This is a genomic window from Rufibacter sp. JT20002 (genome assembly GCF_056491185.1).
In genome coordinates this window covers 749,575-807,245 of the sequence record NZ_JBSZJY010000002.1, presented here as the reverse complement: position 1 = coordinate 807,245, position 57,671 = coordinate 749,575, and the positions used below count along the sequence as shown (strand labels likewise).

Annotated in this window: 54 protein-coding genes (1 of these 54 running past the window's edge); 37 read left to right on the top strand and 17 right to left on the bottom strand. The window is 46.6% G+C overall.

The window, feature by feature from the left end; genetic code table 11:
• Window positions 1-250: 250 nt before the first annotated feature.
• The 3 genes from trxB (at window position 251) to bshB1 (ending at window position 3,092) form a co-directional block, all read left to right on the top strand.
• Window positions 251-1,192, top strand: coding sequence for a thioredoxin-disulfide reductase (gene trxB / locus ACW9SV_RS12885; protein WP_479557177.1), 942 nt, complete (start codon window positions 251-253; stop codon window positions 1,190-1,192).
• Window positions 1,193-1,302: 110 nt separating this feature from the next.
• On the top strand, window positions 1,303-2,355 hold the full coding sequence (locus ACW9SV_RS12880) for a peptidoglycan DD-metalloendopeptidase family protein (RefSeq protein WP_479557176.1): 1,053 nt from the start codon (window positions 1,303-1,305) through the stop codon (window positions 2,353-2,355).
• Window positions 2,356-2,363: 8 nt separating this feature from the next.
• Entirely contained in the window at window positions 2,364-3,092 is a 729-nt protein-coding gene (bshB1, locus tag ACW9SV_RS12875) for a bacillithiol biosynthesis deacetylase BshB1 (protein ID WP_479557175.1), read from the top strand.
• A 159-nt stretch (window positions 3,093-3,251) separates the two neighbouring features.
• On the opposite strand, the gene accC is transcribed toward bshB1, so the two are convergent.
• Complete coding sequence (gene accC / locus ACW9SV_RS12870; protein ID WP_479557174.1) at window positions 3,252-4,766, bottom strand: acetyl-CoA carboxylase biotin carboxylase subunit; 1,515 nt, start codon at window positions 4,764-4,766, stop codon at window positions 3,252-3,254.
• Window positions 4,767-4,969: 203 nt separating this feature from the next.
• Here accC and ACW9SV_RS12865 point away from each other — a divergent pair, with 203 nt between their 5' ends.
• Together ACW9SV_RS12865 and ACW9SV_RS12860 are read left to right on the top strand one after the other, a co-directional pair.
• Window positions 4,970-6,208, top strand: coding sequence for an aminotransferase class I/II-fold pyridoxal phosphate-dependent enzyme (locus ACW9SV_RS12865; protein WP_479557173.1), 1,239 nt, complete (start codon window positions 4,970-4,972; stop codon window positions 6,206-6,208).
• A gap of 112 nt (window positions 6,209-6,320) precedes the next feature.
• Complete coding sequence (locus tag ACW9SV_RS12860; protein WP_210464970.1) at window positions 6,321-6,509, top strand: histone H1; 189 nt, start codon at window positions 6,321-6,323, stop codon at window positions 6,507-6,509.
• Between the two features lie 169 nt (window positions 6,510-6,678).
• Here the strand turns inward: ACW9SV_RS12860 and tyrS are convergent, their stop codons facing one another.
• Complete coding sequence (tyrS, locus tag ACW9SV_RS12855; protein WP_479557172.1) at window positions 6,679-7,983, bottom strand: tyrosine--tRNA ligase; 1,305 nt, start codon at window positions 7,981-7,983, stop codon at window positions 6,679-6,681.
• A gap of 226 nt (window positions 7,984-8,209) precedes the next feature.
• Between tyrS and holA the strand changes: the two genes are divergently transcribed.
• From holA to trmB, 9 genes are all read left to right on the top strand, one after another.
• Window positions 8,210-9,262: a DNA polymerase III subunit delta gene (gene holA / locus ACW9SV_RS12850; RefSeq protein ID WP_479557171.1), complete on the top strand. Its 1,053-nt coding sequence runs from the start codon at window positions 8,210-8,212 to the stop codon at window positions 9,260-9,262.
• Window positions 9,263-9,484: 222 nt separating this feature from the next.
• A complete protein-coding gene (locus tag ACW9SV_RS12845) occupies window positions 9,485-12,514 on the top strand; it encodes a tetratricopeptide repeat protein (RefSeq protein ID WP_479557170.1) in 3,030 nt (1,009 codons plus the stop codon).
• 4 nt (window positions 12,515-12,518) lie between these two features.
• Window positions 12,519-14,189, top strand: a complete 1,671-nt coding sequence (locus ACW9SV_RS12840; RefSeq protein WP_479557169.1) for a TonB-dependent receptor — start codon at window positions 12,519-12,521, stop codon at window positions 14,187-14,189.
• A gap of 6 nt (window positions 14,190-14,195) precedes the next feature.
• The gene (locus ACW9SV_RS12835; RefSeq protein WP_479557168.1) at window positions 14,196-15,404 is read left to right on the top strand and encodes an HU domain-containing protein; all 1,209 of its coding nucleotides are present in this window, start codon (window positions 14,196-14,198) and stop codon (window positions 15,402-15,404) included.
• Between the two features lies 1 nt (window position 15,405).
• A complete protein-coding gene (locus tag ACW9SV_RS12830; protein WP_479557167.1) occupies window positions 15,406-16,107 on the top strand; it encodes a MotA/TolQ/ExbB proton channel family protein in 702 nt (233 codons plus the stop codon).
• A gap of 4 nt (window positions 16,108-16,111) precedes the next feature.
• Window positions 16,112-16,525, top strand: coding sequence for an ExbD/TolR family protein (locus ACW9SV_RS12825; protein ID WP_479557166.1), 414 nt, complete (start codon window positions 16,112-16,114; stop codon window positions 16,523-16,525).
• A gap of 7 nt (window positions 16,526-16,532) precedes the next feature.
• Window positions 16,533-17,429: a hypothetical protein gene (locus tag ACW9SV_RS12820; RefSeq protein WP_479557165.1), complete on the top strand. Its 897-nt coding sequence runs from the start codon at window positions 16,533-16,535 to the stop codon at window positions 17,427-17,429.
• A gap of 11 nt (window positions 17,430-17,440) precedes the next feature.
• Complete coding sequence (locus ACW9SV_RS12815) at window positions 17,441-18,733, top strand: bifunctional folylpolyglutamate synthase/dihydrofolate synthase (RefSeq protein WP_479557164.1); 1,293 nt, start codon at window positions 17,441-17,443, stop codon at window positions 18,731-18,733.
• Between the two features lie 3 nt (window positions 18,734-18,736).
• Window positions 18,737-19,390, top strand: a complete 654-nt coding sequence (trmB, locus tag ACW9SV_RS12810; protein WP_479557163.1) for a tRNA (guanosine(46)-N7)-methyltransferase TrmB — start codon at window positions 18,737-18,739, stop codon at window positions 19,388-19,390.
• 231 nt (window positions 19,391-19,621) lie between these two features.
• On the opposite strand, the gene ACW9SV_RS12805 is transcribed toward trmB, so the two are convergent.
• Entirely contained in the window at window positions 19,622-20,242 is a 621-nt protein-coding gene (locus ACW9SV_RS12805) for a phosphoribosylanthranilate isomerase (RefSeq protein ID WP_479557162.1), read from the bottom strand.
• Window positions 20,243-20,525: 283 nt separating this feature from the next.
• On the opposite strand from ACW9SV_RS12805, the gene mnmA reads away from it, so the two are divergent.
• The 4 genes from mnmA (at window position 20,526) to ACW9SV_RS12785 (ending at window position 25,791) form a co-directional block, all read left to right on the top strand.
• Entirely contained in the window at window positions 20,526-21,632 is a 1,107-nt protein-coding gene (gene mnmA / locus ACW9SV_RS12800; RefSeq protein WP_479557161.1) for a tRNA 2-thiouridine(34) synthase MnmA, read from the top strand.
• A 17-nt stretch (window positions 21,633-21,649) separates the two neighbouring features.
• Window positions 21,650-22,366, top strand: coding sequence for a hypothetical protein (locus ACW9SV_RS12795; RefSeq protein ID WP_479557160.1), 717 nt, complete (start codon window positions 21,650-21,652; stop codon window positions 22,364-22,366).
• A 300-nt stretch (window positions 22,367-22,666) separates the two neighbouring features.
• Window positions 22,667-23,323 carry a ribulose-phosphate 3-epimerase gene (gene rpe, locus ACW9SV_RS12790; RefSeq protein WP_479557159.1) on the top strand — a complete coding sequence of 219 codons (657 nt, stop codon included), beginning with the start codon at window positions 22,667-22,669 and terminating at the stop codon, window positions 23,321-23,323.
• Between the two features lie 11 nt (window positions 23,324-23,334).
• Window positions 23,335-25,791 (top strand): TonB-dependent receptor, encoded by a 2,457-nt coding sequence (locus ACW9SV_RS12785; protein ID WP_479557158.1) that lies wholly within the window; start codon window positions 23,335-23,337, stop codon window positions 25,789-25,791.
• A 134-nt stretch (window positions 25,792-25,925) separates the two neighbouring features.
• Here ACW9SV_RS12785 and ACW9SV_RS12780 read toward each other — a convergent pair whose 3' ends face one another.
• Complete coding sequence (locus tag ACW9SV_RS12780; RefSeq protein WP_479557157.1) at window positions 25,926-26,735, bottom strand: DUF2911 domain-containing protein; 810 nt, start codon at window positions 26,733-26,735, stop codon at window positions 25,926-25,928.
• A 476-nt stretch (window positions 26,736-27,211) separates the two neighbouring features.
• Here ACW9SV_RS12780 and hisG point away from each other — a divergent pair, with 476 nt between their 5' ends.
• The 10 genes from hisG (at window position 27,212) to ACW9SV_RS12730 (ending at window position 35,647) form a co-directional block, all read left to right on the top strand.
• Window positions 27,212-28,063, top strand: coding sequence for an ATP phosphoribosyltransferase (gene hisG, locus ACW9SV_RS12775; RefSeq protein WP_479557156.1), 852 nt, complete (start codon window positions 27,212-27,214; stop codon window positions 28,061-28,063).
• Window position 28,064: 1 nt separating this feature from the next.
• Window positions 28,065-29,345 (top strand): histidinol dehydrogenase, encoded by a 1,281-nt coding sequence (gene hisD / locus ACW9SV_RS12770; RefSeq protein WP_479557155.1) that lies wholly within the window; start codon window positions 28,065-28,067, stop codon window positions 29,343-29,345.
• Window positions 29,346-29,372: 27 nt separating this feature from the next.
• The gene (hisC, locus tag ACW9SV_RS12765; RefSeq protein ID WP_479557154.1) at window positions 29,373-30,440 is read left to right on the top strand and encodes a histidinol-phosphate transaminase; all 1,068 of its coding nucleotides are present in this window, start codon (window positions 29,373-29,375) and stop codon (window positions 30,438-30,440) included.
• A 3-nt stretch (window positions 30,441-30,443) separates the two neighbouring features.
• Window positions 30,444-31,538: a bifunctional histidinol-phosphatase/imidazoleglycerol-phosphate dehydratase HisB gene (hisB, locus tag ACW9SV_RS12760; protein WP_479557153.1), complete on the top strand. Its 1,095-nt coding sequence runs from the start codon at window positions 30,444-30,446 to the stop codon at window positions 31,536-31,538.
• Entirely contained in the window at window positions 31,538-32,119 is a 582-nt protein-coding gene (gene hisH, locus ACW9SV_RS12755) for an imidazole glycerol phosphate synthase subunit HisH (RefSeq protein ID WP_479557152.1), read from the top strand. The genes hisB and hisH overlap by 1 nt, the downstream gene beginning before the upstream one ends.
• A gap of 3 nt (window positions 32,120-32,122) precedes the next feature.
• Window positions 32,123-32,842, top strand: coding sequence for a 1-(5-phosphoribosyl)-5-[(5-phosphoribosylamino)methylideneamino]imidazole-4-carboxamide isomerase (hisA, locus tag ACW9SV_RS12750; RefSeq protein WP_479557151.1), 720 nt, complete (start codon window positions 32,123-32,125; stop codon window positions 32,840-32,842).
• A 96-nt stretch (window positions 32,843-32,938) separates the two neighbouring features.
• Window positions 32,939-33,691 (top strand): imidazole glycerol phosphate synthase subunit HisF, encoded by a 753-nt coding sequence (gene hisF / locus ACW9SV_RS12745; RefSeq protein ID WP_479557150.1) that lies wholly within the window; start codon window positions 32,939-32,941, stop codon window positions 33,689-33,691.
• A gap of 74 nt (window positions 33,692-33,765) precedes the next feature.
• Complete coding sequence (gene hisIE, locus ACW9SV_RS12740) at window positions 33,766-34,416, top strand: bifunctional phosphoribosyl-AMP cyclohydrolase/phosphoribosyl-ATP diphosphatase HisIE (RefSeq protein ID WP_479557149.1); 651 nt, start codon at window positions 33,766-33,768, stop codon at window positions 34,414-34,416.
• 23 nt (window positions 34,417-34,439) lie between these two features.
• Entirely contained in the window at window positions 34,440-34,988 is a 549-nt protein-coding gene (locus ACW9SV_RS12735) for an RBBP9/YdeN family alpha/beta hydrolase (RefSeq protein WP_479557148.1), read from the top strand.
• Window positions 34,989-35,038: 50 nt separating this feature from the next.
• A complete protein-coding gene (locus ACW9SV_RS12730) occupies window positions 35,039-35,647 on the top strand; it encodes an HD domain-containing protein (RefSeq protein WP_479557147.1) in 609 nt (202 codons plus the stop codon).
• A gap of 55 nt (window positions 35,648-35,702) precedes the next feature.
• Here the strand turns inward: ACW9SV_RS12730 and ACW9SV_RS12725 are convergent, their stop codons facing one another.
• The 3 genes from ACW9SV_RS12725 to ACW9SV_RS12715 all read right to left on the bottom strand — a co-directional run bounded on the left by ACW9SV_RS12725 (window position 35,703) and on the right by ACW9SV_RS12715 (window position 38,010).
• Window positions 35,703-36,575, bottom strand: coding sequence for an alpha/beta fold hydrolase (locus ACW9SV_RS12725; protein ID WP_479557146.1), 873 nt, complete (start codon window positions 36,573-36,575; stop codon window positions 35,703-35,705).
• Between the two features lie 13 nt (window positions 36,576-36,588).
• Window positions 36,589-36,804, bottom strand: coding sequence for a hypothetical protein (locus ACW9SV_RS12720; protein ID WP_479557145.1), 216 nt, complete (start codon window positions 36,802-36,804; stop codon window positions 36,589-36,591).
• Between the two features lie 474 nt (window positions 36,805-37,278).
• Window positions 37,279-38,010 carry a LytR/AlgR family response regulator transcription factor gene (locus tag ACW9SV_RS12715; RefSeq protein WP_479557144.1) on the bottom strand — a complete coding sequence of 244 codons (732 nt, stop codon included), beginning with the start codon at window positions 38,008-38,010 and terminating at the stop codon, window positions 37,279-37,281.
• A 252-nt stretch (window positions 38,011-38,262) separates the two neighbouring features.
• On the opposite strand from ACW9SV_RS12715, the gene ACW9SV_RS12710 reads away from it, so the two are divergent.
• The 5 genes from ACW9SV_RS12710 (at window position 38,263) to ACW9SV_RS12690 (ending at window position 42,921) form a co-directional block, all read left to right on the top strand.
• A complete protein-coding gene (locus tag ACW9SV_RS12710) occupies window positions 38,263-39,048 on the top strand; it encodes a peptidase-C39 like family protein (RefSeq protein ID WP_479557143.1) in 786 nt (261 codons plus the stop codon).
• Window positions 39,023-40,501 carry a RimK family protein gene (locus ACW9SV_RS12705; RefSeq protein WP_479557142.1) on the top strand — a complete coding sequence of 493 codons (1,479 nt, stop codon included), beginning with the start codon at window positions 39,023-39,025 and terminating at the stop codon, window positions 40,499-40,501. Before ACW9SV_RS12710 ends, ACW9SV_RS12705 begins: the two co-directional genes overlap by 26 nt.
• Window positions 40,485-41,726, top strand: a complete 1,242-nt coding sequence (locus ACW9SV_RS12700) for a carboxylate-amine ligase (RefSeq protein WP_479557141.1) — start codon at window positions 40,485-40,487, stop codon at window positions 41,724-41,726. The genes ACW9SV_RS12705 and ACW9SV_RS12700 overlap by 17 nt, the downstream gene beginning before the upstream one ends.
• A complete protein-coding gene (locus tag ACW9SV_RS12695) occupies window positions 41,723-42,424 on the top strand; it encodes an N-formylglutamate amidohydrolase (protein WP_479557140.1) in 702 nt (233 codons plus the stop codon). Before ACW9SV_RS12700 ends, ACW9SV_RS12695 begins: the two co-directional genes overlap by 4 nt.
• 92 nt (window positions 42,425-42,516) lie before the next feature.
• On the top strand, window positions 42,517-42,921 hold the full coding sequence (locus tag ACW9SV_RS12690; RefSeq protein ID WP_479557139.1) for a phage holin family protein: 405 nt from the start codon (window positions 42,517-42,519) through the stop codon (window positions 42,919-42,921).
• A gap of 81 nt (window positions 42,922-43,002) precedes the next feature.
• Here ACW9SV_RS12690 and ACW9SV_RS12685 read toward each other — a convergent pair whose 3' ends face one another.
• Together ACW9SV_RS12685 and ACW9SV_RS12680 are read right to left on the bottom strand one after the other, a co-directional pair.
• Window positions 43,003-43,935, bottom strand: coding sequence for a D-2-hydroxyacid dehydrogenase (locus ACW9SV_RS12685; RefSeq protein ID WP_479557138.1), 933 nt, complete (start codon window positions 43,933-43,935; stop codon window positions 43,003-43,005).
• Window positions 43,936-44,076: 141 nt separating this feature from the next.
• Window positions 44,077-45,117 (bottom strand): nucleoid-associated protein, encoded by a 1,041-nt coding sequence (locus tag ACW9SV_RS12680; RefSeq protein WP_479557137.1) that lies wholly within the window; start codon window positions 45,115-45,117, stop codon window positions 44,077-44,079.
• 260 nt (window positions 45,118-45,377) lie between these two features.
• On the opposite strand from ACW9SV_RS12680, the gene ACW9SV_RS12675 reads away from it, so the two are divergent.
• The 3 genes from ACW9SV_RS12675 (at window position 45,378) to ACW9SV_RS12665 (ending at window position 48,181) form a co-directional block, all read left to right on the top strand.
• Window positions 45,378-46,055 carry a TIGR02117 family protein gene (locus ACW9SV_RS12675; protein ID WP_479557136.1) on the top strand — a complete coding sequence of 226 codons (678 nt, stop codon included), beginning with the start codon at window positions 45,378-45,380 and terminating at the stop codon, window positions 46,053-46,055.
• Between the two features lie 468 nt (window positions 46,056-46,523).
• On the top strand, window positions 46,524-46,799 hold the full coding sequence (locus ACW9SV_RS12670) for a hypothetical protein (protein WP_479557135.1): 276 nt from the start codon (window positions 46,524-46,526) through the stop codon (window positions 46,797-46,799).
• Between the two features lie 470 nt (window positions 46,800-47,269).
• Window positions 47,270-48,181, top strand: coding sequence for a DUF808 domain-containing protein (locus ACW9SV_RS12665; RefSeq protein ID WP_479557134.1), 912 nt, complete (start codon window positions 47,270-47,272; stop codon window positions 48,179-48,181).
• Between the two features lie 145 nt (window positions 48,182-48,326).
• Here the strand turns inward: ACW9SV_RS12665 and ACW9SV_RS12660 are convergent, their stop codons facing one another.
• Genes ACW9SV_RS12660 through ACW9SV_RS12650 form a run of 3 tightly spaced genes read right to left on the bottom strand, consistent with a single transcriptional unit; the run spans window position 48,327 to window position 51,675 of the window.
• Window positions 48,327-48,599: a UBP-type zinc finger domain-containing protein gene (locus ACW9SV_RS12660; RefSeq protein WP_479557133.1), complete on the bottom strand. Its 273-nt coding sequence runs from the start codon at window positions 48,597-48,599 to the stop codon at window positions 48,327-48,329.
• A 4-nt stretch (window positions 48,600-48,603) separates the two neighbouring features.
• A complete protein-coding gene (locus tag ACW9SV_RS12655) occupies window positions 48,604-50,265 on the bottom strand; it encodes an NAD(P)/FAD-dependent oxidoreductase (protein ID WP_479557132.1) in 1,662 nt (553 codons plus the stop codon).
• 9 nt (window positions 50,266-50,274) lie between these two features.
• Window positions 50,275-51,675 (bottom strand): ATP-binding protein, encoded by a 1,401-nt coding sequence (locus ACW9SV_RS12650; RefSeq protein ID WP_479557131.1) that lies wholly within the window; start codon window positions 51,673-51,675, stop codon window positions 50,275-50,277.
• A gap of 352 nt (window positions 51,676-52,027) precedes the next feature.
• Between ACW9SV_RS12650 and ACW9SV_RS12645 the strand changes: the two genes are divergently transcribed.
• A complete protein-coding gene (locus ACW9SV_RS12645; protein ID WP_479557130.1) occupies window positions 52,028-52,405 on the top strand; it encodes a hypothetical protein in 378 nt (125 codons plus the stop codon).
• 141 nt (window positions 52,406-52,546) lie between these two features.
• On the opposite strand, the gene ACW9SV_RS12640 is transcribed toward ACW9SV_RS12645, so the two are convergent.
• The 5 genes from ACW9SV_RS12640 to ACW9SV_RS12620 form a co-directional block, all read right to left on the bottom strand.
• On the bottom strand, window positions 52,547-53,110 hold the full coding sequence (locus tag ACW9SV_RS12640; protein ID WP_479557129.1) for a DUF4136 domain-containing protein: 564 nt from the start codon (window positions 53,108-53,110) through the stop codon (window positions 52,547-52,549).
• A gap of 81 nt (window positions 53,111-53,191) precedes the next feature.
• A complete protein-coding gene (locus ACW9SV_RS12635; RefSeq protein ID WP_479557128.1) occupies window positions 53,192-53,590 on the bottom strand; it encodes a methylglyoxal synthase in 399 nt (132 codons plus the stop codon).
• Between the two features lie 158 nt (window positions 53,591-53,748).
• Window positions 53,749-54,900 carry a tetratricopeptide repeat protein gene (locus ACW9SV_RS12630; protein WP_479557127.1) on the bottom strand — a complete coding sequence of 384 codons (1,152 nt, stop codon included), beginning with the start codon at window positions 54,898-54,900 and terminating at the stop codon, window positions 53,749-53,751.
• A 59-nt stretch (window positions 54,901-54,959) separates the two neighbouring features.
• Window positions 54,960-57,590 carry a DNA gyrase subunit A gene (gene gyrA / locus ACW9SV_RS12625; protein WP_479557126.1) on the bottom strand — a complete coding sequence of 877 codons (2,631 nt, stop codon included), beginning with the start codon at window positions 57,588-57,590 and terminating at the stop codon, window positions 54,960-54,962.
• A gap of 70 nt (window positions 57,591-57,660) precedes the next feature.
• On the bottom strand, window positions 57,661-57,671 hold the end of the coding sequence (locus ACW9SV_RS12620) for a hypothetical protein (protein WP_479557125.1). Its footprint extends 337 nt past the window's final position; only the last 11 of its 348 coding nucleotides appear in the window; its start codon lies off the right edge, out of view — the gene reads right to left on this strand; the stop codon is at window positions 57,661-57,663.

The following is a 57,671-nucleotide window of genomic DNA, read 5'->3' as shown; positions in this document are numbered from 1 at the left end:
ACACCTTTAAAGGAGCAGGTTAAACCATTCCAAATGCTGGTTGTCTAAAGAATGTTTTAGCTACTAAGAATTGTTCTTGGCTGCAATTTGTTCTATTCTAAAGGCGCTAGAGACAGGTGAATCGTGTTTTAGGCTTGAAATTTAACTATTTATGCCAAACAACTTTCTTAATGGCCATGGAGGGTACCAGCTCACCTGCCAGTGTCTTTAAAATAATTCGTAATATTGCACTCCCAAATTATAACCTGATATGGAAAACCAAAAGGAGCGCGTAAAGTGTTTGATCATAGGTTCCGGCCCGGCCGGGTATACCGCCGCTATTTACGCCTCACGTGCCGGTTTAAAGCCGGTCATGTACCAAGGCTTACAGCCTGGTGGTCAGTTGACCATTACCAACGACGTTGAAAATTATCCTGGATACCCTTCTGGCATCAATGGTCCCCAAATGATGGAAGATTTCCGTCAGCAAGCGGCTAAGTTCGGAACGGATATCCGCTACGGCATTGCCACCTCAGTAGACTTCTCTGGTAAGCCCCATAAAGTAACCATTGACGAGCAGAAAGAAATAGAAGCCGACACGGTGATCATTGCCACCGGAGCTTCCGCTAAATGGCTGGGTTTGGAGTCCGAATCTAGGCTGAACGGAAGTGGGGTTTCTGCCTGTGCCGTGTGTGACGGGTTCTTCTACCGTGGCCAGGAAGTGGCTATTGTAGGGGCGGGTGATACCGCTTGTGAAGAGGCCCATTACCTTTCAAACCTATGCTCCAAAGTGTACATGATTGTGCGCCGTGATGAGATGAAGGCTTCTATTATCATGCAGAACCGCGTGAAGCATACCCCTAACATTGAAATCCTTTGGAACAGTGTTACTGAGGAAATCCTTGGGGAACATGGGGTGGAAGGTGCCCGCTTGAGAAACACGGTGACCGGTGAGACCTCAGATATCAAGGTAAGCGGTTTCTTTGTGGCCATCGGCCATGAGCCCAACTCCAAGATTTTCCAGTCTTACCTGGAGCACGATGAGAGCGGCTACCTTAAAACAATCCCGGGTACGTCTAAAACGAACGTTGATGGGGTTTTTGCCTGTGGAGATGTACAGGACAATGTATACCGCCAGGCAATTACCGCAGCCGGAACCGGTTGTATGGCCGCCTTGGATGCGGAACGATATCTAGCTTCGCTGGAGGATTAAATCATGGAAGAACAAGCCTCTATCAGTTGCAAAGGCAATAAAATAGGGGCTTGTTCAGTTTTAAAGCCGGACCTAAAACAAACTTTAGTTTTGGTGATTAATTGCAATAAATGTTTTTAAGAAAGCTCCTTTTCTTTCTGCTGTTTGCCTGCCTGACTCTGACGGGTCATCTGGCGGAGGCTCAGAGGAAAAGAACCAATAAAGACTTATTCAGAAGGAAGGCTCCCAAGATTAAGTACGTAAAGCCTAACGCCGCGGCTCCGGTGAAGCAGGAGACCTTGCAGGACAAGGATACACCCAACCGAGGGGAGTTTACCCCGGTAAAGAAGTTGTCCATAGTAAGCGAAGACACCAGTTCTTTGAATCTGGGGGAGCAAAGCATTGTAGAGATGTCTGAGCAGATCCAGATGGATGACAGCGCTTGGGTAAAGATTGCGGCCTATTACGCCATCTGGGACACGCATAACCTGAACCCTTACCGGAAAGATGGTCGCAAGATCCAGGACACTATCGCCCTTACCTTATACGACAAACGGCACAACTACAAAATGCCGCTGGTAAAAACCCCGGTTACCTCTGATTTCGGTTTTAGAGGTTACCGTTGGCATTATGGTACCGATTTGGACCTGGATACCGGAGATTCGGTGAAAACTGCCTTTGATGGCGTTATCCGTATCTCTAAGTGGGACGGTGGTGGCTACGGTAATTACCTGGTGGTGCGGCACGTGAACGGTCTGGAAACGGTGTACGGTCACTTGAGTAAGCCTATTGCTAAAGTAGGGCAATATGTGAAAGCGGGTGAGTTGATAGGTTGGGGCGGAAGCACCGGACGCAGTTCGGGGCCGCACCTACATTATGAAGTTCGGTATGAGGGGAACCCGATAGACCCTGAGGAGCTCTACGATTTTCCGGAGTACCTGCTGAAAGGCGAGAATTTCAAGATCACCTCCGCCCTGTTCAATTACTACAACAAAGCCAAGAGAACTTCTAGCTCTTCTTCCGCCAGCCGAGCCAGAAGGGCTGTATACCATAAAGTTAGAAGCGGAGAAGTATTAGGGTCTATTGCCCGGAAGTATGGGGTGCCTGTTTCCCAGATTACCCGCCTTAACAACATCACCACCAGAACAACCCTCAAATTAGGGCGAAACCTCCGCATTAAATAACCTTTATCATGAAGCTTGACTTACTGGCTTTTGCCTCCCATCCAGATGACGCCGAGCTTGGTTGCGTAGGTACGTTACTCGTCCACAAAGCTTTGGGTAAAAAGGTTGGGGTGGTAGACCTTACCCGAGGGGAGTTAGGTACTCGCGGAACTCCTCAAACCCGAGCGCAGGAAGCGGCTGATTCCGCAAAGATTTTGCAATTGGATGCCCGCGAAAACCTGGGCTTAGCTGATGGATTCTTCCGGAACGATGAAGCGCATCAACGAATCGTAATCCAGGCAATTAGGAAATACAGACCTGAGATAGTCTTAATGAACGCCATCCACGACCGGCACCCCGACCACGGGCGCGGAAGCCAGTTGGTATCGGAGGCTTGTTTTTATTCCGGCTTGCGGCAAATCAAAACTCAGGGTCAGAATGGGCAAGAACAAGAGGCCTGGCGTCCAAAGGCTGTGTACCACTACATCCAAGACCGTTTCATTTCGCCTGATTTGGTGGTAGACATCACGCCTTTCTGGGACAAAAAGGTAGCAGCCATTAGGGCTTTTAAAACCCAGTTCTTTACTCAGGAAAGCGCTGATAGCCCTGAGCCTGCCACTTACATTTCTTCTCCCGAGTTTCTACGTTTTATAGAGGCACGCGCCTTGGAACTTGGACATGCTATTGGTACCACTTACGGGGAAGGTTTCACCAGAGAACGTTTCATTGGCGTTCCCAACCTGTTTGACCTCTTATAATGAACATGATTTACTAAAAGCTGAATTTGTAAAAACAGGCTTGAAGTAGCATTTTCCTTTTCAGTTTTAAAAAGCAAAAGCCCAGTTATTGAACTGGGCTTTTGCTTTTTAAAACTGTTTTATAGACTATTTTCTTAAAAGAGCCATAAAACAGGAAGTTTACTTTGATCTGTTCTTCCTCCAGTCAGACATGGTGCCTTTGGCGGAGGTTGTTGTAGAAGCAGCAGCAGAAACAGTGGTTTTCTTGGTTTGTCCAGCAAACATAGCTGCCAGTACTGCGGCAATTGCTTCTTCGTCCTTAGATGGAGCAGGTTTCAAAACAGATGGATCTTTGAAGTACCGCTCAATGAACTTAGTGTCAAAATCCCCGGACCGGAACGCCTCATGCTCCATCACAAACTTCCCGAAGGGCAAGGTGGTTTCTATTCCGGTGATCTGGTATTCTTCAATAGCCCTGATCATTTTCTCAATGGCTTCTTGCCGGTCTTTTCCAAAGGTGACCAGTTTGGCAATCATCGGGTCATAATAGATCGGGATCTCCATGCCTTCTTCAAAGCCGTCGTCTACTCGTACGCCAAGGCCTTGGGGGCGCTTGTAGGTAGTCAAGGTTCCAATGTCTGGCAGGAAGTTATTGGTGGGATCCTCGGCATACACGCGTAACTCTAAGGCATGACCGCTGATGGTGAGATCTTCCTGGGAAAAGGAGAGAGGCGCTCCCTGGGCTATCTTAATTTGTTCTTTGACTAAGTCCAATCCGGTGATTTGCTCCGTTACAGGGTGTTCTACTTGCAGACGGGTATTCATTTCAAGGAAGAAGAAGTTCATGTTCTCATCCAGCAGAAACTCTACCGTGCCCGCGCCTACGTAGTCACAGGCTTTGGCTACGTTCACGGCGCAGCGGCCCATCTCGGCCCGCAGCTCTGGGGTAAGCACCGCGGAGGGGGCCTCTTCTATTACTTTCTGGTGCCGGCGCTGGATAGAGCATTCCCGCTCAAACAGGTGTACAATGTTGCCGTGGGTATCACCTAGGACCTGTATCTCAATGTGGCGTGGTGACCCAATGTACTTCTCAATAAACACCGCCCCGTTTCCGAAAGCGGAAGTAGCTTCACTCACCGCTAGTTGCATCTGCTGTTCGAAATCAGCGACGCGTTCCACCACCCGCATGCCTTTTCCGCCGCCGCCGGCACTTGCTTTGATGAGGATAGGGAACCCGATGTTGGTGGCGATCACCTTGGCTTCTTCCAGGTCGGTGATGGCGTACTCAGTTCCGGGCACCATGGGGATGTTATACTTGGCTACTGCGGATTTAGCGGCCAGTTTACTACCCATCAACTCAATGGCTTCAGGGGAGGGGCCGATAAAGGTGATACCGGCATCTTCTACTTGCTGGGCAAAGGTGGCGTTCTCTGAAAGGAAACCGTACCCCGGGTGAATGGCATCTACGCCTAATTGTCTGCAAACATCCAGGATCACCTCGCCGCGCAGGTAAGAAGCACTGGAAGCGGGCGGTCCTACACATACGGCTTCGTCAGCGTACCGTACGTGCAACGCCTGGCGGTCGGCCTCAGAATAAATAGCTACCGTTTTAATGCCCATTTCCCGGGCAGAACGCATTATTCGTAAGGCAATTTCTCCGCGGTTGGCTACCAGCAGCTTTTCAATTTTTTTCATGTAGGCAAGTACTTTGGGTTCGTTCTTCAAAGAAAGTTGATTCCGCCCAAAGTTAAAAGGCGAATTTGCGCTTCCAAACTGGCACTACCTTTGTATTTGATCACAATCAATGTAAATTTGCCTACCTTTTAGGTTTCTAATTTTTGATCAACGAGGGTTGTTTCACGGCCTTCACATCATTAACCGCCTTAACATTATCTAAAGTGGATCTATTTGAAAAGTTATTAGCCAACCGCGGACCGCTTGGCAGCCATTCTCACTATGCGCACGGATATTTTACGTTTCCTAAACTAGAGGGCGAAATTGCTCCCCGGATGACCTTTAGGGGAAAACAAGTCCTTACCTGGAGCTTGAACAACTACCTGGGTTTGGCTAACCACCCGGAGGTTCGTAAGGCCGATGCTGACGCTGCCGCAGAGTATGGAATGGCTTTACCAATGGGTGCCCGCATTATGTCTGGTAACTCAAATAACCACGAGCGTTTAGAGCGTGAATTGGCGGACTTTGTGCAAAAAGAAGACGCGTTCCTATTGAACTTCGGGTACCAGGGCGTAGTGTCCATCATTGATGCTTTAGTAGATCGCCACGATGTGATTGTGTACGATGCCGAGTCGCACGCCTGTATCATTGACGGCGTTCGTCTGCACCAGGGCAAACGTTTTGTGTACCAGCACAACAACATAGAAAGCCTGGAGAAGCAACTGCAGCGTGCCACCCGGTTAACGAATGAAACAGGCGGCGGTATTCTCGTGATCACCGAAGGTGTTTTCGGGATGAGCGGTAACCTAGGTAAACTGCAGGAAGTAGTAGCCTTGAAAGAGAAATACAGCTTCCGTCTGTTCATTGATGATGCACACGGTTTCGGAACCATGGGTAAAACCGGGGCCGGTACAGGCGAGTTCTTAGGTGTTCAGGACGGTATTGACGTTTATTTCTCTACTTTTGCTAAATCAATGGCCAGCATTGGCGCGTTTGTAGCCAGCAATGAGCAAGTGATTGAGTACCTGCGCTACAACATGCGTTCCCAGACCTATGCTAAGTCTCTGCCGATGACGTTGGTAGTGGGAGCTTTGAAGCGTCTTGAGTTGCTTCGTACCAAACCAGAGTTGAAAGACAACTTGTGGACAGTGGTTAATGCCCTGCAGTCTGGATTGCGTGAGAAAGGCTTTAACATCGGTACCACGCAGTCGCCAGTTACGCCTGTGTTGCTGAACGGACAAATACCTGATGCTACGGCACTTACGTTGGATTTACGCGAGAACTACAACATCTTCTGCTCTATTGTAGTGTACCCAGTTGTACCAAAAGACGTGATTATGTTACGCCTTATCCCAACGGCGGCGCACACCTTGGAAGATGTAGCAGAAACCATTGCTGCCTTCGAAGCTATCTCCGCAAAGTTGGATAAAGGACTTTATACTAAAACGCCCGTAACTGTCTAAAATCGTACTTCAGTAATAAAATAATACAAACCTTTATTTTTTTTGCAACTTATTATAAAATTCCTATATTAGAGCCATTAAACGTAATGTCAAACCATTTAAACAAGCTCTAATGAACAATTTTTCCAAACTTAAGGATCTGGTTCTTTCTCTGGAAGCCGATTTTGAGAAATTCTATGACAAAAAGAACTCAGCTGCCGGTACTCGTGTAAGAAAAGGCATGCAGGATCTGAAAAACATGGCTCAGGATATCCGTAAGGAAGTTCAGGACATGAAAAACAGCGAAGGCGCTGCCAAATAGTAAGTTGCTCTGAAAGAAGATATTATCAAAAAGGTGGGTGTAAAAGCCCACCTTTTTTCATGCAGGGTACTCAAAAGAGAAAGCCCCCGGCTTAAGAGTTGCTTTTCAGAAAGCGGTTCCTAAACCAGGGGCTTTTATTTTGTACTATAGGGGTAAAAGAACCCCTGAATTACTGAACCTTTACCAGGTAGTAATTCTTCTTTCCTTTTTGTACCACCAGGTACTTGCCTTGCAGTAGATCTTGGGAGAGCGCCTCGTCAGGTTTGCCTACTTTCTGCCGGTTTATGCTCACACCCCCGTTCTGGATCATTTTTTTCGCCTCGCCCTTTGAATCAAATATCTGGTTTTGGGTAAGCTCAGAAAGGAAGTCCACGGAAAGCGTGCCGGCAGGCAGTTGTTCTTTGGATACCTCTATTTGCGGAACGCCCTCAAAAACTGCCAATAAGGTTGCCTCTGGCAGGTTGCGTAAGGTTTCCAGGTCGCCTTTCCCGAAAAGGATCTGCGAAGCTTCCACGGCACTTTCGTATTCTTCCGCAGAGTGAACCGTGGTGGTTACTTCTTTGGCCAATGCTTTCTGCAACACGCGCAGGTGAGGAGCTTGCTGGTGCTCGGCCACCAATGCTTCAATCTCTTCCTGAGAAAGCAATGTAAAGCGTTTCACCAATTTCTCGGCTTCTTCATCGGCTACGTTGAGCCAGAATTGGTAAAACTTATAAGGCGAGGTCATGTTAGGGTCCAGCCAAACGTTGCCGCTCTCTGATTTCCCGAACTTGCTGCCATCGGCTTTGGTCACTAGCGGGGTGGTAAGGGCGAAAGCCTTTCCACCTTCCATGCGGCGGATGAGTTCTGTGCCTGAGGTAATATTGCCCCATTGGTCAGAACCACCCATCTGCAGTTTCACGTTCTTGTGCTTGTAAAGGTGGTAATAATCGTAGCCTTGTAGCAATTGGTAAGAGAACTCAGTGAAGGAAAGGCCCTCCGCGCCGTTTTCGCCTTCCTGGGCCGTGATCCGCTTCTGCACCGATTCCTTCTTCATCATGTAGTTCACCGTGAGGTGCTTGCCTACGTTGCGGAGGAAATCTAGGAACGAAAACTCTTTGAACCAGTCATAATTGTTCACGATCTCAGCGGCATTCTCCACTCCCTCAAACTTCAGGAATTTCTCCAGTTGTTTTCTGATGCCTTCCTGGTTCGCGCGCAGTACCTCCTCAGACAACAGGTTCCGCTCTGCCGATTTCCCGGAAGGGTCCCCGATCATTCCGGTGGCGCCGCCCACCAAAGCAATTGGTTTGTGGCCTGACCGTTGCAGGTGCACCAATAACATAATGGTGGCTAGGTTGCCTATGTGGAGTGAGGAGGCTGTAGGGTCAAAACCTATATAGCCGGTGGTCATGCCTGCGTTCAGTTGTTCTTCTGTGCCGGGCATGGTGTCTTGCAACATGCCGCGCCAACGCAGTTCTTCAATTAAATTCATGTGGCTTCAATTTTACGTGAGCCAAAGATACACATCTTTTAAAATGAATAGGAGGTGAGTATTGCCCAGGATGGCTCAGACTTTTATTTTCCATTTGCTACCTGTTTTCTCTAGAACAGCCCCTAAATGGTTTCCGCAGATTTTGTTGTAAAGCATAGTGGATTCGTTTCAGGTCTGTGGTAAATTGCGTTCTCATTTCGTTTTACTTCCCATCCAAGATCTGTTCATGGCGCTTACCGCAGACGACATCCTAAAGCAACTGAAGAACCGCGAATTCGCGCCCGTCTATTTCCTGCAGGGCGATGAACCGTACTACATTGACCTGATCTCTGATTACATTGAGCAGCACGCCTTGAATGACATGGAGAAGGGGTTCAACCAAGTGGTTATGTACGGAAAGGATACCGATGTGCCCACGGTATTGCTGCAGGCCAAACGGTTCCCGATGATGTCTGACAAGCAGGTGGTGATTGTGAAGGAGGCTCAGAACCTGCCCAATCTGGAAGCCGACCCAGAGAAAGACCCAGCCGCCAAACAACTGGAAGCCTACCTGACCAACCCGCTGCCTTCTACTATTCTGGTTTTCTGCCACAAGCACAAAACCGTTGATGGACGCAAGCGTTTAGGCAAGCTTTTGTCAAAACAGGCGGTTTTTTTGACCACCAAGAAACTCTATGACAACCAGGTGCCCGGCTGGATCAACCAGTTCATCAAAGGCAAGAACCTGATGGCCACCCCGCAAGCGGTCATGATGCTGGGCGAATTTATTGGGTCAGACCTGTCCCGTTTATCCAATGAAATTGAGAAACTGGCCATCAACCTAAAACCGGGGCAAACCATAGATGAGCGCCTTGTGCAGGAGAACATTGGCATCAGTAAAGAATATAACATTTTTGAACTCCAGAATGCCTTGGTACGGCAGGATGTGCTCAAAGCCAACCGCATCTTAAACTATTTCGAATCGAACCCCAAGGATAATCCGCTGATCCCTAACCTGGTACTGCTGTTCTCCTTCTATTCTAAATTAATGACCCTGCACCTGTTGCCGCAGATTACAGAGCAGGCAGTAGCCAAAGAACTAGGGAACCGCGGATTCTTGGCAAAAGAGTATTTACAGGCCCTAAGAGTGTACCCTTACCGACGGGTGTTGCAGATCATCGGGTTCATTCATAAAGCCGATCTGCAAAGCAAAGGCATTGAGGGAGGGGCCATGTCAGATGCCGCTATTCTGAAGGAGTTAGTGTTTAAGATGCTGCACCCGGTTCCGGTACTTGCCTAGTTTTCGTTTTGAGGCGAGTTTACTTAGAGGGCCCTTAAAACAGGAATTTTTGTAGGCGGCTTGTATGCTAAAACTACTATATTATCGTTCGGACGAAGAGGCGGTTCTGTAAATTAAGCTGTCGCTTCCCCGCATTTTTTCTAATTTTGAAGGACAGGCCCGTCTTGTTGGAGCAAAGCAGAACTGTTTTCTCCTGTACGGCGGCCCAAAGCCTATTTCACTATGAAACTACCTCATAAGTTAGCCTTGGCTACCGCCTTACTGGGAGGAACTCAGGTTGCGCACGCGCAGCACCCCCTGACCTTCCGTTCAGAAGAGCGCTTCTTTCAGGAAGGGTTAGAGTTGTATGACCGCGAAAAGTTTGGGGCTGCCCAACAGGCCTTTGCTGAGTACATCCGGCTGATCAATGATCCGCAGAAAACCGCCGATGCGCAGTACTACTACGCGGTCAGTGGTCTGCACCTCTTTCACCCAGATGCGGAGCAGTTGGTCCTGCAGTTTGCCTCCCGGTACCCATCGCACCCTAAGGCCGCCACGGCTTTCTTTGAATTAGGAACCTCGTTCTTTGACAGTAAGAACTATGACAAGGCCATCCAGTACCTGGAGAAAGCCCCGGCAGACCGCCTGGATGATGACCAATTAAGGGAGTCTGACTTTAAATTAGGCTATTCTTACTTCTCTAAAAAGGACTTTACAAAAGCCAAGCAGTTGTTTGACCGCAACAAGAAAGGCAACCACAAATACTCGTATGCCTCCAGCTATTACGCTGGTTATCTGGCTTACCGCGAAGGTGACTACATTGGTGCCAAACTGGACTTGCAGGTAGCCGAAAAAGATGAGAATTACCGTACGGTGGTGCCGTACATGCTCACTGAGGTTTTGTACAAGGAAAAGAACTTCCCAGAAGTGATTACCTACGGGGAGAAGTCGTTGCAAATGACGCCTCCGGTGCAGAATCCCAAAGAAATAGAGGTGCTCATTGGTGATGCTTATTTTCAGAAAAACGACTATAAAAACGCCTCTAAATACTTCAAGAGTTACGCCCAAGGCAAGAAGACCATAGACAAAGACGTGCAATACAAGATGGGTATTGCCGATTACAAGAATAATGACTTTAAGAGCGCCATCCAGAACCTGAAAGCAGTGGCCTTCCACTCAGATTCCTTGGGCCAGAATGCCTCTTACCACCTGGGCTTAAGCTACCTTAAAGACAACAACAAACAATTTGCGTTAGGCGCATTTGACCAAGCCCGCAAGCTCAACATTGACAAGAGCGTGAAGGAGGGGGCTACGGTAAAATATGCGCAACTCAACTATGAACTGGGGAACAACTCTGAGGTGATTAACTCTCTGGCTTCCTTTGCCAAAGACTACCCAGATTCAAGGTTTGCTGGCGAGGTAGATGATATTCTGAGTGAGGCCTACCTTAACTCCAGCAATTACCTGGAGGCCATCCAGCACATTGAGAAATTGCCTAAACGTAGCCACCGCATTAACGAAACCTATCAGCGGGTTACGTACTACCAGGCTGTAAAACTGTACAATGACCAATTGTTCCAGCAAGCGGTAGCCATGCTAGACAAGTCTCTTGGTTTTCCTTACAACAAAGAAATTGAAGCAGGCAGTAATTTCTTGAAAGGGGAAGCATACTCCATTGGGCAGCGGTGGCCCCAAGCCATTAACAGTTATGGGGCCGTCTTTCAGACCGTGAACTCAGGCAGAACCGAGTTTTACGTGAAGTCACGCTACGGTATTGGGTACGCCTACTACAATGAGAAGCAGTATGACAAAGCGTTGGTGCACTTTAAGGCGTACCTGAATGACAACACTATCAAAGCGGGTAACCCCAATTACGCTGATGCTATGATCCGGCTGGCGGACTGTTACTATGTAACCAAAGACTACAGTTCTGCCCTTAGCTACTATGACCAGGCCTTGGCAGCCAAAACCCCCGACGCTGATTATGTGAACTTCCAAAAAGCGGTGGTTTACAACCTAACGGGCCGCCGGGACCAAGCTATCCAAAGCCTGAATACGTTGCTTAAGTCATTCCCAAGGTCACGCTACGCCGATGACGCAGTGTACCAAAAGGGGATCATCGATTTTGAAAACTCGAACTATGCACCGGCTATTGCCTCTTTCACCCAGTTGGTAGATAGTTACTCTTCCAGTACCCTGGTGCCGAATGCCTTGCAAAAGCGCGGAGTGGCTTACCTCAACCTGCGTCGCCAAGAGGAGGCGGTGGCAGATTTTAAGCGGGTGATAGATCAGTACCCCACCCATGAAGTGGCAAACAATGCGCTTTATAGTTTACAGGAAGCACTTGGTGCATCTAACCAAACAGAGCAATTAGACACCTATCTTGAAAAGTTTAAATCTGCCAACCCAGAAAGTAATGCTTTAGAAAGCGTTGAGTTTGAGGCTGCCAAATCCCTCTATTTCAATGAAAAATATGCGCAGGCCATTTCCAAATTCGAAGGCTTTTTGAAATCATACCCCGCAAGCGCCTCAGTGGCAAACGCCCGGTACTTTCTGGGGGATTCTTACTTCCGGAACGGCGACAAGGCTAATGCATTGCGCAGTTTGAAAGAGGTGGCCATTGAAGGCAAGTCTGAATACTTAAGCCGGGCCGTGCAACGCGTTGCCGATATGGAGTTTGAAAACGGCAACTACACCGAGGCCGCTAATTTCTATTCCCGCTTACGTGACCTCGCCGCCAATAAAAAAGAGCAGGCGAACGCCTTGTTAGGATTGATGAAGAGCTTTTATTTCACCAATGATTTCAATAACACCATTCTTATTGCCGATGATCTGATTGCCCGGGGCAACGCAACCCTAAACGCCTATAACTCTGCCCTGCTGTACAGAGGTAAAGCTAGCTATGCCTTAGGACGTCTGGAGCAGGCAGAAAAGGAGTTTAACACCGCTGCCACCTCTGCCACAGATGCGAATGGGGCCGAGGCGCATTATCTGCTGAGCGAGATTTATTTCAAGCAGAAGAAATACAAAGAAGCTTTAGATCATGGCTTTGAGTTTAGTAAGACCTTTGGTGACTATGATCTTTGGTTAGGGAAAACCTTTCTGCTGATAGCCGATGTGTACGTGGCGCAAAACGAGGCGTTCCAGGCAAAAGCTACCCTAAACTCCATCATTGAGAATTCACCGCTGGAGGAAATCAAAACGGAGGCGAAAGCAAAGTTGGCGGAATTAGAAAGCAGTGTTACTCCTTCAACCAGCACCCCTAAAGAATAAGAACATGAAATATACTACAAAATGGGCAGGTGTCTCTGCTCTCTTTCTGTTAGGCTTGTTACCGGCTGCCCATGCTCAAACTGGATGGGGTGAAGGAAATAAACTGGAAAGCACAGAAATTGTCGTGGAGAAGAACCGGGTACTGGAACTCCCAGAGGCAAACCGGAACTTCCAGAAGTTTCTTATTCAGCCGCCTAAGCTAGGCGATCGCAAAGTGACTTACCGGTTTAATGAGTACCGGCTTCCGGAGCATTACATCAACTTACCCATGAAGGTGTTGACTATTCAGCAGGAAGAGCTTTCCAAGCTATATGGTAACTACGTGAAGGGCGGGATTGGAAATTACGGTACCGTTTACGCCAAAGGGTACTTCCACAACAAACGCAGTGACAAGTCTTCTTTTGGGGCGCAGGTGGGGCACGTGTCTTCCACCATGGGGCCTATTGAAAACTCCGGCTCAGCTAACAGCTACGTGCAGGCCAAAGGTGACTTATACTTGGGCCCGGTGACCGTAGGTGGTAGAGTAAAGTACGACAGAGATCAAACCTATTTTTACGGTGGAAGCAATGTAGCAGAGGTTGATAAAAGTGATATCAAACAGGTATATAACCGCTTTTTGGTAGAGGGTCACTTGAATAACCTGAACGATCTAAAAACGCCTTTCCACTATGATGGCAAAGTAGGGTTAACCTATACCGGCGATGACTATAATGCAAAAGAAACGCACCTCTTTGGCAGGGTGGAAACCAACTTTGCTTTAAGCGACGTGTCTAAAGTTTTGGTTGACCTTGACCTGGCTTATACCAGCCTGAAAGACGCCGAGACCTATGGCAGGGGCTTCTTTAAAGTACGCCCTGCGTACGCTTTGCAAATGGATAGATTAGGTTTGATCTTGGGTGCTACCATCGCTTACACTGGTGACACCATCAATGACGCCCGCAAGTTTAATGTCTATCCAGCGTTGGAGGCCAACTACCAGGTCATCCAGGATAAACTTTCCTTTTATGTTGGAGCTGGCGGAGACTTACAGCGTACCACCTTGTTTTCTTTAAGCAAAGAAAACCTTTGGCTGAACCAGAACCTGCAGGTAGCCGATGTTAACAAGGGCTTGGAGGTCTATGGTGGGGTGAATGGCAGTATCAGTAAGTACGTGCAGTTCACCGGTCGGGTAGCCCTGCAGAATTACCGCAACCTGTACTTCTACAACAACTCCGTCGCTGATTCTGCTAAGTTTGACCTCTTGTATGACAATGGGGTAACCAAGGTGTTTCAGTTCTTCGGGCAATTGACCTTTAACCAGTCAGAAGATTTAAGGTTGGGAGTGAAGGCGGAAAGCAATAAGTACAGAACTACCTCATTACGAGAAGCTTTCCATCGGCCCAGCATGATCGCTACTGCGTTTGCCTCATATAATCTTTCTGACAAGATTCTCTTGAACAGTGAACTTTACTATATTAGCAGTTCGTTCGGGGAAATAACCCGTACAGACGGTACCACTCTGCTGCGTGAGACAGATACCATCGTTGATCTTAACCTGAAAGGCGACTATCGCTTTTCGCCACGGTTCTCGGCGTTTCTGATGGGAAACAACCTCTTGGGCAGCAAGTACGAACGTTTTGTGAATTACCCAACCCAAGGGATTTCCTTTATTGGCGGGGTTACTTACTCATTCTAAGTTACTATGGTTCAAAGCCACATAAAATCTCTTTTGTACGCCTATGACTGCGTGATCATCCCCAACTTTGGCGGATTGATTACGCATTATACGCCTGCCAAAATCCATCCGGTGAAACACATGTTCTCACCACCTTCTAAGCGCATTGCCTTTAATGAGCAATTGAAGGCGAACGATGGACTTTTGATCTCCACGTTGGCCCAAAAGCAGAAATGGCCCATGCAACAGGCGCAAATGGCCGTGGCAGAGTTTGTGGTGGAATTAAAAGAACAGCTTAGAACCCAACACCGTTTTGAGTTGCAGGATGTAGGGGTTTTCCGCTACAACGCAGAGCACAAGCTTGTTTTTGAAAACCTGGAGAGCGACAACTTCCTGGAGCAGGCTTTTGGTTTGCCCGAGATTGTGGCCAAGCCAATTGCGGGTAAAGAAACCTTAATCCTGAGAGGTAAATACCAGGATCAGGCCGCTCAGGCTACTGAAGGTAAAAAGGTAGGAGGTAAATTCCGTAAATTATATCGGGTAGGTGCCGGTCTGGTGATAGGCTGTGTGTCGGTGGCCACGGTTTACCTGCTTTCCCTCCAGAATGATGTAGCTTTAAGTTCGCTTAACCCAATTACCCTGCTTTCTGGCACAAATACATCTGCACCTGCGCCACAGGATGAGCAACAAGTGCCTAAGGTAGATGCGTTTGAACAGGCGCAGTTAACGGAACAGTATAAATCAGCTTTACCGGTAGAGCCTTCCTTAGAAGCCGAATTAGCCGCAGAAGACTCTGTTTTGGCCTCTTTCCCTAAAACTGGGCATGAAACTGTTACGGCAGAAACTGCTGCACCTGAAGTAACCCTTGAAGTAAAAGAAGAGGTTAAGGCTAGTGAGACTCCCAAAGTAGCTGAAGTTCCTGCAGCCAAAGTGGAGAAGCCGCTGGTGGCTAAGGCAAAAGAAAAAGTACCTGCAGCGGAGGCAACCACAATTAAACGCAAAACAGGCCGTTTTTACATCATCATGGGCGTGTTCTCCTCCTCAAATGGATACGCTGCCATGCACCAGAAGCGCTTTGCTAAGAAAGGACTGGAGGCGAAGATCATCACCTCCATCTATGATACCAAACACCAACGGGTTTCAGTAGCTGATTTCGCTACCGAAGCCGAGGCCTTCGCTGCGTTACCGGCGTTGCGCTCTAAAATCAGCAATGAACTTTGGGTATATAACTATTAACATGAACGCTTTTCTTCTTCAGATTACCACCACTACCGATACCGCACTTAATGTAGCAACTTCTGCCGCCGCTACCACGGAGGCAGCCCCTGAAATCTCCCTCTTAGATATGGTTTGGCGAGGCGGTTGGGTAATGGTGCCCATCTTCATTCTCGCTTTTGTTGCCGTGTATATCATGATTGAACGCTATCTGGCCATCAAACGCGCTAGCCGAGAGCCTAATAACTTCATGGACACCGTCAAGAACATGGTTTTGAAGGGTGATCTGCAAGGAGCCAAGATGTTGTGCATTCAGACCGGTACTCCGTTGAGCCGAATGATTGAGAAAGGGATTCGCCGCATTGGGTCACCTTTAAAAGATATCGAGACTTCCATTGAAGCAGTAGGACGGTTGGAGATTTCAAGATTGGAGAAGAACATCAGCGTGCTGGGGATCATTGCCGGTATCGCCCCTATGCTTGGTTTCGTGGGTACCATCTCCGGGGTAATCAAGATTTTCTATCAGATCTCCGTTTCTAATGACTTCGGGATAAACCAAATCTCCGGTGGTCTTTATGAAAAACTGGTAACGTCTGCAGCTGGTCTGATCGTCGGGATTATAGCCCACGTTGGTTACCATTACCTGAGTTTGATGGTAGAACGCGTAGTGTACAAGATTGAGAACAACGCCTTAGAATTTACAGACTTACTACAGGAGAACTAAACCCATGCAACTACGCCGGAAAAGAGGGTCTACCTCGCACGTAGAAACAGGGGCCATGAACGACATCATGTTCTTCCTGTTACTGTTCTTTCTTATCGCCTCCACCATGGCGAACCCAAACGCCATTAAATTACTGCTCCCCAGCGCGAAATCTTCAAAAGAAGTAGCGCAGGAACCTATCAATGTGTCGGTGACGGCAACTGGAGAGTACTTCATCAATAAGCGTCCTGTGGCCCCGGAGAACCTGGAAGTGGAACTCTCCAAAGAATTGGCCGGTTCTAACCTTGAAAAAGCCACAGTAGTGTTGCGGGTTGATTCATCCTTAAATGTCCAGAAGTTGGTGGACATCTTAGAGGTTGGGTCTAAGTTGAAAGTGAAAATGATTATGGCTACTCAAAGTCCTAGCGGCGCTTCTTAATTAAAGTATGCAGACAACCGTAGAATCAAAAGACCGCATCAAAGCCTTGACTGGAGCAGTGCTCTTCCATGTGCTGCTTTTTACGGTGTTCTACTTTATCATCTTTAAAACGCCTAATCCACCCTTGGGCGGAGGTGAGGGGATTGTCTTGAACTATGGATTGGATGCTGAAGGCTTTGGCGATATACAAACCTTGGCAAGTGCAAATGCTTCTACTAACACAGAAGACAGCAAACCTGCCCAGCAGCAGGAAATACAGCAACCCACACCACCGGCTCCAACCCCTCAGCAACCGGTAGCTGAAGCTCCTCAGGACAAAGTGATTACTACTGATGATGAAGGGCCAGTTTCAATTCCGGTTAAAGAGGTAGCAAAGCCAGTACCAACCCCAACAAGAGAAATCGCCAAGGCTGAACCGGCCAAACCTGCACCGGTAGTAGAAAAACCTAAAGCCTTATACCCTGGTAAAAGTACCACCGATGGGGCAAATGGACGAAACGGTACAAGCAACAATCCAACTGGGAACAACAATGGAGACCGCCCAGGCAAAGTAGGTGACCAGGGAGATCCTAATGGTTCCCTTGATTCCAGAGCCTTGTACGGAACCCCTGGAAAAGGCACTGGCGGAAGTGGAGGCGGAGGGCTGAACATGCCGGGATGGCGGTATGACGTGGCTCCTAAACCTGACCCCTTCGACAATGAGACCGGAGTGGTTAAGTTCCAGATCAAGATTGATGGTAACGGAGAGTTGGTAAGTGTAAAAGTTTTAGAAAGTAACGTTAGCCCTAAAGTTGTGAACTGGTACAAAGAGCAAGTGCAAAGAACTTCTTTCAGCCGTACTAGTAATGGAAATGGAGGAAATGGCGCTACCGGAACCATCACCTTTATCTTGAAATCAAATTAAAGACAACCTTCGTGACCTACGAACAAGCCTTAGAGTACCTTTACCAGCAGTTGCCGATGTTTCACCGCATCGGCAACGCTGCTTTTAAGAAGAGCCTTGACAACATTCTGGCCCTTACCGCAGCGCTTGACAACCCTCAACACAAGTTAAAAACCGTGCATGTGGGCGGTACCAACGGGAAAGGAAGTTCCTCTTCCATGTTGGCCGCTATCCTGCAGGCGGCGGGCTACAAGACCGGTCTGTATACCTCCCCACACCTGAAGGAGTTTACGGAACGCATTAGGGTGAACGGGGAAATGATCTCCCGCGAGAAAGTGGCCTCTTTTACCACTCAGCACCAAGCTTTATTTGAGGAAGTAAAGCCCTCGTTTTTTGAGATGACGGTTGCCTTGGCCTTTGACTATTTCGTGGAAGAACAGGTTGATATTGCCATCATAGAAGTAGGTCTAGGCGGAAGGTTAGACTCGACCAACATCATAACGCCACTCGTTTCCCTGATCACCAATATAGGTCTAGACCATCAGGCTTTGTTAGGGAATACGGTGCAGGAGATTGCTGCCGAGAAAGCCGGGATCATCAAGCCAGAAGTACCAGCGGTAATTAGCACCACCCAATCTTCCGTTTCAGGAGTGTTTGAGCAAAAGAGCGCTGAAACCAACAGCCCCCTCATTTTCGCCGATCAGGTTTACAAGGTAGAGTTTCTTGAAAGTACGGGCTTAACTTCTTATTACACTGTCTACAAAGAAGATAACCTACTTCTGGATAGACTAGAGCTTTCACTGCTTGGAAGTTATCAGCAGAAAAACCTTCCGGGCGTTTTGGCCACGGCAGATGCCTTAAATCAAAAGGGCTTTACTATTTCAGAAGAACACCTGCGGGCAGGTTTAAGGAACGTTCAAGGCTTGACTGGCCTTAAGGGAAGATGGCAGATTTTAGGGCACTCTCCGTTGATGATTTGCGATACAGGACATAATGTAGATGGGTTGTTTGAGGTGGTGAAACAGTTGCTCGCCTTAAAAGCTCCCCAGGTGCATTTCGTTTTCGGGGCCGTGAATGACAAAGACATTCAAAGTGTGTTGCGGCTCTTGCCAGTAAGTTACCGGTACTACTTCTGTGAAGCCCAGATCCCAAGAGCCTTTCCGGTGCAGAAGCTTTGGGAGGAGGCTCAGTTTGCGGGTCTCAAGGGCGCGGCGTACCCCACAGTGGAAGACGCAATATTGGCCGCCAAAGCCTTTGCGCAGGAAGATGAGGTAATTTTCATTGGCGGTAGTACCTTTGTGGTGGCAGAAATAGCCGAACTATAATTAATGGGCAGAGGTAAGCTAGAAAAATTTGCGGTAAACGCCACCCGGGCAAACGTGGTGGAACCGGGAAAAGAGAATTACGAAAAATTAAAAGGGCGCTGGAACCAGGATTTCTTTTTGAAGGAACAGCCCTTGATTCTGGAGGTAGGTTGCGGCAAAGGAGAATACACGGTGGGCATGGCCCAGAGATATCCCCACAAGAACTACATCGGGATTGACATTAAAGGCAACCGGATCTGGAAGGGCAGCACTTTAGCCGAGGAAGCCGGTTTGTACAACGTAGGTTTCCTGCGCATCTTCCTGGAGAACCTAGACCAGCACTTCGGTGAAAACGAGGTGGACGAAATCTGGATTACTTTCCCAGACCCACAGCCCCGTAAAAGGGACATCAAGCGCCGACTTACTTCGCCCAGATTTCTGGATATGTACGAAAGGATTTTGAAGCCAGGCGGAAAGCTCCACCTCAAAACAGACAGCGAACTCCTTTTCGACTACTCACTGGAGGTTTTCCAAGAACGTACATCCTCCAACTTGTTATATACTAAGGATTTATACGAGTCTGACCTGCAGGAACACACCATGGGTATCTACACTACCTTCGAGAAAAAGTACCTTGATTTGGGTGTTCCCATCAAATACCTGCAATACTCTTTTTGAGATGCTAATGAATGGGAAGATAAGGTCTATATGTGATGCTTAGCTTTATTAGCAGACATTAAACTTATCTTTATAGACTTACTTCCTTATAATAAGAAACTCCCCTTTTGGCCTGTTTTCATAAAAACAGGCCAAAAGGGGAGTTAAATTTTTAGAAACACTATACTTACTTTATTTTATCTAAGAATCACCAGATTGGCCATTCTTGACATACAATCACTGGCACATTATTTAATCTTCCAACTGCTCAAAGATTTCTTCCAGCTCATCAAAGTTCTTAAATCCGGGGCGGATTTCCTGGCCACCCTTAAGCGCGATGCCTGCCGGATGGATTTTATCTAAAGCTTCGCGGGTGTTTTCCTTGGTAAGACCAAACCCTAGCAGGATGGGGTACTTTTTAGACAAATCGCGAAGGAAACGAAGGTTAGTGTTATCTATGAAGGAGAAGTCTTCAGAATCAATCAAGAAGTACTCAACGTGTTGAAGATAGGTTTCCAGAGTACTGATAAGGTTTTCTTCTACCGTGTCTTTGTCAATGAGCACTCGCAAAATGATAGGAAGAGGTAAGTCATCCAATTCTTCAATAAAGTACAGGCTGTTTAACTGCAGCATGTCTACTTTATAGTCCAGCAAAAGCTCCTCCAATTCCTGCACCGGCAAATCGGTTACTTCGCCCACCAGCTTCACTCCAGAAACCCAGCCTGATATTTCCTTGTACGCAGCAGGGGTAAGGTGATTGGGTTGACCCGGTTGTAAAGAGAAGCCTAGCATTTCCACGCCCATTCCGGCGCAATAGCGGGCATCGCTTAAGTTGGTGATCTGGTTGACTAGAACAATTGTATTAAGTGCCATGTATGTTTGTTGCTTATTATGGAAAAACGCCACTAAAATGCGTTTTCCGGTGTCAAATGTAATCTGTTTCCTAATTGCAGCCTATAGCCGCTTGCATAAAAAAGCGGTTTTCACCAGATAAACCATTCCTTTTTAAGGTTAAACTTATTTTTTACTCAAAGGGTTAGGGAATAGATGAACGGTAAGTGCTTGAAGACCAACGGAAGAAAAAGCGCTTTAAATTCACTATATTTGTAGCATTATTTTTCGGCGGGACTGTGAATCCCGTTTTATTTCAGAAAAAATGAGTTCAAAAGGAAGAGTATTGGTCGCCATGAGTGGCGGTATTGATTCCTCGGTGGCAGCGGTTCTGTTGCACGAGCAGGGATACGAAGTAGTGGGAATGACCATGAAAACCTGGGACTACTCCAGTTCCGGGGGAAGTAAAAAGGAGACCGGCTGCTGCAGCCTTGATTCCATCAACGACGCCCGCGACATTGCGGTGCAGTTGGGTTTCCCGCATTATATCATTGACATCAGAGAGGAATTTGGCGATTACGTCATCAACCATTTCACCGATGAGTACATTGCTGGTCGTACCCCAAACCCATGTGTATTATGTAATACGCACATCAAATGGGATGCGCTTTTGCGCCGGGCTGATAAACTGGGCTGTGACTTCATTGCCACCGGGCACTACGCGAACATACGCGAAGAAAACGGCCGTTATGTCATCTCCAAAGGGAAAGACCATAACAAAGACCAATCCTACGCCTTGTGGGGTATCTCGCAGGAAAGCCTCAGCCGCACTATTTTCCCGTTAGGGCAATTGCATAAGACCGAGATCCGCCAGATGGCCATGGACCGTGGTTTCGACGCGCTGGTTAAGAAAGCAGAGTCGTACGAGATCTGCTTCATTCCGGATAACGATTACCGCGGGTTCCTGAAGAGAAGGGTTCCCACTTTGCAGGCAGAAGTAGCTGGTGGCGAGTTTGTGCTGGAAGACGGCACCGTAGTAGGCAAGCACGAAGGCTATCCGTTTTATACCATCGGGCAGCGGAAAGGACTGGGCGTGGCCCTTGGCTACCCTGCATTTGTAACCCGCATTGAAAAAGAAACGAATAGGGTAGTGCTGGGTAATTACGAGCAACTTGCCAAAAACGGGATGAACGTGGGTAAACTAAGCATGGTAAAATATGAAAACCTGCACGGCCTGCCTACGGAAACCATCACCAAAGTACGCTACAATGACCCGGGCACCGCTGCCACTATTGAGCAGGTAGGTGATAAAATGCTAGTAAAATTCCATGCGGGGGTAAACGCAATTGCCCCAGGCCAGGCCGCTGTTTTCTACGAAGGAGATGACGTGATTGGCGGCGGATGGATTGAAACCAGCTTTATAGTAGACTAAGAAGTCCAGAAGTACATATGAAAAAGATCTTGCTCTTTGTGGTCTTGCTGACCAGCTTTCTATCATCCTGCGGAGACGAGGAAATTACCAGAGACCCAGACAGTGTTGGTTATCAATATTACCCCTTAGCTATTGGTAATTACTGGATCTTCAATGTCACGGAGAACAAGTACACCCGAAATGTCATAACAGATAAAACTTCCTACCAGACCCGCGAGCGAATTGATGCCACCATCACTGACCAGACCGGACGGGAGTGGTACCGGGTAGAGGTTAGCCGCAGAGCCACCTCGCAGGACAACTGGGTAATTAGCGGGGTTAAACTAATTTCTTTGTCTTCTACGGACCTTCGCATTCAGGAAAACAACCAAACCACAGTTCAGATGGTGTTCCCGGTAAAAAATGGATACTCGTTTGTTTCTAATGCTTTTAAAAACGAAGACCATGAGAAGCCGGTTTATTTTACGTATGCTAACCTGGGAGATGCCTTTTCTGAAAACAGCAAAACGTACGATAATACCTTAACCTTAATCCAGGCTTCTACTGACACCGAGGTAGACTTTGAAAAGCGCAATGAAGTGTTGGCGGCTGGCATTGGTCCGGTGAGCCGTACCAACAAGCGCTACTCCTATTGTAGTGATTCTACCAATGGACAATGCCCCTTCGGCGAGGATTACATCATGAATGGAACTGATAAAATTGAAGTTCTGGAAAGCTCCGGAAAGGTAGAGTAAACAACTTTAGAACAAATATTTTCAGAAACCTCGTTGTGGATTCCATAACGAGGTTTTGTTTTATGGGCTTTCTTAACTTCCAGCTTACCCTATCCTGATCAAAGTGTTACTTGAATTAAAAACCATTAATATATTATTTAGCTCTGCAGGTTAATAGCAGAATAAATGAACCCAGATTTACTCCTTCATTTCCAAAATACTCACCTAAAGCTTAGAAAAGTAAGTTAGCTTTCTAATGCGTTTTACTAATTGGTTTTTGCTGTCAGAAAGTGTTGCTTTGTATAAGCAAATAATAACCAGATGCCTCATTTAATTGCCCCTTCCGTTCTGGCCGCCAATTTCGGTCAGTTAGACCAAGATGTTGGGATGCTGAACCAAAGCCAAACAGATTGGATACATGTTGATGTGATGGATGGCCGTTTTGTGCCCAACATCTCCTTTGGTTTTCCGGTGCTGCACGCCATTAAGAAAGTAGCCAAGAAGCCCCTTGATGTGCATCTAATGATAGAGCATCCAGAGTTGTATATTGAGCAATTCAGGGAAGGCGGTGCCGATAACATCACAGTTCATTATGAGGCTTGTCAGCACCTTCACCGCATCCTGCAACAGATCAAAGCCACAGGCGCCAATGCAGGTATCGCTTTAAACCCGCATACTCCTGTTTCGCTGTTATCTGATATCATCCAGGATGCAGATGTGGTTTGCCTAATGTCGGTAAATCCGGGGTTTGGCGGGCAGAAGTTCATTCTGCATACCTACCAGAAAATACGTGAATTGAAAGCCTTGATCAACCAGAAAGATTCAACGTGCTTGATTGAAATAGACGGCGGTGTGAATCTGGAGAACGCTCCTTTGCTGCTAACTGCGGGGGCTGATGTGTTGGTGGCTGGCTCTTTTGTGTTCAATTCACAAAATCCGGTGCAAACCATTCAGGATCTGAAACAACTTTCCATTTAATCCTACAGGGCATGCGGATTGGTTTTTGGGGTGGCTTATTCCTTTTGTTGTTGAATTTTCCGGCTTGGGCCCAACAATCGTATTTGGAAGGGGTGGTGCAGGATGCCCAGCAAAAACCATTGGTGGGCGCCACCATCAGCCTGCAAGAAAGTGGAATATCAATTGCCTCTGATGCCCGCGGTAGGTTTACGTTTAAGATTGAAGCAAATGCCAGGTATAGGTTAACAATCAGTTATATAGGGTATAAAACAAAGCGTGAAGAAATTCAGCTTTTACCCAATGAAACTCGGTTCATGACGGTGGAACTGGAGGAGGAAAACAGCCAGCTAACAGAAGTTAAAATTAGAGGCAGGAACCCTAACGACACCCGTGAACAGGTAAGTATTACCCGGCTAGATCCCCGCCTGACGCAAACTCTGCCATCGCCTTTTCAGGAATTCAATAAAATCATGCTGACGCTTCCCGGCGTGACCAGCAACAATGAACTTTCCTCCAGTTACTCAGTGAGGGGCGGAAGCTTTGACGAGAACTTAGTGTACGTTAACAGTATTGAGGTGTACCGGCCTTTTCTGAATATCAGCGGACAGCAGGAGGGACTCAGTTTCGTGAACCCTGATCTGGTGGAGGATGTCACTTTCTCCTCAGGTGGTTGGCAGCCCAAGTACGGCGATAAGCTTTCCTCCGTTTTAGACATCCAATACCGGAATCCTACTAAATTCGCGGCTTCTGTGTCTGGAAGCTTAACCGGCGGATCAGTTCATACCGAAGGCACGGCGGCTAATGGAAGATTAGGGTTTTTGTTGGGGGCTCGTCATAAAACTGCAGCTTATGTGCTGAACAGCCTGGAAGTGCAGGGGGATTACCGTCCAAAGTTTTCCGATGTTCAGACTTACCTCACGTATGACTTGTCCTCTAAGGAGCATAGAGCCTCCGGCCAAGACCCTAATACCCAGCTAAGCTTCTTAGGCAATGTTGCCCACAACAATTACCAAGTACGGCCGGAAACCCGGGAAACTACCTTCGGTAACCAGTTTCAGATGATGCGCCTGTTGGTGGGCTATGACGGACAGGAGCAGATGCGATACACCACGTACCAAGGCGGTTTACGGTTGCAACACGATTTCACCTCCGAGCTTCGTACGGAGCTTATCTACTCTGGCTTGTACAACCAGGAAAGGGAGTTCCGAGATCTTGAATCGGGTTACCGTTTTTGCGATGCGCTACCCACTCCCGGAGTTTCGCCGTTTAACCGGTGCGCGGGAGAACGAGGCGTTGGTACCCGTTATGAGTATTCCCGTAATCGGCTAAGAGCCGCATTTCAAACCCTTGAGTTCAGAACCACCTGGACCCCTTCCTCTAAAAACCAATTCAGTGCGGGGGTAAAAGGCGGGCGGGAGAACATCAAGGATGTGATTCAGGAGTATTCGTTTCAGGACTCTTCTGACTATGTGTTTGACCTGAATACCCTCCAGAGCCAACATAATCTAACTTCCTGGCGCTATCAAGGCTTCGCACAGCACCAATGGAATATTGACACCCTGAAATCGCTGACCTATGGATTGCGGTTCCATTACTGGTCGGTGAACAAACAGCTAGCGGTTAGTCCCAGGGTACAGTATGCGGTGCAGTTTCCCCGTTTTCCAGATTTGTCGTTTAAACTGGCTTCCGGCTTGTACATTCAGGCGCCACTTTACCGCGAGTTACGTACTTCCCAAGGCAACCTCCTCACCAGTGTTTCTAACCAACAATCGTGGCATTTCATTACGGGTACAGAATACAGGTTTAAGAAATGGGGAAGGCCTTTCAAGTTAACCGCCGAGGCCTACTATAAATACCTTCCTTCAGTGATCCCTTATGACCAGGACAACATGCGCATCAGGTACCTGCCTGAGGTGAATGCCACAGCTTATGCCATGGGGGTGGATGTGCGGGTGAACGGTGAATTCATTAAAGGGGAAGAGTCATGGTTCAGTTTAGGGCTCTTGAGGACCAGGGAGAACTTAGTTGGAGATTCCACTATCATCAGAGACCCAGAAACCGGCCAAATACTTAACAAAGAAGCAAGAGGTTACCTCCGGCGCCCAACCGACCAACTCCTGAATGTAGGGGTGTTCTTTCAAGACCATTTGCCTAATAACCCCACCTTGCGGATGTACCTGAACATGGTGTTCAGTACCGGTTTACCCTTTAGTCCTTCCGGCAATTTGAGTTTAAGAAGCGGGTTCCCGGGACCCTCTTACAAACGCGTGGATATTGGGTTCTCCAAGTTGATTACCATCAGAGGAACGGAAAATAGTTCAGGATTCGGTTTGAAAAGTCTGTGGTTGAGCCTTGAAGTCTTGAACCTGATTGCCGCTAATAATGTGATCTCCTACAATTACGTCCGGGATTTCAACGGCATTACGTACGCTGTGCCGAACTACCTAACGGGTAGGTTGATCAACCTTCGTTTTATTGCCAAATTATAGAAACCAGCCTTAAAGCAGGGGAGATTAATTTGCTTCTTAGCCTTTACTGGTTCCTAAGGGAAAAGTGAACATGAAAAGAGAGGCCCTTCTTAAATGAAGGGCCTCTCTTTTTAAAGGGTTAAGACAAATAATATCTAGTGGACTGCAAAACGCTTTTCTTTCCAAAGAACAGCTGCATCTTCAATTTCAGTAGCGTAAGCTTGGTAAGACTCTATTGACTTCTTGCCTAATCGCTGGGCTTTTTTATTCAGTTCTAATGCTTCAGCGTATTCGTTTTTCTGAGCCAGTAATTTGGCCTTAAGCCAGGTGTTATAAAAATTCTCTTCAATGTTGATGGACTTATTGACCCAATCCAAGGCTTGCTGGTGGTCTGCATTCTGCTGGATGAGGTAATTAACAGCTTGGGCGTACACAGACCAGTCGGTGGGTTTAGCAGAAGAAAGTGAATCTTTGATAAGCTTCATGGTTTGGCTGTGCGCCTCTACTCTGATAGGAATTGCCAATTGTTTATTTGCCCAGTTCAACGTCAGCCTACCACTGTTTTGGGTAATGTCTTGCATCGAATACTGCAGAGTTTCATGAAAAGCTGATGCCTGTGGTCCAAAGGGAATTCGTACTAGATCTTGTTTAGGGTCATAGCCATCGGTACCCCAAAGGCCTTTTTGCTTATTTAAGATGAAGGTCCAATTGGTGGAATCAACAGGCAAAACAAAAAGGAGATAGGTTCCGGCAGGAATGTTTTCTTGGGCTATGCGCACTTCCGTGCTGAAAGTAATTGACGTAGCCTCATTTGCGCCTGCCCGCCACACTTTCCCGTAAGGCACTAATTTTCCCCAAATGTCACGGTTCTTTACCCCAGGAGCCCCGTAGTTAATAGTAACGTCGGTTACCCCGATGGTATAGGAAAGATTTGCCCTTGGACTTGCTTGTGGTAACTTAAGCAAAGTTTGGGCTTTAGAAGAAATGGATATAATAAGAAAAGCAATAGCTAGGAGGTATTTACGCATTCTTTAAATCTTGTTTTGGGCCTTTTTCTTTAATACCAGCTTAAATTAACACTTGTAAAAGCATTAATATATACTTTTACCGTTTTAATATTGTAAAATACAAATATCGCTGTTTTATATTCAGAAATCAAATCAAAATAAGGACCATTCCTGTTTGTTATTGAAGAGAACGTACTACCTTTGGCCAACATTATGAGCAGCACCTATAAAAATATTTCCCTTTCTAACGCCGCAATCGCGGTGCACGGGGTGCATTGCCATCTTTTCCATCATTCCTCTTAGGAGGAATTATAGCATCATATCGTCCGTTCGGGGCTGGGCCCCATATAAGTTGTCGCTTTTCTAAGAGATCCGCGATTCAGCTACTATCTTTGTTTTTCTTAACCACGCTTACCAAAGCAACCATACCTTATATGATCCGGTTAGCCATTCAAAAATCCGGGCGCCTTTCAGATGATTCTCTAAAACTCATCCGGGAGTGCGGCATTTCTTTCATCAGTGCTTCTTCCAAACTCAAAACCGAAGCCACCAATTTTCCCCTTGAAATCTTGTTCCTCCGCGATGACGACATTCCAGGCTACGTAGCCGACGGCGTGGCCGACATCGGCATTGTGGGCCAGAACGTGCTTGTAGAGGAAGGTCTGCAGGAATTATCCGTCAAAACCCTTGGTTTCAGCAAGTGTCGTCTTTCTTTAGCGGTTTCTAAAGGAGATACGTACACCGATGTCACTTCCTTGCAGGGTAAAAACATAGCCACCTCTTATCCTAACCTGCTGCAAGAGTTCTTAACTTCTAAAGGAGTTCAGGCCGACATTCATACCATTAGCGGTTCAGTAGAAATAGCGCCTAGTATTGGTTTAGCCGATGCAGTGTGTGACATTGTTTCTTCCGGGTCTACGCTTATCAGCAACGGTCTGCGCGAAGTAGAAACGGTTTTCAAATCAGAAGCAGTTCTGATAGCCAACCAAAACTTGGATGCTGAAAAGAACCGACTGTTGCAGCAACTGCTGTTCAGAATGGAAGCGGTGCAGAAAGCGCAAAAATCAAAATATGTGGTGCTGAATGCTCCCAACTCAGCTATACCGCAAATCAAGCCTTTGCTACCCGGCATTAAATCACCCACCATCATTCCTTTGGCAGAAGAAGGCTGGAGTTCATTACACTCTGTAGTAAATGAAGATGATTTCTGGGACATTATACAAAAGCTGAAAGAAGCCGGTGCCGAAGGCATTTTAGTGGTTCCTATTGAAAAGATGATTGGGTAAGATGAAAACCTATCTATATCCTAAACAAGAGGAATGGGGAGCCTTAACGCAGCGACCAGTACAAAAGTTGGACCAGTTGCGAGCAGGTGTGCAACAAACCTTTGACCTAGTACAGCAAAACGGAGATGCAGCCCTGATTGAGTTAGCCGAAAGGTTTGACAAAGCAACGCTGCAAAGTGTTTGGATAACCGAAGAAGAAGTAGCCGCTGCCATTCCGCAAGTTTCAGAAGAGCTAAAAGAAGCGATTGAGTTAGCATATAGCAACATAAAGCGTTTCCATGAAGCGCAGCGTGAACCGGTTCAGCAGGTGGAAACTATGGCAGGCGTTACCTGCTGGCGGAAATCAGTGGGTATTCAGAAGGTAGGTTTGTACATACCGGGTGGATCGGCACCGTTATTTTCTACGCTGCTTATGCTGGGTGTACCCGCTCAGATTGCTGGCTGCAGTGAAATCATTCTATCTACTCCGCCTAGTGCTGACGGTTCTATTAACGCTACCATTCTTTATACTGCTAATAGACTCGGCATTAAACGCATCTTGAAAGCAGGTGGAGCGCAGGCTATTGCCGCTATGGCTTTCGGGACGGAGACAGTTCCGGCCGTAGATAAGATTTTTGGTCCGGGTAACCAGTACGTAACCGCAGCTAAGCAAATGGTAACGCAAATGGGTGTTGCCATTGATATGCCAGCAGGTCCTTCGGAAGTGTTGGTGATTGCAGATGATTCTGCAGGTGCAGACTTCGTAGCCGCTGACTTACTTTCACAGGCGGAACACGGCCCAGACTCACAGGTTGTTTTTGTCACCAATTCTGAAAATCAACTTAAAAACGTACAAGCTGCCGTAGCAGACCAGGTATCAAAACTGCCTCGCCAAACGGTAGCAGAACAAGCGTTGAACAACAGTATTGGTGTAGTGGTCAAAACGTTGGACGAAGCATTGGCCTTCTCGAACCTGTATGCTCCAGAGCACTTGATTCTTTCTGTAGAGGCACCAGAAGTACTGGCTGAAGGAGTAACACAGGCTGGTTCAGTCTTCATGGGCCACTTTAGCCCAGAATCTGTAGGAGACTATGCTTCAGGTACTAACCATACCTTACCTACTAACGGATATGCCCGCAACTATAGCGGTGTATCTTTAGATAGCTTCGTGAAGAAGATCACGTTCCAGCAACTTACCCGTGAAGGATTAGAGCGCATTGGACCTGCCGTAGAAATTATGGCCGAAGCAGAAGGTTTGCACGCCCATAAGAATGCGGTGACCATTAGACTAGCCAAGAAATAACAGTACTGATTACCTGAACTAACAAACATGTTTTCAATAGATAATTTCATTCGTCCGCACCTGAAGTCACTGAAGCCGTATTCGTCGGCGCGTGATGAGTTTGAAGGCGAAGCCAGCGTCTATCTGGACGCAAACGAAAATAACCTGGGCAGCCTGGCTGGGGGAGTAGATTACAACCGTTACCCAGACCCTTATCAGAAAACCATCAAAGAAAAGCTGTCCAAGCTGAAAGGCATACGGCCAGAGCAAATCTTCATAGGTAACGGTTCAGACGAAGCCATCGACTTGTTGATGCGCCTTGTATGTGAGCCGGGTCGTGACGAGGTGTTGTTATTGCCACCTACTTACGGCATGTATGAGGTGAGTGCGAACATCCACAACATAGGTATACAGAGGGTACCGTTAGATGAGCGTTTTCAGCCTGTTTTTGAGAAAATAGCCGAAAAACAAACGGAGCGCACCAAGATTCTTTTCCTGTGCTCGCCTAATAACCCCACCGGAAATATTCTGGAGCCTGCCACGGTTGAAAAGCTTATCTGTACTTTCAATGGTTTGGTAGTAGTGGATGAAGCGTACATTGACTTCACCGATGTGCCTAGCTGGAGCACCCGTTTAGACGAGTTCCCGAACCTACTAGTCATGCAGACGCTTTCTAAAGCTTGGGGAATGGCCGGCCTACGTTTGGGAATGGCTTTCGCTTCGCCGGAAATCATTAGCTATTTGAATAAGATTAAGCCTCCTTACAACATCAACGTGGTGACGCAGGAGCTGGTAAGTGCTGCTTTAGATAAAACCGCACAACTAGAGGATATGCTGCAAGTTATCATCCAGGAGCGTACTCGTTTAGTTGAAGCCTTTGAAGCACTTCCGCTTATTGAAAAAGTGTATCCGTCAGATGCCAACTTTGTGCTGGTTCAGGTACCAAACGCTAATGAACTATATGCCTACTTATTAGAGCGTGGCGTAGTAGTTCGTAACCGTTCTACCCAACCGGGTTGTGCAAATTGCCTGCGCATTACCATTGGTACACCTGCTGAAAACGACAATCTTTTAGAATCACTGAACGCTTATTCCGCCCAGGAAGCCACTCTGTAAACCATGAAAAAAGTTTTATTTATAGACCGCGACGGTACTATTCTCCTGGAACCACCTACCGATTATCAGGTAGACTCATTTGAGAAGTTCTCTTTCTACCCAAAGGTCATCCGTAACCTCTACAAGATATTTACAGAGCTGAACTACGAGTTTGTGATGGTTACCAACCAGGACGGACTAGGCACAGATTCTTACCCTGAAGATACGTTTTGGCCATACCAGAACAAGATGCTGGAGATTTTGGAAGGCGAGGGCATTAAGTTCTCTCACATCCACATTGACCGCAGCTTTGAACACCAGAACAGTCCTAACCGTAAGCCACGCTTAGGCATGATGGGCCAGTACTTAACTGGTGAATACGATCTTGCTAATTCTTACGTAATCGGTGACCGCCTTACCGATGTTCAGATGGCAAAGAACCTTGGTTCTAAGAGCATTTTGTTACAGGATGTAGCCAATGAAGATGCTTCTTTCATCAGCACAGACTGGGACGAGATTTATAACTTTCTGCGTTTACCTGCTCGTAAAGCCACCATTCAGAGGAACACCAATGAGACGCAAATCAGTGTTGAAATCAACCTGGACGGCGAAGGTAAATCAGACATGCAGACGGGAGTTGGCTTCTTTGACCACATGCTGGACCAATTGGCTCGTCATTCAGGCGTAGATATGCGCATTCACGTGAAAGGCGATTTGCACATTGATGAGCACCATACCATTGAAGATACTGCTTTAGCTTTAGGCAAAGCCTTCGCACAGGCCATTGGCGACAAACGCGGCATTAATCGTTATGGCTTCCTTTTACCAATGGATGATGCCTTGGTACACGCTGCTATTGACTTCTCAGGTCGCCCTTGGTTGGTGTGGGATGCTAAATTCTCTCGCGAGAAAGTAGGAGACATGCCTACCGAGATGTTCATGCACTTCTTCAAATCCTTCTCAGACGCGTCAAAGTCTAACCTCAACATCAAGGCCGAAGGTGAGAACGAGCACCACAAAATTGAAGCTATCTTCAAAGCCGTTTCTAAGGCTATTAAGATGGCGTTGGTGCGCGACGTGAACAAAATGGAGATTCCAAGTACTAAGGGCGTTCTATAATGAAAATCGTCATAGTAGATTATAAAGCAGGTAACGTGCAGAGTGTGCTCTTCGCCTTGGAGCGTTTAGGTGCACAAGCCACGGTTACCTCTAATGCGGAAGAGATTCAGTCAGCTGATAAGGTGATTTTCCCGGGTGTAGGCGAGGCTTCTTCCGCTATGCGGGCGCTTAAGGTTAATAATCTTGACCAGCTGTTGCCTACTCTTACGCAACCATTTTTAGGGGTTTGCCTGGGCATGCAGCTGCTTTGTCAGCACTCTGAAGAAGGTGATACTGAAATGCTGGGCATTATTCCAGTACCTGTAAAGAAATTTGAGTCAGCTGTCAAAGTGCCGCACATGGGCTGGAACAATCTGCACCACCTGAAGAGCGATCTATTTACTGGTATACAAGAAGATGAGTACGCTTACTTCGTGCATAGCTTCTATGCACCGGTAACGGAACATACCATAGCACAGAGCTCTTATCCTGAGCCTTTCAGTGCCGCCTTGCAGTATAAAAACTTCTATGCGGTACAGTTTCATACTGAGAAAAGCGGCCCGGCGGGAGCGCACATTCTCCAGAACTTCTTAAATCTTTAAGCCATGGACATTATTCCGGCTATTGACCTAATTGGCGGCCAGTGCGTTCGCCTTACCGAGGGTGATTTTTCACAGCAGACTACGTACCACACAGATCCGGTAGAAGTAGCAAAACAGTTTGAAGGCCTCGGCTTACGTCGCTTACACTTAGTAGACTTAGACGGTGCTCGTGCCAAACAGCCCGTGAACCTTCCCGTCTTGGAACGTATTGCCAGCCAGACTAAGCTGCACATTGATTACGGTGGAGGACTGCAAAGTTCAGAAGCCATCCGTCAGGCGTTTGATGCGGGTGCAAAGCAAATCACCGCAGGAAGCATTGCTGTACGTGAGCCAGAAACGGTAGAAGCATGGCTGAAGGAGTACGGCGCTGACAGAATTATTATTGGTGCTGATTTTAAGGACAACCGTATTGCTATTAATGCCTGGGCGGAGCAAAGTGAATTAACACTGGAGTCGTTTTTGGCCTCTTTTGCTGAAATGGGCGGAAAAACGTTCATCTGCACAGATGTTAGCAAAGATGGCAAACTTCAAGGTTCTTCTATTGAGGTGTATCAGCGTTTACTGGAGCAGTTTCCTACCTTACAGTTCATTGCCAGCGGAGGCGTGACTACCATTGAAGAGGTTCGTCAGTTGCGTGAAGCTGGCTTACACGGCGCTATCATTGGCAAAGCCATCTATGAAGGCACCATATCTCTGGAGGAACTGGCGAAAGAATTAGTTTGATTAATCTAGAATTAGAAATTAAAAATTAGAAGGGTGGGAATAGAAGACCACAGGTGATTGTCTTGTGTCTTATGTCTTGCATCTAATATCTCATAAATGCTCACAAAACGAATTATTCCTTGCCTGGATATTAAGAACGGACGCACCGTAAAAGGCGTGCGCTTTGAAGATATCCGTGATGCTGGTGACCCGGTAGAATTAGCCTCTTTATATGCTAAACAAGGCGCAGATGAACTGGTGTTCCTGGACATCACCGCTACTAATGAGAAACGCAAAACTTTGCGCGAGTTGGTGCGGGAAATAGCCCGTTACATAGACATTCCATTCACCGTTGGCGGTGGTATTAGTGCCGTGGAAGACGTGGAGGTACTGTTGCAAAACGGCGCAGATAAAGTTTCTGTGAACTCATCGGCTATTCACCGACCAGAACTAATCACTGAATTGGCGAACCGTTTCGGAAGTCAGTGCGTGACCGTGGCCATTGACACTAAGGGTACACCTGAAGGTTGGAAAGTGTTCAGCAAGGCAGGAACGGTTGATACTGGTCTTTGGGCATTAGATTGGGCCAAAGAAGTAGTGGAGCGCGGGGCCGGAGAAATTCTGCTCACCTCCATGAGCAACGACGGCACCAAGAACGGTTTCGCCTTGGATATAACGGGTGAGATCTCCCGTAACGTAATTGTGCCGGTGATTGCTTCAGGCGGAGCTGGTAACCAGCAACACTTCTTAGATGTATTTGAAGTTGGGGCCGATGCAGCATTGGCAGCTAGTATCTTCCACTTCCAGGAAGTACCCATTCCCGGACTGAAACAATATTTAGCAGATAATAAAATAGACATTAGATACTAGACACTAGATGCTAGACTTCTTCTTTGCAATAAGAGTCTAACATCTAGTGTCTAGTATCTAGCATCACTATAAAGATGACCATAGATTTCAACAAAGGAGAGGGGCTGGTTCCAGCTATCATCCAGAATGCCACTACCGGAAAAGTTTTGATGTTAGGCTACATGAACGAGGAAGCATATCAGCAAACGCAAGCTACAGGTTTAGTAACCTTCTTCTCCCGCTCAAAGAACCGCCTCTGGACCAAAGGAGAAACCTCAGGTAATACGTTGCGAGTGGTGAAGATGGAACTGGATTGCGATCAGGATACTCTTCTAATTCTGGTTGATCCAGCTGGTCCGGCATGTCACCGCAATACAGAAACCTGCTTTGATGTGGAGGGCGACAGAGACTCCTATCACCTGAGAAGCTTTCAGAACTTCTCGCCAACTGAAAGAGCAATACAGTTCATCGCTAATCTGGAGCAAACCATTAAGGACCGTAGAAAGTACCCTATTGAAGGCTCCTATACCAATCACCTGTTCAACAAAGGCCTGAACAAAATGGCCCAGAAAGTAGGGGAAGAAGCGGTAGAGGTGGTCATTGATGCAGTTGCCGGAAACACCGAACCCATGAAAGGCGAAGCAGCTGACTTGATCTTCCACTTACTGGTGCTTTTAGAAGCTAGTGGGCTATCTTTGGCGGATGTTGTGCAGGTACTGGAAAGTCGTCATATGCCTCGAGGGTAGGGGTAAGTTTTAATTCCATTACCATGAACTTTAACGCAACCATTCTCATCGTCCCGGGTTTGGGAAATTCAGGTGAGCAGCATTGGCAATCGCTTTGGGAAAAGCAGTTTGGCTTCTCCAGAGTGCAGCAGCTGGATTGGGAAACACCGGTTTGTGCTGATTGGGTAGAATCTTTGGAGACCGCCGTTAACCAACACAATCCCAAAAACCTCATCCTGGTGGCACATAGCCTGGCCTGTATCACTATTGCGTTTTGGGCCGCTAAATACAAAAAGAGAATCAAAGGAGCCCTTTTGGTAGCACCCAGCGACACAGAAGCTGCTTCTTTTCCGGAAGGAACCACCGGGTTCACACCCATTCCGTTGCAAATACTGCCATTTCCTTCTGTGGTGGTGGCCAGTGATAACGATCCTTACATGGAACTAGGACGGGGGGAATACCTGGCAAAGCAGTGGGGCAGCAATTTCCAGAATATAGGAGCCGCAGGCCATATCAACGTAGCCGCAGGTTTCGGGGAGTGGCAACAAGGCCTGGCACTTCTCCAGCAACTTGAATTAGGTGTAGAATTTTAAAACTTAATTCTTTAGGTTAATAGCTTTTATTATTAAATATCAGATGGATTATGACACCTTTTGATGTGCTTCTTCAGCAAATTGCCTTCATTCACGAGATTGACAAGCTGAAATATATTACCCGCAAAACCCGCCTCTTCAACAGCAACCGCCACGAGAACGATGCGGAGCACAGTTGGCACCTGGCTATGATGGCGCTGGTTTTGGCCGAGCATTCCAACGAACCTGTGGATGTGCTCAAAGTGGTGAAGATGCTGCTGGTGCATGACTTGGTAGAGATTGACGCTGGAGACACGTTTTTGTTTGACACCGTCCTAAACCACTCCAACACTGAGGTGGAACGGAAAGCAGCCCAGCGGATTTTTGGTTTATTACCTCAAAAACAAGCCGAGGAGTTTCTGCACATCTGGGAAGAGTTTGAGGCAGGTGAAACGGCCGAGGCAAAGTTTGCCCGTACCATGGACCGCTTAGAGCCGCTTCTGCAGAATGTTTCCAACGAAGGCGGTACCTGGATGGAGTACAACGTGCCTTATGGTAGAGTGTTGGAGAAAACCATCGGACTTCAGAACGGCTCCCAAACCATTTGGGAATTCGCCAAAGCGCTCCTAGACAGCTCCGTGGAGAAAGGCATCCTTAAGAAAACAGTCTCTGAAGAATAGAAAATTAGCTTTAAAATAAAAGCAACTACACAAGCTTTCCTATAAAAGGGGTTACTTAATAGCAGTCCGCTTCAAAAAAGGCTTGTAAAGCTTCAGTTACTTTCTCCGGGGCTTCTTCCTGAACAAAGTGGCCGGTCTCTAGTTGAACAACTTTAGACAAGGGTAGCGTTTCTTGCCACTTTTCCAGAAAAGCTACTGGAATCAGTTTATCCTGTTTGCCCCAGATAATCAAGGTAGGACTATCCAGAAGCATGTCTCTCTGGGAGTAAAGCTTTTCAAAATATGCGGTTTCACCCGATAAAGCTTTGGCAAAATACCAGGTCCCAATCCGTTCTCTTCTATTGTTAAAAGGGCTTAGGTAGTGTTGATGTATTTCCTTAGTTAACTTATCTTTTGCATAAAAAGCCTTGGGTAGTAAAAATCTGGGCGAGAAATTCAGATTCACGTAGAGGAACTTCCCTAAACTACTCCCGAAGAACTTGCTCGCCTGCATCATGGACTTTTCCTGGGTAAGCGGCCACATCCATGAATTCATTACTACTAGGCCCGCTACTTTCTCCAGATTTCGTAGGGCTAAACCCAGGCCAATTGGTCCTCCAAAGTCATGCACTACCAAGGTCACTTTCTTTAATTTCAGATGCTCTACTAACTGCTCTAAGTTTTGGCTGTGTCCCTCCAGTGAATAGGAGAAGTTTGCGGGTTTATCAGAAAGGCCAAACCCAAGATGGTCAATTGCGATGCACCGGAAATTTCTGGAGAGCTCTTTAATTTGGTGGCGCCAGAGGAAAGACCAGGTGGGCGTACCGTGCACAAACAAGATGGGAGCACCTTGGCCTTCATCCACGTAATGAAGGTTTCCGCTGGGTGTAGGCAAACTGTTTTGTTTAAATAGGTATTCCTTTTGATCTAGCCAATTGGGAGTTTGCATAACGAGAAAAGGTTTATTGCCTTAGATGATTTCTGAGTTGGAGCAAGTAGGTATCCACTACAACTTGTAGCAAATAGTTGGGAAGCAATAAATAATGCTGCGCTATTCCGTCAAGGTTGGCAAACATGAGCACAGCATCGTTAGAAGGAGAGGTGGAGCCAGCTGCCTCCAAATTTTGGGTGAGTTGTTTCAGCTCCATTGCATTCTCCGTCTGAACTTCTTTTTCCAAGGTTTTCAGCACCTATGATTGCAATTTAAAACTAGGGTAAATCCGCCAAAATTTCCTGAGCTCTTCCACTAACTAGAAGGTAGTTCGGAAGTGATGCTCCAGGTACTGAAAAGGGGAAAGTCCCTCTGGTTTTTCAAAGGACTTTAAAATGTCTTGCTTTCCCCTCTCTAAAATCGCCTTCGAAAGTTCTTCTTTGCTTTCTTAGTAATTGTTTAGCAACCCCAAAGAGATACCCGCTTTTTGGGCAATCTGCCGGATGAAAGTACGGTTATCCCCGCTCTGCAAACAACGCTAAAGCAGAATCTTTTATGTTTTGAGAAGTTACTTATTTATGTAAACACCTTTTCGGTATTTTGATTGAACGTTTGTTCAATATACTATTCAGAGAAATAATTTCTAATTAAAAATCCCTTTAGGTCCTTGTTTCAGCAAACAAAGACCTAAAGGGATTCGAAGGAATGTATTTAAAGTTTATTAGAGCTTATTGATGCGGCTGTAAAATTTTGATTGATAGGACCCTCCAATAGGAATGTACTTGTCATGCATCAATACCGAATCATCTTCAATCAACTCAATCTTCTTGAGGTTGATGATGAAGGAGCGGTGAATACGCAAGAACTGTTCCTGAGGAAGTTTTTGGTCAATGGCGCTCATGGTGGTGTAGACAATGTGTTTTTTGTTGTCAGTGTTAATGACTACATAATCCCCACGGGCTTCTATGAAAGAGACATTGTTCAGGTTCAGTTTAATGATCTTGTTGTCTACTTTCACAAACAATTCATCAGAATGGGTAGTAGCAGAAGCATTTACTGGTACATGGTTTCCGTTTACACCTTCCAGTTTCTTGGTCGCATTCAATACGGCTTGGGTAAACCGGGTGAAGTCTACCGGTTTCAGCAGATAATCGGCTACCTGAAGTTCAAAAGCTTGTAGGGCGAAATCTTTGTGAGAAGTGATGAGGATGGTTTGCGGTTTCTGGGGTAGGGTCTTCAGCAATTCCATCCCGGTCATTTCTGGCATTTCCACATCCAGGAAGAGAAGATCTACGCCATCGTTCTTCAGCAGCCAGGCCAAGCCGTCTACGCTTGAACTGAAGACCTGTACCAACTCCAGGGTTGGAGTGGCTTTGATATGACGTTCCAGAATCATCCGGCTTAGTTCATCATCATCAATTATAACCGTGCGGAGGGGGGTATCCTTTTTCAAATTTCTCTCTTTATCAACTTAATGAATGTCAGCTTATCAAGTTCAAAGATATTAATCTAAACATAATATTTGTGTTTACATATTCTAAATTTCATGAAAAACAGACTTAGGCCCACCTAGAAAAAGTTATGTTACAGGGTATTAACTACTTTGGCCAAAAAGCAGGGTTGTATGTTGGTTTAATTAAAACCTTAAAACCGGAAACCCACCCGTAGAAATACGTATAAGAAGCACAACAAGATAAACCAGAAAGTGCTTCCAGTTACCGTACTCAACTCCCTGAAAATATTAACCCAGCCAGATGACTCCACCTGTGGGCCCACCAGCCTGCATGCGGTGTACCAGTACTTTCAGGATGTGGTGCCGCTAGAGCAGGTGATCTCAGAAGTGTCGTTTCTGGAAGAAGGAGGGACCCTAGCAGTCTTATTAGGTTGCCATGCCTTGCGCCGGGGATACAAAGCCCGCATCTATACTTACAACCTTCATGTATTTGACCCTACCTGGTTTAAGTTGCCCAAAGAGAAGCTAATCTCTAACCTCCGCGAACAGCTCATTTACAAATCTGACGCCAAACTGCACGTGGCCACGCACGCCTACATTGAGTTTCTGGAGTTGGGCGGGGAAATCCTGCACAAGGATTTAACCTTAAGCCTGATGGATCATTACTTCTCCCGAGGTATCCCGCTTTTGACGGGGCTAAGCGCCACTTACCTCTATAACTGCGCCCGTGAACGGACCAATGACCGGGGAGAAGCCATTTATGATGATGTACGGGGCGAACCGCTAGGCCATTTTGTAGTGCTGGCCGGTTTTGACAATGAACACGAAAAGGAGCACGTGATTGTAGCCGACCCATATCAGGAAAACCCTCTTTTTGGAAATAACTATTACAATGTACCGGTCTCCCGGCTTATAAACGCCATTATGCTGGGGATTGTCACGTATGATGCCAACCTCCTGGCCATAGAACCACAACCAAAAACCAAAATTTCTCCAGAACAGCCCAACCTCCATGCGCAAACTAGTAGTAGTCAATAATCCCAAAGATTGGGACCTTGACGTAGAGGATGTAGAAGTGGTAGATGCGCAACGGTATCTCACCGATCCCACCTACACCGAGATGAAAAGTGCCAGAATCTTTAATCTGTGCCGGTCCTACAAATACCAAAGCAGCGGGTACTATGTCTCCCTTTTGGCAGAAGCAAGGGGCCACCGGGCTATTCCCAACGTGACCACCATTCAGGATCTTAAGTCTCAGACCATTGTGCGGGCCATTACCGACGAGATCAACGAGACCATCCAGAAGAGTTTGGCGAAGCTTAAATCCAAGAATTTCACGCTTAGCATCTACTTTGGGCAAAACGTTGCCAAACAGTACGAGAAGCTGAGTAAGCAACTGCACGACCTGTTCCAGGCTCCACTTTTACGGGCGCAGTTTGTGTTCAACAAAGAATGGACGCTGGAAAGCATAAATCCTATTCCGGTAAACGAGGTGCCTGAGCACCACCTGCGGGATCTGTACAATTTTGCAAAAGCCTACTTTGCCCGTAACCGCTTCTCTAACCTTAGAACAAACAAGAAGATCTACGACCTGGCTATTCTGGTGAATCACGCCGACAGCGATCCCCCATCCAATGACCGCGCCATCCAGAATTTCATAGACGCGGCAGAGAGTTTGGGCTTCTACACCGAACTGATCACCAAAGAGGATTACCGGCGCTTGTCTGAGTTTGATGCTTTGTTTATTAGGGAAACTACCTCGGTCAATCACCACACGTACCGGTTTGCCAGAAGGGCACATGCCGAGGGGTTGGTTGTCATTGATGACCCGGTGTCTATTTTGCGCTGCACCAACAAAGTGTATTTAGCGGAGTTACTTTCCAAAGCCAAGGTAAACATCCCTAAAAGCATGATCATCCACCGCGACAACTGCTGTAAAGTAGTGGAGGAACTTGGCTTGCCGTGCGTGCTGAAGAAACCAGATTCCTCCTTCTCGCAAGGTGTGGTCAAGGTCAAAACAGAGGAGGAGTTAGCCGAGCAACTGAAAGAAATGCTCTCAGAATCTGATTTGATCATCGGGCAAGAGTTCACCCCCACTGATTTTGATTGGCGCATTGGGGTTCTGGATAAACAGCCGCTTTACGCCTGTAAATACTTTATGGCCAAAGACCACTGGCAGATCTATAACTGGGACGGCAAAAAGAATGACGTGACCGGGAATTTTGAAACTGTGCCCTTTGCCGAAGTACCATTTTTTGTACTGCACACAGCTTTAAAGGCTGCTAACTTGATTGGCGATGGGCTCTACGGCGTGGATGTGAAGGAAATATACGGCAAAGCCTACGTGATAGAGGTAAACGACAACCCCAACATTGACCATGGCGTGGAAGACAAAATCCTTAAGAAAGACTTGTACCTGACCATATTGAAGTCAATTAAACGTCGTATTGATAGCCAAAAAAACTTGAATGGTCATGAGCGCATCGGGTAAACTGGGACTGTTTGAAGGCTATGGGGTGGAAATGGAATACATGATTGTAAACCGGGATACCCTCCAGGTGAAACCAATTGCCGATGAAGTGCTGAAAGCCGAAGCGGGGGAGTTGACCTCAGACGTTGAACGGGGACGCATGGCCTGGTCTAATGAATTGGTGCTGCATGTACTGGAGCTGAAAACCAATGGACCTGCTCCAGCTCTGGCGCCTTTGGCAGATCTGTTCCATCAAGAAGTACTTCGGGTGAATGCCTTGCTGGAACCTCATAACGCCATGTTGCTTCCCACGGGGGCACACCCGTTTATGGACCCTTTTACTGAAACCAAGTTGTGGCCACACGAGGCTAGCGAAATCTATGAGGCGTATAACCGGATTTTCAACTGCCAAGGGCACGGCTGGTCAAATCTGCAAAGTACTCATCTAAATCTTCCATTCAAGTCAGACGAAGAGTTTGGGCGTTTGCACGCTGCCATCCGGTTGATATTACCCTTAATTCCTGCCTTAAGCGCTGCTTCTCCGGTATTAGATGCAGTTCCGACCGGATTTTTAGATACCCGCCTGGAGGTGTACCGGAAGAACCAGCAGAAAATACCCTTGATTGCCGGGGAAGTGGTTCCCGAAGCGGTATTCTCACAGGCCGCCTACGATGCCCAGATCTTCCAACCCATGTTCAAAGCTATTTCCCCCTATGACCCGGAGGGCGGACTACAAGACGAGTTCCTAAATTCTCGGGGCGCAATCGCCCGGTTCAGCCGCGGGGCCATTGAGATCAGGATCATTGATAACCAGGAGTGTCCTAAGGCTGATATAGCTATCGTAGCTTTGGTATCGGAAGCTTTGAAATTAATGGTTTCTGAAAAATGGAGCAGCTTTGAAGACCAGCAAAAAGCTGATACCTCAAGGTTGGCTTCGGTTTTCCTGAGTTCTCTTAAAAATGGCCCTGAAACAGTAGTGGAGGATTCTACTTATCTCCAGCTTTTAGGCTTACCGCAGAACATAGCCACCTTACGGGAGATTTGGGTGCATTTATGGGAAAACGTGCAGAAAGAGGCGGTTTTCACTTCTGATCTTGCCCAAACTATTGAATTGCTTTTGCATCAGGGAAACCTTTCACTTCGGATATTGAAAGTATTGGGAGAGAATCCTTCCTTAGATAAAATTAGAGACGTATACAGAAAGTTGGCCATCTGTTTGGCACAGAATAAACTTTTTGAGCCGTGAAAGACGAACGGGTGAAAGTCATGCTTACCTGTGAGCACGGTGGGAACGAGATTCCCTCACCGTTTGCCGCTGCTTTCAAAGGCTTGAAACCTGTGCTATCCACCCACCGGGGCTACGACATCGGGGCCTTGGAACTGTTTCACAAGTTCTCCCAATCTGCTGACTTTTCCCTATTCAGTACCACCAGCAGATTAGTGGTGGAACTGAACCGGTCCTTGCACCATCCTAAGTTGTTTTCTGAATTCATGCCTGCTTTGTCTACCACCCAGATGGAGAAAGTGCTGGCGGAGCACTATTACCCATACCGCCAGAAGGCAGAAGCCCAGGTAGCCGATTGGGTACAGCAGGGCTTCTCGGTTTTTCACCTATCGGTACACAGTTTCACCCCTGAACTGAATGGGAAGGTTCGCAAAGCAGATATTGGTTTCTTGTATGACCCTAAACGGGAACGGGAGCAGCTATTTGCCGCCCGCTGGCGTCAGCAGATGCAGAAGGTGCAGCCTCGCATCAAAATCCGGTACAATTATCCCTATAAAGGGACTTCAGACGGGTTTACTACGCAGTTCCGGAAAAACTATTCCAATGACCAATATGCCGGCTTGGAGCTGGAAGTAAATCAGCGATTTCCGGAGGCGGGTTCAGAAGAATGGGAACAACTGCAAGCGCATTTGGTGCAAACTTTTCCGCTGGCCTTTTAACCTCTTTGTTCAATTTACAGTATATGTGCAAACCAAGATTTTGAAAAATCTTGGAGATCAGACAAACAGTTCTACCTTAACTATGAAAAAGAATGGATTTTATTATTAACCTTCTCGTGAGTGCCGGAGTTTTAATGCTGCTGGCCTACCTGATGCCTCAGGTGCAGATTAAGAGTTTCTGGACGGCCCTTTGGGTTGCCTTCTTGGTGGGTATTTTAAATGCCACTCTAGGGCTACTGCTCAGATTCCCCTTAAACCTTGTGACGTTGTTCTTCCTGCAGTTTGTGGTGAAGCTGGTGGTTACCGCCATCATTATCAAACTGGTAGATAAGATGATCCGGAATTTTGAGGTGCGGGGCTTCTGGCCAGCTTTGGTGATTGCAGTTGCCTTGGCCGTGGCAAGTACTTTACTGGAGCGGAATGACGAAGAATACGATAGCGCAGAATACCAGCAGAATGCTTTGGTGATCCCTGCAGCCCAGCCTATGATCAGCTAAGATCAAATTTATTTAAACTAAAAGCGCCAGTTTCTTTACAGAAGACTGGCGTTTTTGTTTTATTAGGTAATTAAAGCCGGCTTAGTACCCTTGGCTTAAATTTACTTGATCTGGTATCTCTTTTCCGGCAAGAAAGAGGTCAAGATTTGCTAGAAACCGATTGATCTTTCCTTCCATTTCCTGCGCTTGGCCACCACCAGTATGTTGAGTTAACAAGACGTTTTCCAAGTCCCAAAGGGGACTTTCCTGAGGCAAGGGTTCTTGCTCCGTGACATCCAGCACGGCCCCCGCCAAATGCCCAGATTGCAATGCAGAGATCAAGGCCTTCTCATCAGTAGTATTACCACGGCCCACATTGGCATAAAGGCTTCCTTCTTTCATGTTCTGAATAAAATCAGCGGAGACATATTTGTCTAGGTTGCCGGGGAGGGTGTTGATGATAATATCGGTGTGGGGGAGTTCTCGGAAGAGTTCTTCTAGGGAATGGATATCAGCGGTCGGATTTTGGCGGGCTGTCATCTTTACCCGCGTACCAAAGGCCTCCAACTTTTTCTTTACTGCTTTTCCGATGGTTCCGGCTCCTAAAACGATCGCAGATTTATGGCCCAACAATTCTAACGAGAAGCGAACCCTCTTGCTTTGCCAGTTCTTTTCCTGCTGAAGCCTCAACAACTCAGGAATTCCCCGGTAGAAAACCAAAATACCGGCTACCATAGTCTCTGCGCAGGCGTCTGCAAAGAAGTCGCCCATATTTGCTACTGCCGCCGGAACCTGTAGGTCTTTGTATTGGTCAAACCCCACCGAATCTAGTTGCCAAAACCGGAGCGACTGAGCAGGGGATTCAAACCAATGGGAGGGAGGGTTCCCAAAAACAACCTCCGCCTTAGCGAAGGACTCTTTACTTTCCTTTTCTATATCAGGGTCATTGAAAACTGGAACAACTCCAACTGGAAGTTTAGCCTTTATATATGCTTGTTTCTGCGTGTCAAGATCTGAGTAGACAAAAAGATTCATTGAATGCTAAATGAACGATGAATAGAAAGAAAAGCGCCTAAAAGAAAGGTGTACTAAAAAAATTAGAAACCTTAAACCTGAGCTGTTAAAAAAAAGATAACTGTTTTAAAGGCGTTTTGAAGAAATCCGTTCTAGAACACTTTATTCCTCATCCTCAAAGTAAAGTTTGTAGTACTTACGCCCATCTTCATCAACGCCTTTCTCAATCATGTCTTTGTTTCCGTGGATGTATACGTGAAAGTTCTTATCCAACTTTAAAACGCTTTTAAAAACACGGGCCTGCTTCTTGACGGCCTGAGGGGAGATGTCAAAGCTGTCTTCCAGTTCAATGTCATAGTTCTGCCGGTACTCAGTGTCATAATTATTGAATGACTCAATCAGGTCGGGTTGGCCGAAAACCTCGGTGACAAACTCTTCTTTGTCAAAGGTTTCATGTTTGTTGAAGTACTCTACAGAGCGGTTCAGCAGCACGATCTGGTCGGTTTTCTCTACCTCAAACTCTTCCGTCATACGTTCAGAGATGAACTCTTTGGTAAGGTTGAGCAAGTGATTGGTTTGGTGGAATTCGTTATTAATCTGGGTAAGACCCAGGAAGTTTTCGCTCCAGTACTTGGCTTCTTCGCCTCGGTTTTGGTAGTCCATGATGGCCACCAGAAAACCTTCTTCGGGTTTGGTATTGAAGATGATGCAGCCTTTGTCAAACTTGTTGCTGTCAATACCTTCTAAGTAGGACATGGTGAAATCACGGTTTTTGCGGCTTACGTCAAAATACCCGCTTTTCACCTCTGTCTTGAAAATTCCTACAGCTTCCACCACGCGCTCTTCAATCTCGCAATTGATGAAATGGGCTACGTACAACTCGCCGGGCTTGATTTTAGGATGGCTGGAGCTTTCAAAAAGGTGCCGGGCTATGTTGCGGGTGTTCTCATGAAAGGCTTCTTTGTCGGCAAAGATATTCTCGGCATAGCTGTAGACTTCATTGAACTGAAGCGAAGAAGGATGGCTGAATTTAAACCGCTCATGGGCCTTGTCAAATTTGCCCAAGAAGAACTTTTCCAATTTCTCGGTAAGGCCGTCGCCAAAATCAAACGTATTTTCTGAAAGCGTGAGTTTTTGCTCAAGTCCTTTATTGCCCACATGATGGATGGAAAGATTGGTGAGCGTGGCGGTATCAAATTTCATGAAGGAAGAGGCGCTTAAAGATGTCAAATGGAACGAAGCTGCAAAAGTAAGGATTCTACGGCATCTGGTAAGCCAAGCACGTAAATACTCAAGCTTTTCCCAGCGGCTGTTTGCGGTTTATTTTGGTTGAAACAGCTCTAAATCTTAGTTAGATGGGTTGAAGAAATAGAGGGGCTGCTATCGCTAATTGATTTGGATGATCTTGTTCTTCTAGCGTAATAGGCTATCTTTCCTGCTATCTAAATTGAAAACCTTATACTTTGAAATCTGTTTTCGTTACCTCAGGATACGTCCTGCTGGCTTTATTGTCACTGGTTCTCATCTACTTTCTGATTGCCTTTGTATTATCCAGGTTGAGTGTGGACCCCGAACCGAATACGAAAAAGGAACTTTCCATTTATATTCTGACCAATGGAGTGCATACCGATTTGGTGGTACCGGTGAAGAGCGAAGTCTATGATTGGTGTAATTATGTTAAGTACGAACATACAGCAGCCAATGACACTACCGCAAATTTTGTAGCCTTTGGGTGGGGTGACAAAGGGTTTTACCTGGAAACGCCCACCTGGGCGGACTTGAAGGCGAGTGTGGCTTTTAAGGCAATGACTGGATTGGGAGCCTCGGCGTTACATGCCACTTTTTATAAATCCATGCCTGAAAATGAAGCCTGCCGCAGAATAGACCTGAGCCGAGAGCAATATGCAAAGTTGGTGAGCTTCATTCAAAGTCGGTTTGACTTAGATAAGGATGGAAACACCATCAATATAAAGACAGAAGCAAACTACGGAAACGATGATGCTTTCTATGAAGCCAAAGGGAGGTATAATCTATTTTACACCTGCAATACCTGGGCCAATGAAGGATTGAAAGCCTGTGGTCAAAAAGCCTGCATCTGGACACCTTTTTACAAACCTATATTTGAGCACTACACAGAATAGAAAGGTTTACAAAGCTTGAATTAATGTAATGAAGGAAATAATCAAAAAAGCTTATTCAGAACCTAACTTAACATATAATAAGCTATAAGGCCTTTTGATTATATAATAAGCAAAAGTCTTATAATTTATATTATGTTAAGTAACGTATTTATAACCCTTATAGAATAGTATACCTTTTGAATTAAACCTGTTTTTCAAACCCAACCCATAGGTCACCTGCATTCTTAATACCTTGTTGGAAGCTAACTTATACGTATGGGGTTCGTTTACTTCATGTAGTATTCACCAAATAGTAAAACTATGTTTGATCAAATTTTAAACCTTGTAAAACAATAAGTTGGCAATAATCCAGAGGTAGCTTCTAATATACCTACTGGACAAGAAGATGCTGTTCACCATGAAATTGCGCACCAAGTTACAAACGGGTTAGCTCAACAAGCTACTACCCAAGGTGGTGTTGGCGGACTGATGTCTATGCTTCAAGGCGGCATGTCTGCCGGGAACCCAGTGACAAATGCCATTGCCGGCAGTGTGGTTAGTACCTTAGGAAATAAGTTTGGCCTTCCGCCTGCGGCGACTGGAGCTATTGCGGCCGCTTTACCGGGTCTTTTGCAGAAATTCGCCCATAAAGCCAATGACCCAAATGACAACAGCATAACCCCAGACAGCATTACCGCTTCACTTTCCAAATTAGGTGGCGGTGGTTTAGGCAACTTAGGAAATCTAGGTGGTTTATTTAAGTAGTCTATAAAACCAAATCAATGAAAAGGCACAGCCTGCTCAGATTGGTTTACAAGAAAAAGACAGCTCAAAGAGAACGTCATTCTACTGGCTTTTCTTTGAGCTCTTTTCTTTTAGTGCCCCTGTTTACATATCAATTTCTTTGGAGTGCCTCTGAAACGTACCTGTAAATGAAAAGAAACTTAGGTATGACACTGATTCATGCGTTTAATGAATAAGTAAATTCGTAATATTACCTTCAACTATAGTCGCTTTCTTTGATCAGAATAAGGCTATATGGGACTCTAATCATATAAATTACAAGTTAAATTAATGACTTGTAGATGATATAAATTGCTTATAATCAATAAAATGCTAGATCAAAAAACGCTACTAACTTCTTTCCTCTTTTTGGGAGTTCTGCTCAGAGAAGCAGAACCAGATGCAAAACAGGTATCGTATTTAGTTTCAGGATGTAAGTTGGAGGACCTATCATGAGTGCAGGTCTTCTCGCCCTTTTAGATGATGTGGCTGCCCTTGTGAAGGTGAGCGCCGCTAGTTTAGATGATGTTCCTACCCAAGTAGCCAAAACCACCGGGAAAGTATCGGGGATTGTCATTGACGATACGGCTGTGACGCCAAAGTACGTGGTAGGTCTGGACCCTTCTCGCGAACTTTCTATCATCTACCAGATTGCCAAAAAGTCCCTCATCAATAAGCTTCTTTTTATAAGCCCCGCGGCCATGCTTCTGGGGTTCTTTGCGCCTTGGGCAATCACCCCTATCCTGATGCTGGGAGGTGCTTTCCTTTGCTACGAAGGGTATGAAAAGGTGCACTCCATGTTTGCCAAGCACCATGATGAGGACCATGGACAGACCGATCTAAAGGTGATCACTCCCGAGGAACTGGAGAAAACCAGGGTGCAGGGCGCCGTTCGTACTGATTTAATTTTGTCCTCAGAAATTGTGGCCATCACCTACTCTACTGTGGCAGACAAAGACTTAGTAAATCAGATTGCTGTGATGGTGTGCGTTGGGGTGTTTATCACAGTGGCTGTTTACGGTTTTGTGGCCTTGATTGTAAAGGCAGATGACTTTGGCGTGCACTTGGCAAAAGAAAACCATAGCGCCCAAGTAAGAAACTTCGGGCGTGGAATCGTCAATTTTATGCCGCACTTTCTTAAAATTCTGGGTTACGTTGGCACAGCGGCCATGCTGTGGGTTGGAGCCGAGATTATTGCCCATGGCATTCCTTTTACCAGCCATCTACTTCATGACATAGAACACGCTTTGGCCAAGATGCCTTTCTTAGCTTGGTTAGCTAAAGCCGTGGCTTGCGGAATTGGCGGGTTAGCCTTAGGTGCTGTGATTGACCGGATAGTTCGCCTGTTCCGTAAATCCCATTAAACATTAGGTTCTATTACTTCAACAGAAAAGCCTTTCTATCAAAATTGATAGAAAGGCTTTTCTGTTTTGGTTTGAATAGGATTGAGTTTACCCTTATCAAACTCTTTTTTTAAAAGAAGCTCAAAACAGCCAAACTCCTTCCCTTCTAATACTCTATAAAATCACCATCTTGGTAGCACCACATCCACTTTTCACCTGGTTCCGCGGAAATGATCACCGGGTGCTGGGTTGAATGGAAATGGGCCGTCATGTGCTTGGAAGGCGAGTCATCACAGCATAAGGTTACGCCACAAGTTTGGCAGGTCCTAAGGTGCAACCAATGTCCGCCGGTTTTGGCGCACTCTTCGCACAGGTAGTCTTTTGGCAGCTTCAGGTCTTTAATGCTTTCCAGGTGTTCACAGTGGGTTTGTTCTTTCATCTTTTTACACTTCGGCTAAATATTTATGTACAAAACTGATGGCCATGGAGCCTTCCCCCACCGCAGATGCTACTCGGTTCATGGCCCCTGCCCTTACATCCCCGGCCGCAAAAATTCCAGGGCAACTAGTTTCTAGTAAATAAGGGTCTCGTTTCTGCTTCCAGATTTTGTTGAACCCTTCATAGATTTTCAGCTCTCGGCCTGTTTCAATAAATCCTTTGGCATCTTTCAAGATGCCCAAGCCAATCCAGTCTGTGTAAGGTTTGGCCCCGATGAAGATATATACGGAGTCTGCCGGGTGCCTCTTCTCAGTTCCATCCTGGTGGTTTTTCAAGATTAGACACTCCAGTCGGTCTTTGCCCTGGGCTTCTACGATCTCTGTTTTTGGGAGTACATGGATGTTGCTTGTGCCATTCACCTGGTCAATGAGGTAAGCCGACATGGTTGCCACCAGGCTTTCTCCCCTGATCAGGATATAGACGTTCCGGGCGAATTTGGCTAGATACATGGCTGCCTGCCCAGCGGAGTTGCCCCCTCCTACAATGAATACTTCTTTGTCCTGGCAAGAGGCTGCCTCGGTAGTAGCGGAGCCATAGTAGATACCAGCGCCGGTGAATTCAGAAATGCCTGTGGTATCAAGTTTTCGGTAGTCTACTCCGGTAGTGATGACGAGGGCTTTGGCGTTGATTTCCCGATCATCGTCCAGAATGATCTTTTTATACCCATCTTTCAGCCGCAGTTCTTTCACCATCTGAGGCGCAATAAAATCTGTCCCGAAACGGGTGGCTTGGGTGATGGCCCGTCGGGTCAATTCAGCCCCGCTCAAACCTGATGGAAAACCAAGGTAGTTTTCAATGCGAGAGCTGGTACCCGCCTGTCCCCCGGGGGCTCGCCGTTCAATGAGGAGTGTTTTCAATCCTTCGGAGGCACCGTAAACCGCGGCGGCTAACCCTGCTGGGCCTGCCCCAATGATGGCCACATCGTACACCTCATTTTTAAACTGGGGATTTAAGCCAATTCTTGAAGCTACCTCCACTAACGTCGGGGCTTTCAGGCAGGTACCATCCTCCAGAATCACGGCAGGCAATTCAGCGCGGGAGATTTCGTTCGCACTCAAAAAGGTCTTGGCTTCCTCGCTTGTCTCCACATCCAGCCACTGGTACGGTACTAAGTTGCCCGACAGGAAATCTTTTAAACCGTGCGTTTTAGGTGAGAACTGATAACCAATCAATTTGATGCCCTTAAACTCTGGCCTAAAACTACCTTGCCAATCATCTAGTAATTCATCCAATATAGGGTACAGCTTTTCCTCGGGTGGGTCCCATGGCTTCATCAAATAGTAATCTAACCGCACATCATTGATGGCTTTGATGGCCGCCTGCGTATCTGAATAGGCGGTAAGCAACACCCGTTTGGCTTCCGGGAAAATCTCCATGGCTTTCTCCAGAAAAACTACGCCTTCCATTTCGGGCATGCGCTGGTCTGATAGGAAAAGCGCCACTGTTTCCCCTTTGTTCTTCAACTGAACCAGGCTCTCCAAAGCCTCCTTCACCGAAGGGGTACTCAGTATTCTGTAGCTTCCCCGGTAACGCGCTTTCAGGTCTCGCCCTAATGATCTTAGAACCTGTAAGTCATCGTCAAGGGAAAAGATAATGGGTATGTTCATACTCGTTTATTAGCCTTTTATGGGAAAACAGACCTCAAACTCCGTTTGGCCCGGAACAGATTGCACCTTGATGGTGCCTTTATGCTGATGCACAATTCGGTTGACCACGTCTAAACCCAGGCCCGTTCCTTTGCCAATTTCTTTGGTGGTAAAAAAGGGATCAAAGATCTGGGTGCGTATTTCTTCACTGATGCCAATGCCAGTGTCCTTAATGAATACTCTGGCGCGTTCTCGATCCTTCAGGGTTTTAATGGTTAAAGTGCCTTTGCCCTGTGGTTCCATGGCATCCAAAGCATTGTCAATCAGGTTTGTCCAAACTTGGTTAAGTTCGCCAATGCGGGCATTTACCAGAGGCAGATCCTGGTCGTAGTCTTCCACCAGTTCTATCTGTCCTTTCTTGATCTTATGGTGCAGCATGGTTAAGGTGTTTCTTATACCCTGGTGCACGTCAGAATATTGGTTCTCCTGGCCCCGGTCCATATGCGTGAAGTTTTTCACCGAACTCACCAGCGAAGCAATCCGCTGCGAGGCCTCCTGTATATCAGAGACAATCTTCTCCGTGATCAGGTTATTGTTGATCCAGTTCAGCACGGGGGTAAGGTATTGGGCCGGGATCATTTCGGCGAAGTCGTCCATATCTGCAACGGTGAAACCTGCTTCGGCGAAATTCTCTGGTAGGTCAGAAGAGTAATGCACTTCCTTGTCGTCCAGCCAATCCGTTATGTCATCTTCCAGGTCGCTTTTCTCCAATAAGGTTAAAAGTGGTTTGTTCTGCTGGCTTAGTACGGAGAACATCTTTTCTTTGACAGCATCAATCTGTGCTTCCTCCATCCTGACAGCCATCACCTGCTTGAACGTGACTGGCGTTAACTCCAGGTGTTTCTTCAAGGAAACTGCATCCCGCACAATTGCCGAGGCTGGGTTATTCAACTCGTGGGCCAGCCCCGCCGATAATTTCCCAAGGGCCATCATTTTTTCATTCTGTTGGGTTTGGGTGGTAAACTCCCTTACCCGATCCGTCATTACGTGGACGAGCGCCTGGGTTAACTCAAAGTGCTGGTGAATCAATTCTGTTGTGGAGGCAATTGGAAAAACCAGTGCTTGGGTGTCTTCCACAGCCTGCCCAAATCCAATCGCCTCTTTGGCTCTGGAATACGGCAAATGTCCCGTGATTTCCTTTGGCTTTAGAAAGCTTATTTCCCGGATGCCTCCGTTTTGAAGCCGATAAATATGAATAGAACCCGTCACCAGGATGATGGTGCCCATAAGGTCTTCGCCTGATTTAAACAGGTATTCACCTTCTTTGAAGAATTGTAGGGTGCTTTTGTCCAAGAACCATCTTAATTGGTCTGGCGGAACTTCTTGCAAGGCGCTTATTCCCTGCAGCCATTCTTCGGTAATAGGAAGCATACGCTTTCGAGTGAAAAGTTTAGCAGGAACCTTCAACTGCCTTTTGATACATAGAATGGTAATTGAACCCTAGGCTCTTGGGTGTCATACTCAAGACGTAAGTCAATTTATAATTTGCGCTTTAATGTAAGATTAATTTATAAATGTTCCTTTCTTTTTAAGCTGTAAGCTGGCTAAAACTCTTTAGGCAGGAAAAGAATAAAGAAGAGTAAACTAGGGATCTTGATGGAAGCAGGAAGAAAAAGGTCCTTTGAGAACTATGTTTGTCAAAGGAGGCCTGCTTTGGGGTTAGTTTAAAACTTTAAGGCTTAAAATACGGTAGCTATAAACGCAATCATTCAACCAATAGAATATGGCTACTCAGAAATCATTTGACGAACTACTTAATACAAAGCAGAAAAAGCTTTCTTTTTTTCAGAACCTGATCTTAGTGGCAATTGCTGATAAATACCTAGACAGGCAGGAAAGTGATTTTCTAGTGCAAATTGGCCGTAAGCTGGAACTGACCGAGGAAGACACATCTCCCATCGCAGATAACCTGTCCTTGCTATCGTTTATCATTCCAGAGGATGGCCTTCAGAAAACCATGGAACTCCAGACCTTGGTTTTAATGGTGTTGCAAGACGGAAAAGTAGATGACTCAGAATACAACCTATGTCTGGAATACGCCCGCCGTATAGGGTACAGCAGTGAGATGCTTGATGAATTTATTGAAGAGTTAAGTAAATAATACTTTAAGTATTTAAGAGCTGCTTTTAAGAAAATTAGCTGATATTACCTTCTGTCTTAAATGAACACCAAAAAAGCCTCTTCTAACCGGAAGAGGCTTTTTTTATTTAACATATTTTTTTTTTAGGGACTTAGTTTAGGCCTACTGATTTGTGGCAACAGGTAAAGAGTTGAAGAGTTTTTCAACCCCTTCCGCAATACGCTCCTGAACTTCCTCTGCATTTTTGGGAACTACCGCCTCAGCCTCGGCACTCCACACCAGCGCATTTTGGGCATTGTTTACCAGGTGCACAGAGATGGTGCCTTCTTTGTAACGGCCAACCTCTACTTCTTTACTCCTCCAAGAATACCTTCTCTGCCCTACGTAGTACGGCGCGTCCGTCCTGAAATTTGTCTGGCGGGTTTGAGTTTTTTCCATCACTACTATTCCCAAGTTCACGAGCAAGTCAGGGTTAGAAGAAGACCGGGTTAGCCCTCTCCGCTCCAATTGCCTGGATACCTCATGCTGAAGTGAGGCTAGGTGTTCAGGGGGTATTCTTACAAGGGAAGAATCTGTAGCGGCGTTCCCTTCTACAAATCCATAGGTTTTGTAATTAGTCAGGTTGAAATCAGGGGCAGCTTCGGTATTAAGGACCCTTATGGAACTACAGGCGTTCAGGAAAAAGGCCAGTAAAACCGCCAAGGGAAAACATCTATAGTGCTTCATCTTAGTTAACCATTTAGTACATTATCTGTAGTGTACTTGATAAAATGGTTTTAGTTGGAGCCGTAGGCTAGATGGCAATTATCAGGCGTGTTTTCCGTGAGCTAGTTCAGTCTCAAAACCTTTAACCAATAGGCGGGCAGTGGCCGGATTGGTGGCTAAGGGAACGTTATGGAGATCACAAAGACGCAACAACATTTGCACGTCTGGCTCGTGCGGATGCTTTCCCAAAGCGTCTCGGAAGAAAAGAACAGCGTGAAGCTTACCTTCGGCCACTAAGCTGGCAATCTGGGCATCGCCCCCTTTTGGACCTGAAAGCAGTTTCTTTACTTTAAGTCCCGTCTGCTCTACATACTGGCCTGTAGTGCCGGTGGCTACTAGTTTGGTGTTTTGGAAGAGAGAAGCATGGTCTTTCACAAAAGCGACCATTTCTGCTTTTTTGCCGTCGTGGGCGATAATGGCGATTGCTTTTTCAGCTGGCATATAGTTTTTTTTCTTAAGATAGAATTACTTCTGTAAGTGTGCTAGCCTTATAGAGAATTCAAAAGACTTAGGTTACTGTTTAAGACCATTTTTCTTTAAAGTGCATAAAAAAAGGGCTCCACTTGGAGCCCCTTCTTTCATTTGGGTTGCTAGTTATCTTATAAAGATTGAAGCAAAGAATCCATGCGCTTAGCGTCAGCTGGTCTGTCTAAGGCAGTGTATACCTTTAACAAAGACTGAACAGTGGTACGGTCTTTTGGTTGTACCTTCAATGCACCTTCAAAGTAAGGCATAGCCTGAGCGAAGAATTTCTTAGCCTCAGCTTGAACCGCTTTACCAGATTTCTGGTATTCAGCTAGGCTCATTTTGTTTGCCTTGTTGTTCAAGTTTGCACCTTTGTTGAAGTAGTACACACCAAGGTTGTACTGGGCGTCAAAGTTGTTAGGATCAATCTCAGCGGCTTTTTTGTAAGAAGCCAACGCTTCTTCACCTCTGTTTAACTTCTCCAGAATATTACCCCGAACGGTAAGCAAGTTAGCGTTGTTTGGGTCAGCTTTGATGGCAGCATCCAATTTATCAATGCTTTCCTTTTCACGACCTGATTTCAAGAACAGATCAAGTTCCTGTAACATGAAATCACGGTTGTTAGGGTATTTAGCACGGGCTTTCTCTAACACTGCCAAAGACTCCTTCTCGTTCTTTTCTACGTTATTGGCAATGTACAGCAACTGGCCATATACAGCAGGAGAAGCCAAATTTTTATCTACTAATTGCGTGTACAGTTGTTTAGCAGAAGCATAATCCTCAGCTCCGGCCGCGGCATAAGCGGCATAGATATAAGCAGTTGAGTCTTCTGGCTTATACTTGATGGCCTCTAAATACGCGTTTTTCGCCTCTGTAAACTTTTTGTTGTTGTAATGCTCAACGCCTGCATTCAAAGCATAAGCATACATGTTGTTTACTAAGATTTCTTTGCGCTTGTTGGCTTCATCCGTAAACTCTTTTTTCTTGGTTTCTAAAGCCGGAACCTTTGAGAAAGCCTCATAAGCTTGTTTAGAAGCTTCAGCAGGGTCCATTAGTTTACCATACACCGGGTGGCTTGCCATATCCTGGTAAATCACGCCTTTGTAATACCAAGCCTTGGCATTATTTGCGGTTTTCTCGTGCACAACGGCTTTGTCAATTTCTTCCTTTGCCTTATCTAATGTGCCTTTCTGCTGGTACATGACGGCATTGGTGACGGCAGATGTCTGCGCAAAAGCCATCTGCATAGAGACTACCGCAGCAGCTGTTAAAAGAAACTTTTTCATTGTTTTCTTTACGTTAGGGATTGTTTGTGTTGTTTATGTTAAACTAGAAGATCCTAAAATTAGTTCTCACTCAAGGTATTTGGGTCCAAGAGGTCATTGGATGTTTCTGGGTCAATTACCTCGTCTTCTTCCTCAAAATCCTCATCGTCCTCTATCGGATCAATCATATCTTCGGGGTTCAGCGCTTCATCCAGCGGTAATTCTGCCACTGGCAAGTCAGCCTCACTGATGGCAACCTCCGCCTTGTCGTCAGCCTCAATTTTTGCAACTGATGAAATTTCATCTCCTTCATTCAGCCTAATCAGTCTTACCCCTTGCGATACCCTACCTATCACCCGAAGATCAGCCACGCGTAACCGGATAGTGATTCCGGAACGGTTGATGATCATAAGGTCATCCGTATCAATAACGCCCATGATGGCTACTAAGTGCCCGGTTTTTTCGGTCACGTTCAGGGTTTTCACCCCTTTACCACCACGGTTGGTGATGCGGTATTCATCCAGAGATGATCTCTTACCAAAGCCCTTCTCAGAAACTACCAGTAAGTTGGTGTCTGGGTTATGTACACAAACCATACCAACTACTTTATCTTCTTCTCCGGCCAGTGTCACCCCTCTAACCCCAGCAGCGGTACGGCCCATGGTACGTACTTTCTCTTCGTTGAATCTTACGGCACGGCCAGAACGCAGAGCAATGATCACGTCGTTTGCACCATTGGTTAACTGTACATCCAGTAAGCGGTCGCCTTCGTTGATGGTAATGGCCTGGATACCGGCTTGTCTTGGTCTAGAATAGGCCTCCAACGGAGTTTTCTTGATGGTACCTTGCTCGGTACAGAACACCAGATAATTGTTCAGGACATAGTCTGGGTTCTTGAGACCACTCACATTGATTACTGCCCGTACCTTGTCATCTTTCTCAATGTTGATAAGGTTCTGGATGGCACGTCCTTTGGTAGTCTTACCTCCTTCTGGTACTTCGTACACCTTCAACCAGAATACTTTACCAGACTCCGTAAAGATAAGGAGGTAGTTGTGCGTGCTCGCGATAAATAAGTGCTCTGTGAAGTCATCCTGCTTGGAAGTAGCGGCCCCTCTGGAACCCACCCCGCCCCGGCTTTGGCTGCGGTACTCGGTCAAAGGCGTTCTTTTCACGTAACCCTCATGCGAGATGGTGATCACCATGTTCTCATCTGGGATCATGTCTTCCAGGGAGATGTCGCTGGACACCATTTCAATGGCGGTGCGGCGCTCATCACCATAACGGTCCCGGATATCAGTTAATTCCTGCTTGATGATGTTCATTCTCAAACCTTCATCAGCCAGGACTTGCGTCAGGTAGTCAATCAGTTCTTTGATTTCCTGGTATTCTTTGATAATCTTATCGCGCTCCAGACCAGTCAGACGCTGTAAACGCATCTCCAGAATAGCTCTCGCTTGGATGTCTGATAACTGGAATCGTTCAATCAAACCGGTTCTCGCAATCTCAGGGTCTCTTGAAGAGCGAATCAGGTTAATGACCTCATCCAGGTTATCTAAGGCAATCAATAAACCTTCCAGGATGTGCGCGCGCTTGCGGGCTTCCTCCAGTTCAAATTCGGTTCTCCGGATCACCACTTCATGACGGTGATCTACGAAGTGCTTGATCAGGTCTTTCAGGTTCAGCGTCATAGGACGCCCACCCACCAGAGCCACGTTGTTCACCCCGAAAGAAGATTGCAGCTGTGTGTACTTGAATAGATTGTTCAAGACTACGTTAGCTACAGCGTCACGCTTAAGGTCATACACAATGCGGAGACCCTCGCGGTCAGACTCATCACGTAGGTCAGAGATGCCCTCTATTTTCTTTTCGTTGATAAGCGCCGCGGTTTTCTCAATCATCGCCGCCTTGTTCACCATGTAAGGGATCTCGGTAACGATGATCTGGTCTTTGCCGTTTTTGTTTGTCTCAATGACGGCTTTTGCTCGCACGATGACGCGGCCACGACCGGTTTCCATCGCAGATTTCACACCGTCATACCCGAAGATGATACCGCCTGTAGGGAAATCTGGCGCAGTGATATACTTCATCAGATCTGCCACGGAAATCTCTGGGTCATCAATAAAGGCGATGGTGCCGTTCACTACCTCTGTCAGGTTGTGGGGCGCCATGTTGGTGGCCATCCCTACCGCAATACCAGAGGTTCCGTTTACCAGCAGGTTTGGGAATTTTGCCGGGAAAACACTTGGCTCTTTTAAAGAGTCGTCAAAGTTGGGAACAAAATCAACGGTGTTTTTCTCCAGGTCGGCTAGGAGCTCATCGGCAATCCGCTTCAGGCGGGCTTCGGTATAACGCATGGCCGCCGGTGAGTCACCGTCAATGGATCCAAAGTTACCCTGTCCGTCTACCAATGGGTACCGAAGCGACCAAGGCTGGGCCATCCGGACCATGGTGTCGTACACAGAGGAGTCACCGTGGGGGTGGTATTTACCCAACACCTCTCCTACAATCCTGGCCGACTTCTTGTATGCTTTGTTATAGGAAACACCCAATTCAGACATCCCATACAACACGCGGCGGTGCACTGGTTTGAGACCATCTCGCACATCCGGAAGGGCCCGGGAAATGATAACGGACATTGAATAGTCAATGTACGCCCCGCGCATTTCATCTTCTATGTTTATGGGAATTATCCGCTCGTTTTCTGCCATTTTACTTCAATAGAGCTTAAAATTTGTACTATTTGTAAGCCTGCAATTTACGAAAAAAGATAGTGATTTGCTAATTTTTAG

Coding starts and splice junctions, on each gene's coding strand:
- ACW9SV_RS12830 (WP_479557167.1), top strand. CDS start 15,406: ATGAACGCTTTTCTTCTTCAGATTACCACCACTACCGATACCGCACTT.
- bshB1 (WP_479557175.1), top strand. CDS start 2,364: ATGAAGCTTGACTTACTGGCTTTTGCCTCCCATCCAGATGACGCCGAG.
- hisD (WP_479557155.1), top strand. CDS start 28,065: ATGAAAACCTATCTATATCCTAAACAAGAGGAATGGGGAGCCTTAACG.
- ACW9SV_RS12630 (WP_479557127.1), bottom strand. CDS start 54,900: ATGAAAAAGTTTCTTTTAACAGCTGCTGCGGTAGTCTCTATGCAGATG.
- ACW9SV_RS12685 (WP_479557138.1), bottom strand. CDS start 43,935: ATGAATCTTTTTGTCTACTCAGATCTTGACACGCAGAAACAAGCATAT.
- ACW9SV_RS12655 (WP_479557132.1), bottom strand. CDS start 50,265: ATGAACATACCCATTATCTTTTCCCTTGACGATGACTTACAGGTTCTA.
- trxB (WP_479557177.1), top strand. CDS start 251: ATGGAAAACCAAAAGGAGCGCGTAAAGTGTTTGATCATAGGTTCCGGC.
- ACW9SV_RS12725 (WP_479557146.1), bottom strand. CDS start 36,575: ATGCAAACTCCCAATTGGCTAGATCAAAAGGAATACCTATTTAAACAA.
- hisB (WP_479557153.1), top strand. CDS start 30,444: ATGAAAAAAGTTTTATTTATAGACCGCGACGGTACTATTCTCCTGGAA.
- trmB (WP_479557163.1), top strand. CDS start 18,737: ATGGGCAGAGGTAAGCTAGAAAAATTTGCGGTAAACGCCACCCGGGCA.
- tyrS (WP_479557172.1), bottom strand. CDS start 7,983: ATGAATTTAATTGAAGAACTGCGTTGGCGCGGCATGTTGCAAGACACC.
- ACW9SV_RS12650 (WP_479557131.1), bottom strand. CDS start 51,675: ATGCTTCCTATTACCGAAGAATGGCTGCAGGGAATAAGCGCCTTGCAA.
- ACW9SV_RS12680 (WP_479557137.1), bottom strand. CDS start 45,117: ATGAAATTTGATACCGCCACGCTCACCAATCTTTCCATCCATCATGTG.
- mnmA (WP_479557161.1), top strand. CDS start 20,526: ATGAGTTCAAAAGGAAGAGTATTGGTCGCCATGAGTGGCGGTATTGAT.
- holA (WP_479557171.1), top strand. CDS start 8,210: ATGGCGCTTACCGCAGACGACATCCTAAAGCAACTGAAGAACCGCGAA.
- ACW9SV_RS12795 (WP_479557160.1), top strand. CDS start 21,650: ATGAAAAAGATCTTGCTCTTTGTGGTCTTGCTGACCAGCTTTCTATCA.
- hisC (WP_479557154.1), top strand. CDS start 29,373: ATGTTTTCAATAGATAATTTCATTCGTCCGCACCTGAAGTCACTGAAG.
- ACW9SV_RS12635 (WP_479557128.1), bottom strand. CDS start 53,590: ATGCCAGCTGAAAAAGCAATCGCCATTATCGCCCACGACGGCAAAAAA.
- hisH (WP_479557152.1), top strand. CDS start 31,538: ATGAAAATCGTCATAGTAGATTATAAAGCAGGTAACGTGCAGAGTGTG.
- ACW9SV_RS12735 (WP_479557148.1), top strand. CDS start 34,440: ATGAACTTTAACGCAACCATTCTCATCGTCCCGGGTTTGGGAAATTCA.
- ACW9SV_RS12645 (WP_479557130.1), top strand. CDS start 52,028: ATGGCTACTCAGAAATCATTTGACGAACTACTTAATACAAAGCAGAAA.
- rpe (WP_479557159.1), top strand. CDS start 22,667: ATGCCTCATTTAATTGCCCCTTCCGTTCTGGCCGCCAATTTCGGTCAG.
- hisIE (WP_479557149.1), top strand. CDS start 33,766: ATGACCATAGATTTCAACAAAGGAGAGGGGCTGGTTCCAGCTATCATC.
- ACW9SV_RS12640 (WP_479557129.1), bottom strand. CDS start 53,110: ATGAAGCACTATAGATGTTTTCCCTTGGCGGTTTTACTGGCCTTTTTC.
- ACW9SV_RS12730 (WP_479557147.1), top strand. CDS start 35,039: ATGACACCTTTTGATGTGCTTCTTCAGCAAATTGCCTTCATTCACGAG.
- ACW9SV_RS12835 (WP_479557168.1), top strand. CDS start 14,196: ATGGTTCAAAGCCACATAAAATCTCTTTTGTACGCCTATGACTGCGTG.
- ACW9SV_RS12845 (WP_479557170.1), top strand. CDS start 9,485: ATGAAACTACCTCATAAGTTAGCCTTGGCTACCGCCTTACTGGGAGGA.
- ACW9SV_RS12665 (WP_479557134.1), top strand. CDS start 47,270: ATGAGTGCAGGTCTTCTCGCCCTTTTAGATGATGTGGCTGCCCTTGTG.
- ACW9SV_RS12785 (WP_479557158.1), top strand. CDS start 23,335: ATGCGGATTGGTTTTTGGGGTGGCTTATTCCTTTTGTTGTTGAATTTT.
- hisG (WP_479557156.1), top strand. CDS start 27,212: ATGATCCGGTTAGCCATTCAAAAATCCGGGCGCCTTTCAGATGATTCT.
- ACW9SV_RS12880 (WP_479557176.1), top strand. CDS start 1,303: ATGTTTTTAAGAAAGCTCCTTTTCTTTCTGCTGTTTGCCTGCCTGACT.
- gyrA (WP_479557126.1), bottom strand. CDS start 57,590: ATGGCAGAAAACGAGCGGATAATTCCCATAAACATAGAAGATGAAATG.
- ACW9SV_RS12690 (WP_479557139.1), top strand. CDS start 42,517: ATGGATTTTATTATTAACCTTCTCGTGAGTGCCGGAGTTTTAATGCTG.
- hisF (WP_479557150.1), top strand. CDS start 32,939: ATGCTCACAAAACGAATTATTCCTTGCCTGGATATTAAGAACGGACGC.
- ACW9SV_RS12820 (WP_479557165.1), top strand. CDS start 16,533: ATGCAGACAACCGTAGAATCAAAAGACCGCATCAAAGCCTTGACTGGA.
- ACW9SV_RS12860 (WP_210464970.1), top strand. CDS start 6,321: ATGAACAATTTTTCCAAACTTAAGGATCTGGTTCTTTCTCTGGAAGCC.
- ACW9SV_RS12840 (WP_479557169.1), top strand. CDS start 12,519: ATGAAATATACTACAAAATGGGCAGGTGTCTCTGCTCTCTTTCTGTTA.
- ACW9SV_RS12825 (WP_479557166.1), top strand. CDS start 16,112: ATGCAACTACGCCGGAAAAGAGGGTCTACCTCGCACGTAGAAACAGGG.
- ACW9SV_RS12700 (WP_479557141.1), top strand. CDS start 40,485: ATGAGCGCATCGGGTAAACTGGGACTGTTTGAAGGCTATGGGGTGGAA.
- ACW9SV_RS12805 (WP_479557162.1), bottom strand. CDS start 20,242: ATGGCACTTAATACAATTGTTCTAGTCAACCAGATCACCAACTTAAGC.
- accC (WP_479557174.1), bottom strand. CDS start 4,766: ATGAAAAAAATTGAAAAGCTGCTGGTAGCCAACCGCGGAGAAATTGCC.
- hisA (WP_479557151.1), top strand. CDS start 32,123: ATGGACATTATTCCGGCTATTGACCTAATTGGCGGCCAGTGCGTTCGC.
- ACW9SV_RS12670 (WP_479557135.1), top strand. CDS start 46,524: ATGTCTATGCTTCAAGGCGGCATGTCTGCCGGGAACCCAGTGACAAAT.
- ACW9SV_RS12660 (WP_479557133.1), bottom strand. CDS start 48,599: ATGAAAGAACAAACCCACTGTGAACACCTGGAAAGCATTAAAGACCTG.
- ACW9SV_RS12705 (WP_479557142.1), top strand. CDS start 39,023: ATGCGCAAACTAGTAGTAGTCAATAATCCCAAAGATTGGGACCTTGAC.